At 42.0% G+C, this 55,362-nt stretch carries 67 protein-coding genes (2 of these 67 only partly in view); 49 read left to right on the top strand and 18 right to left on the bottom strand.

Annotated elements, in window-relative coordinates:
- Together ACFQ1M_RS01110 and ACFQ1M_RS01105 are read right to left on the bottom strand one after the other, a co-directional pair.
- Nucleotides 1-888 carry the 5' portion of a SusC/RagA family TonB-linked outer membrane protein gene (locus ACFQ1M_RS01110; protein ID WP_386402594.1) on the bottom strand. Its footprint begins 2,361 nt before the window's first position, so only the first 888 of its 3,249 coding nucleotides appear in the window; its start codon is at nt 886-888; the stop codon falls past the left edge of the window.
- A gap of 116 nt (nt 889-1,004) precedes the next feature.
- Complete coding sequence (locus ACFQ1M_RS01105) at nt 1,005-2,711, bottom strand: BamA/TamA family outer membrane protein (RefSeq protein WP_386402592.1); 1,707 nt, start codon at nt 2,709-2,711, stop codon at nt 1,005-1,007.
- 150 nt (nt 2,712-2,861) lie between these two features.
- Here ACFQ1M_RS01105 and ACFQ1M_RS01100 point away from each other — a divergent pair, with 150 nt between their 5' ends.
- The 41 genes from ACFQ1M_RS01100 (at nt 2,862) to ACFQ1M_RS00900 (ending at nt 32,828) form a co-directional block, all read left to right on the top strand.
- Nucleotides 2,862-3,635: a hypothetical protein gene (locus ACFQ1M_RS01100; RefSeq protein ID WP_386402590.1), complete on the top strand. Its 774-nt coding sequence runs from the start codon at nt 2,862-2,864 to the stop codon at nt 3,633-3,635.
- A gap of 145 nt (nt 3,636-3,780) precedes the next feature.
- Entirely contained in the window at nt 3,781-4,515 is a 735-nt protein-coding gene (locus ACFQ1M_RS01095; RefSeq protein ID WP_386402588.1) for a hypothetical protein, read from the top strand.
- 170 nt (nt 4,516-4,685) lie between these two features.
- Nucleotides 4,686-5,060 (top strand): 30S ribosomal protein S12, encoded by a 375-nt coding sequence (rpsL, locus tag ACFQ1M_RS01090; RefSeq protein ID WP_386402586.1) that lies wholly within the window; start codon nt 4,686-4,688, stop codon nt 5,058-5,060.
- Nucleotides 5,061-5,086: 26 nt separating this feature from the next.
- Complete coding sequence (gene rpsG, locus ACFQ1M_RS01085) at nt 5,087-5,563, top strand: 30S ribosomal protein S7 (RefSeq protein WP_386402584.1); 477 nt, start codon at nt 5,087-5,089, stop codon at nt 5,561-5,563.
- A gap of 30 nt (nt 5,564-5,593) precedes the next feature.
- A complete protein-coding gene (gene fusA, locus ACFQ1M_RS01080; protein ID WP_386402582.1) occupies nt 5,594-7,723 on the top strand; it encodes an elongation factor G in 2,130 nt (709 codons plus the stop codon).
- A gap of 11 nt (nt 7,724-7,734) precedes the next feature.
- Nucleotides 7,735-8,040 (top strand): 30S ribosomal protein S10, encoded by a 306-nt coding sequence (rpsJ, locus tag ACFQ1M_RS01075; protein ID WP_013073266.1) that lies wholly within the window; start codon nt 7,735-7,737, stop codon nt 8,038-8,040.
- A gap of 475 nt (nt 8,041-8,515) precedes the next feature.
- A complete protein-coding gene (rplC, locus tag ACFQ1M_RS01070) occupies nt 8,516-9,133 on the top strand; it encodes a 50S ribosomal protein L3 (RefSeq protein WP_386402580.1) in 618 nt (205 codons plus the stop codon).
- Entirely contained in the window at nt 9,133-9,762 is a 630-nt protein-coding gene (rplD, locus tag ACFQ1M_RS01065) for a 50S ribosomal protein L4 (RefSeq protein WP_386402578.1), read from the top strand. The genes rplC and rplD overlap by 1 nt, the downstream gene beginning before the upstream one ends.
- Before the next feature lie 7 nt (nt 9,763-9,769).
- Entirely contained in the window at nt 9,770-10,060 is a 291-nt protein-coding gene (gene rplW, locus ACFQ1M_RS01060) for a 50S ribosomal protein L23 (RefSeq protein ID WP_386402576.1), read from the top strand.
- A 14-nt stretch (nt 10,061-10,074) separates the two neighbouring features.
- Nucleotides 10,075-10,899 (top strand): 50S ribosomal protein L2, encoded by an 825-nt coding sequence (gene rplB, locus ACFQ1M_RS01055; protein ID WP_386402574.1) that lies wholly within the window; start codon nt 10,075-10,077, stop codon nt 10,897-10,899.
- A 10-nt stretch (nt 10,900-10,909) separates the two neighbouring features.
- On the top strand, nt 10,910-11,188 hold the full coding sequence (gene rpsS / locus ACFQ1M_RS01050) for a 30S ribosomal protein S19 (protein ID WP_386402572.1): 279 nt from the start codon (nt 10,910-10,912) through the stop codon (nt 11,186-11,188).
- Between the two features lie 9 nt (nt 11,189-11,197).
- Nucleotides 11,198-11,605, top strand: a complete 408-nt coding sequence (gene rplV / locus ACFQ1M_RS01045) for a 50S ribosomal protein L22 (protein WP_386402570.1) — start codon at nt 11,198-11,200, stop codon at nt 11,603-11,605.
- Between the two features lie 7 nt (nt 11,606-11,612).
- Nucleotides 11,613-12,332 carry a 30S ribosomal protein S3 gene (rpsC, locus tag ACFQ1M_RS01040; RefSeq protein WP_386402568.1) on the top strand — a complete coding sequence of 240 codons (720 nt, stop codon included), beginning with the start codon at nt 11,613-11,615 and terminating at the stop codon, nt 12,330-12,332.
- Nucleotides 12,333-12,352: 20 nt separating this feature from the next.
- Complete coding sequence (rplP, locus tag ACFQ1M_RS01035; RefSeq protein ID WP_386402566.1) at nt 12,353-12,772, top strand: 50S ribosomal protein L16; 420 nt, start codon at nt 12,353-12,355, stop codon at nt 12,770-12,772.
- A gap of 11 nt (nt 12,773-12,783) precedes the next feature.
- On the top strand, nt 12,784-12,975 hold the full coding sequence (gene rpmC, locus ACFQ1M_RS01030) for a 50S ribosomal protein L29 (RefSeq protein ID WP_386402564.1): 192 nt from the start codon (nt 12,784-12,786) through the stop codon (nt 12,973-12,975).
- Nucleotides 12,976-12,992: 17 nt separating this feature from the next.
- Nucleotides 12,993-13,250: a 30S ribosomal protein S17 gene (gene rpsQ, locus ACFQ1M_RS01025; protein ID WP_386402562.1), complete on the top strand. Its 258-nt coding sequence runs from the start codon at nt 12,993-12,995 to the stop codon at nt 13,248-13,250.
- Nucleotides 13,251-13,252: 2 nt separating this feature from the next.
- A complete protein-coding gene (gene rplN, locus ACFQ1M_RS01020; protein ID WP_163608469.1) occupies nt 13,253-13,621 on the top strand; it encodes a 50S ribosomal protein L14 in 369 nt (122 codons plus the stop codon).
- 13 nt (nt 13,622-13,634) lie between these two features.
- On the top strand, nt 13,635-13,946 hold the full coding sequence (gene rplX / locus ACFQ1M_RS01015; protein WP_386402559.1) for a 50S ribosomal protein L24: 312 nt from the start codon (nt 13,635-13,637) through the stop codon (nt 13,944-13,946).
- Nucleotides 13,947-13,948: 2 nt separating this feature from the next.
- On the top strand, nt 13,949-14,500 hold the full coding sequence (gene rplE / locus ACFQ1M_RS01010; RefSeq protein ID WP_386402557.1) for a 50S ribosomal protein L5: 552 nt from the start codon (nt 13,949-13,951) through the stop codon (nt 14,498-14,500).
- Between the two features lie 2 nt (nt 14,501-14,502).
- The gene (rpsN, locus tag ACFQ1M_RS01005) at nt 14,503-14,772 is read left to right on the top strand and encodes a 30S ribosomal protein S14 (protein ID WP_386402555.1); all 270 of its coding nucleotides are present in this window, start codon (nt 14,503-14,505) and stop codon (nt 14,770-14,772) included.
- A gap of 69 nt (nt 14,773-14,841) precedes the next feature.
- Complete coding sequence (rpsH, locus tag ACFQ1M_RS01000) at nt 14,842-15,240, top strand: 30S ribosomal protein S8 (RefSeq protein ID WP_386402553.1); 399 nt, start codon at nt 14,842-14,844, stop codon at nt 15,238-15,240.
- A 20-nt stretch (nt 15,241-15,260) separates the two neighbouring features.
- Nucleotides 15,261-15,803 carry a 50S ribosomal protein L6 gene (rplF, locus tag ACFQ1M_RS00995; protein ID WP_386402551.1) on the top strand — a complete coding sequence of 181 codons (543 nt, stop codon included), beginning with the start codon at nt 15,261-15,263 and terminating at the stop codon, nt 15,801-15,803.
- A gap of 11 nt (nt 15,804-15,814) precedes the next feature.
- Nucleotides 15,815-16,168, top strand: coding sequence for a 50S ribosomal protein L18 (gene rplR / locus ACFQ1M_RS00990; RefSeq protein ID WP_386402549.1), 354 nt, complete (start codon nt 15,815-15,817; stop codon nt 16,166-16,168).
- Nucleotides 16,169-16,174: 6 nt separating this feature from the next.
- A complete protein-coding gene (rpsE, locus tag ACFQ1M_RS00985) occupies nt 16,175-16,699 on the top strand; it encodes a 30S ribosomal protein S5 (protein WP_386402547.1) in 525 nt (174 codons plus the stop codon).
- Nucleotides 16,700-16,712: 13 nt separating this feature from the next.
- On the top strand, nt 16,713-16,892 hold the full coding sequence (gene rpmD, locus ACFQ1M_RS00980; RefSeq protein WP_386402545.1) for a 50S ribosomal protein L30: 180 nt from the start codon (nt 16,713-16,715) through the stop codon (nt 16,890-16,892).
- Between the two features lie 13 nt (nt 16,893-16,905).
- The gene (gene rplO / locus ACFQ1M_RS00975; RefSeq protein ID WP_386402543.1) at nt 16,906-17,358 is read left to right on the top strand and encodes a 50S ribosomal protein L15; all 453 of its coding nucleotides are present in this window, start codon (nt 16,906-16,908) and stop codon (nt 17,356-17,358) included.
- Nucleotides 17,359-17,371: 13 nt separating this feature from the next.
- Nucleotides 17,372-18,730, top strand: coding sequence for a preprotein translocase subunit SecY (gene secY, locus ACFQ1M_RS00970; protein WP_386402541.1), 1,359 nt, complete (start codon nt 17,372-17,374; stop codon nt 18,728-18,730).
- Nucleotides 18,731-18,732: 2 nt separating this feature from the next.
- Entirely contained in the window at nt 18,733-18,948 is a 216-nt protein-coding gene (infA, locus tag ACFQ1M_RS00965; protein WP_008613577.1) for a translation initiation factor IF-1, read from the top strand.
- 139 nt (nt 18,949-19,087) lie between these two features.
- Nucleotides 19,088-19,204 (top strand): type B 50S ribosomal protein L36, encoded by a 117-nt coding sequence (gene ykgO, locus ACFQ1M_RS00960; RefSeq protein WP_074978891.1) that lies wholly within the window; start codon nt 19,088-19,090, stop codon nt 19,202-19,204.
- Between the two features lie 2 nt (nt 19,205-19,206).
- On the top strand, nt 19,207-19,581 hold the full coding sequence (gene rpsM / locus ACFQ1M_RS00955) for a 30S ribosomal protein S13 (protein ID WP_386402538.1): 375 nt from the start codon (nt 19,207-19,209) through the stop codon (nt 19,579-19,581).
- 12 nt (nt 19,582-19,593) lie between these two features.
- Complete coding sequence (gene rpsK / locus ACFQ1M_RS00950) at nt 19,594-19,986, top strand: 30S ribosomal protein S11 (RefSeq protein ID WP_386402536.1); 393 nt, start codon at nt 19,594-19,596, stop codon at nt 19,984-19,986.
- 81 nt (nt 19,987-20,067) lie between these two features.
- Nucleotides 20,068-20,673, top strand: coding sequence for a 30S ribosomal protein S4 (rpsD, locus tag ACFQ1M_RS00945; protein WP_386402534.1), 606 nt, complete (start codon nt 20,068-20,070; stop codon nt 20,671-20,673).
- A gap of 20 nt (nt 20,674-20,693) precedes the next feature.
- Nucleotides 20,694-21,686 (top strand): DNA-directed RNA polymerase subunit alpha, encoded by a 993-nt coding sequence (locus ACFQ1M_RS00940; protein ID WP_386402532.1) that lies wholly within the window; start codon nt 20,694-20,696, stop codon nt 21,684-21,686.
- 61 nt (nt 21,687-21,747) lie between these two features.
- Entirely contained in the window at nt 21,748-22,263 is a 516-nt protein-coding gene (gene rplQ, locus ACFQ1M_RS00935; RefSeq protein WP_386402530.1) for a 50S ribosomal protein L17, read from the top strand.
- A gap of 115 nt (nt 22,264-22,378) precedes the next feature.
- Entirely contained in the window at nt 22,379-23,494 is a 1,116-nt protein-coding gene (gene carA, locus ACFQ1M_RS00930) for a glutamine-hydrolyzing carbamoyl-phosphate synthase small subunit (protein WP_386402528.1), read from the top strand.
- Nucleotides 23,495-23,716: 222 nt separating this feature from the next.
- On the top strand, nt 23,717-25,006 hold the full coding sequence (eno, locus tag ACFQ1M_RS00925; RefSeq protein ID WP_386402526.1) for a phosphopyruvate hydratase: 1,290 nt from the start codon (nt 23,717-23,719) through the stop codon (nt 25,004-25,006).
- Nucleotides 25,007-25,142: 136 nt separating this feature from the next.
- Nucleotides 25,143-29,132: a reprolysin-like metallopeptidase gene (locus ACFQ1M_RS00920; RefSeq protein ID WP_386402524.1), complete on the top strand. Its 3,990-nt coding sequence runs from the start codon at nt 25,143-25,145 to the stop codon at nt 29,130-29,132.
- A 212-nt stretch (nt 29,133-29,344) separates the two neighbouring features.
- The gene (locus ACFQ1M_RS00915) at nt 29,345-30,631 is read left to right on the top strand and encodes a citrate synthase (RefSeq protein WP_386402522.1); all 1,287 of its coding nucleotides are present in this window, start codon (nt 29,345-29,347) and stop codon (nt 30,629-30,631) included.
- Between the two features lie 71 nt (nt 30,632-30,702).
- Nucleotides 30,703-31,617 (top strand): dimethylarginine dimethylaminohydrolase family protein, encoded by a 915-nt coding sequence (locus ACFQ1M_RS00910; protein WP_386402520.1) that lies wholly within the window; start codon nt 30,703-30,705, stop codon nt 31,615-31,617.
- Nucleotides 31,618-31,799: 182 nt separating this feature from the next.
- Complete coding sequence (locus ACFQ1M_RS00905; protein WP_386402519.1) at nt 31,800-32,381, top strand: hypothetical protein; 582 nt, start codon at nt 31,800-31,802, stop codon at nt 32,379-32,381.
- 21 nt (nt 32,382-32,402) lie between these two features.
- Entirely contained in the window at nt 32,403-32,828 is a 426-nt protein-coding gene (locus ACFQ1M_RS00900) for a VOC family protein (RefSeq protein WP_386402517.1), read from the top strand.
- A gap of 17 nt (nt 32,829-32,845) precedes the next feature.
- On the opposite strand, the gene ACFQ1M_RS00895 is transcribed toward ACFQ1M_RS00900, so the two are convergent.
- From ACFQ1M_RS00895 to ACFQ1M_RS00875, 5 genes are all read right to left on the bottom strand, one after another.
- Complete coding sequence (locus ACFQ1M_RS00895) at nt 32,846-33,733, bottom strand: bifunctional 5,10-methylenetetrahydrofolate dehydrogenase/5,10-methenyltetrahydrofolate cyclohydrolase (protein ID WP_386402515.1); 888 nt, start codon at nt 33,731-33,733, stop codon at nt 32,846-32,848.
- Nucleotides 33,734-33,775: 42 nt separating this feature from the next.
- Nucleotides 33,776-34,147 carry a four helix bundle protein gene (locus tag ACFQ1M_RS00890; protein WP_386402513.1) on the bottom strand — a complete coding sequence of 124 codons (372 nt, stop codon included), beginning with the start codon at nt 34,145-34,147 and terminating at the stop codon, nt 33,776-33,778.
- 64 nt (nt 34,148-34,211) lie between these two features.
- A complete protein-coding gene (gene ffh / locus ACFQ1M_RS00885) occupies nt 34,212-35,540 on the bottom strand; it encodes a signal recognition particle protein (protein WP_386402512.1) in 1,329 nt (442 codons plus the stop codon).
- A gap of 288 nt (nt 35,541-35,828) precedes the next feature.
- Complete coding sequence (locus tag ACFQ1M_RS00880; RefSeq protein WP_386402511.1) at nt 35,829-36,311, bottom strand: hypothetical protein; 483 nt, start codon at nt 36,309-36,311, stop codon at nt 35,829-35,831.
- A 53-nt stretch (nt 36,312-36,364) separates the two neighbouring features.
- Nucleotides 36,365-38,116: a hypothetical protein gene (locus tag ACFQ1M_RS00875; RefSeq protein WP_386402509.1), complete on the bottom strand. Its 1,752-nt coding sequence runs from the start codon at nt 38,114-38,116 to the stop codon at nt 36,365-36,367.
- Nucleotides 38,117-38,242: 126 nt separating this feature from the next.
- On the opposite strand from ACFQ1M_RS00875, the gene ACFQ1M_RS00870 reads away from it, so the two are divergent.
- Genes ACFQ1M_RS00870 through ACFQ1M_RS00860 form a run of 3 tightly spaced genes read left to right on the top strand, consistent with a single transcriptional unit; the run spans nt 38,243 to nt 42,234 of the window.
- Entirely contained in the window at nt 38,243-38,758 is a 516-nt protein-coding gene (locus ACFQ1M_RS00870; protein WP_386402507.1) for an RNA polymerase sigma factor, read from the top strand.
- Nucleotides 38,759-38,816: 58 nt separating this feature from the next.
- Nucleotides 38,817-39,725, top strand: coding sequence for a FecR family protein (locus ACFQ1M_RS00865; protein ID WP_386402505.1), 909 nt, complete (start codon nt 38,817-38,819; stop codon nt 39,723-39,725).
- On the top strand, nt 39,718-42,234 hold the full coding sequence (locus tag ACFQ1M_RS00860) for a TonB-dependent receptor (protein WP_386402503.1): 2,517 nt from the start codon (nt 39,718-39,720) through the stop codon (nt 42,232-42,234). Before ACFQ1M_RS00865 ends, ACFQ1M_RS00860 begins: the two co-directional genes overlap by 8 nt.
- Here the strand turns inward: ACFQ1M_RS00860 and ACFQ1M_RS00855 are convergent.
- Nucleotides 42,231-43,133, bottom strand: a complete 903-nt coding sequence (locus ACFQ1M_RS00855) for a Brp/Blh family beta-carotene 15,15'-dioxygenase (protein WP_386402501.1) — start codon at nt 43,131-43,133, stop codon at nt 42,231-42,233. The genes ACFQ1M_RS00860 and ACFQ1M_RS00855 overlap by 4 nt on opposite strands.
- 87 nt (nt 43,134-43,220) lie before the next feature.
- Between ACFQ1M_RS00855 and ACFQ1M_RS00850 the strand changes: the two genes are divergently transcribed.
- Nucleotides 43,221-43,952 carry a bacteriorhodopsin-like gene (locus ACFQ1M_RS00850; protein WP_386402499.1) on the top strand — a complete coding sequence of 244 codons (732 nt, stop codon included), beginning with the start codon at nt 43,221-43,223 and terminating at the stop codon, nt 43,950-43,952.
- Nucleotides 43,953-44,006: 54 nt separating this feature from the next.
- Here the strand turns inward: ACFQ1M_RS00850 and argS are convergent, their stop codons facing one another.
- Complete coding sequence (gene argS, locus ACFQ1M_RS00845) at nt 44,007-45,779, bottom strand: arginine--tRNA ligase (RefSeq protein ID WP_386402497.1); 1,773 nt, start codon at nt 45,777-45,779, stop codon at nt 44,007-44,009.
- Nucleotides 45,780-45,951: 172 nt separating this feature from the next.
- Between argS and ACFQ1M_RS00840 the strand changes: the two genes are divergently transcribed.
- From ACFQ1M_RS00840 to ACFQ1M_RS00830, 3 genes are read left to right on the top strand one after another with little or no spacing between them, the layout of a single operon-like run.
- Nucleotides 45,952-46,377 carry a hypothetical protein gene (locus ACFQ1M_RS00840; RefSeq protein WP_386402495.1) on the top strand — a complete coding sequence of 142 codons (426 nt, stop codon included), beginning with the start codon at nt 45,952-45,954 and terminating at the stop codon, nt 46,375-46,377.
- A gap of 35 nt (nt 46,378-46,412) precedes the next feature.
- Nucleotides 46,413-47,837 carry an SDR family oxidoreductase gene (locus ACFQ1M_RS00835; RefSeq protein WP_386402493.1) on the top strand — a complete coding sequence of 475 codons (1,425 nt, stop codon included), beginning with the start codon at nt 46,413-46,415 and terminating at the stop codon, nt 47,835-47,837.
- 41 nt (nt 47,838-47,878) lie between these two features.
- Nucleotides 47,879-48,499 carry a chromophore lyase CpcT/CpeT gene (locus ACFQ1M_RS00830; protein ID WP_386402491.1) on the top strand — a complete coding sequence of 207 codons (621 nt, stop codon included), beginning with the start codon at nt 47,879-47,881 and terminating at the stop codon, nt 48,497-48,499.
- 132 nt (nt 48,500-48,631) lie between these two features.
- On the opposite strand, the gene ACFQ1M_RS00825 is transcribed toward ACFQ1M_RS00830, so the two are convergent.
- The 9 genes from ACFQ1M_RS00825 to ACFQ1M_RS00785 form a co-directional block, all read right to left on the bottom strand.
- Complete coding sequence (locus tag ACFQ1M_RS00825; RefSeq protein ID WP_386402489.1) at nt 48,632-49,264, bottom strand: phosphoadenosine phosphosulfate reductase domain-containing protein; 633 nt, start codon at nt 49,262-49,264, stop codon at nt 48,632-48,634.
- 11 nt (nt 49,265-49,275) lie between these two features.
- Nucleotides 49,276-49,518, bottom strand: coding sequence for a DUF2061 domain-containing protein (locus tag ACFQ1M_RS00820; protein WP_386402487.1), 243 nt, complete (start codon nt 49,516-49,518; stop codon nt 49,276-49,278).
- A gap of 80 nt (nt 49,519-49,598) precedes the next feature.
- Complete coding sequence (locus tag ACFQ1M_RS00815) at nt 49,599-50,012, bottom strand: RrF2 family transcriptional regulator (protein ID WP_386402485.1); 414 nt, start codon at nt 50,010-50,012, stop codon at nt 49,599-49,601.
- A gap of 16 nt (nt 50,013-50,028) precedes the next feature.
- Nucleotides 50,029-50,964, bottom strand: coding sequence for a citrulline utilization hydrolase CtlX (gene ctlX / locus ACFQ1M_RS00810; RefSeq protein WP_386402483.1), 936 nt, complete (start codon nt 50,962-50,964; stop codon nt 50,029-50,031).
- 81 nt (nt 50,965-51,045) lie between these two features.
- The gene (locus tag ACFQ1M_RS00805; protein ID WP_386402481.1) at nt 51,046-51,873 is read right to left on the bottom strand and encodes an alpha/beta fold hydrolase; all 828 of its coding nucleotides are present in this window, start codon (nt 51,871-51,873) and stop codon (nt 51,046-51,048) included.
- A gap of 100 nt (nt 51,874-51,973) precedes the next feature.
- A complete protein-coding gene (locus tag ACFQ1M_RS00800; RefSeq protein WP_386402479.1) occupies nt 51,974-52,387 on the bottom strand; it encodes a hypothetical protein in 414 nt (137 codons plus the stop codon).
- Nucleotides 52,388-52,460: 73 nt separating this feature from the next.
- Nucleotides 52,461-52,832 carry a cupin domain-containing protein gene (locus ACFQ1M_RS00795; RefSeq protein WP_386402477.1) on the bottom strand — a complete coding sequence of 124 codons (372 nt, stop codon included), beginning with the start codon at nt 52,830-52,832 and terminating at the stop codon, nt 52,461-52,463.
- A gap of 1 nt (nt 52,833) precedes the next feature.
- Entirely contained in the window at nt 52,834-53,388 is a 555-nt protein-coding gene (locus ACFQ1M_RS00790) for a hypothetical protein (RefSeq protein ID WP_386402475.1), read from the bottom strand.
- Nucleotides 53,389-53,479: 91 nt separating this feature from the next.
- Nucleotides 53,480-55,024, bottom strand: coding sequence for a helicase HerA-like domain-containing protein (locus ACFQ1M_RS00785; RefSeq protein ID WP_386402473.1), 1,545 nt, complete (start codon nt 55,022-55,024; stop codon nt 53,480-53,482).
- Nucleotides 55,025-55,167: 143 nt separating this feature from the next.
- Here ACFQ1M_RS00785 and ACFQ1M_RS00780 point away from each other — a divergent pair, with 143 nt between their 5' ends.
- Nucleotides 55,168-55,362, top strand: partial view of a RidA family protein gene (locus tag ACFQ1M_RS00780; protein WP_386402471.1) — the 5' portion only. Its footprint extends 180 nt past the window's final position; only the first 195 of its 375 coding nucleotides appear in the window; the start codon lies at nt 55,168-55,170; its stop codon lies beyond the right edge, outside the window.

Genomic DNA, 55,362 nt, shown 5'->3' with positions numbered 1-55,362 from the left:
GCTAGGTCCCCAGTTAGAGAAGAACCAGCCGAATGCTTGGTCAAAACCGTTACCATATTCGTCTTGATAGTCAGGTAAAGAAGCGATCTCATTGAAAAAGAAAGACGAGGTCACGGTCACTTCGGTCTTCTTTACGGTACCACCGGTTGCGCCACTTTTTGTAGTGATCAGAATGACACCATTCTTACCTTGCGACCCGTATAGTGTCGCAGCGGCCAGTCCTTTAAGTACGTTAACACTTTCAATGCTGTTTGGGTCGAGGTCCAAAAACCTACTCGAACCATTGTTTCCATCGATAAAGTCACCACCTGGGTTGGTGTCAATACTAAAGGGTACTCCATCTACGATAAAAAGTGGTTGATTACTTCCTGTGAACGAGCTAAAACCTCTAATCACAATATTGGTGCCCGAACCGGAAAGGCCACTTTGCTGGTTGATGTTCACACCGGAAGCTTTTCCAGTAAGAACACGAGCGATATCTCCTTCGGCGCGTTGCTCCAATTGTTCGGAGCCAACTTCAGCCACCGAATATCCCAGCGCTTGCTTTTCCTTTTTGATACCGAGGGCGGTAACAACAACCTCTTCTAGTTGTGTGCCCTCTTGAAGTTGAACATTAATGTTGTTGGAGGCACCTACCGTCACTTCCTGCGAGGTGTAACCTACATAACTGAACTCAAGGACGCCGCCTTGGCTCACTTCAATGGAGTAATTCCCATCGAAATCGGTAGAAGTCCCTGTCGATGTGCCTTTGACGACAACAGTGGCTCCTGGCAATGGCACGCCGCTTGCATCGGTGACCGTACCACTGACGGTCATTTGCTGAGCGAGCGTTAGTTGCGTAATAAACGCTAGTAAAAGCGTTAAAATCCCACTAAACTTTGTTTTCATGTTTAAGTTATTTGAATTAGCTATACTCAAAAGTCATAATTCCATGTTAATTATCCAATTTTTTTCACTTAAAACTGTTAAGAATTCTTAAAATGCTAGCAGATTAACAAATAATCTTAGAATATCGAAGAAAAACTAATGTGGACTTTCGCATCCGTAAATTTTAATCTAGAATCGTTGCTCTTTCCAAGCGCATAATTGAGTCTAAAAAGTCCTGCGTTAGAATTGATACCCAATCCAAGCCCGAAACCGAGAAGATTGTTTTTTGTCTTTAAAAGATCGTCTTGTAGATATCCTACATCGAAGATCGAGTTGATGTAGGTATTGCTGGAAAGTAGAAATCTGTACTCGGTATTGAGGTATGAGAAGAAGGTCGCTTCCAACGAATTTTCGTTGAATCCTCTGATAGAATTGATGCCTCCAAGTCTAAATTTTTCGTTGTCAAAATAATTGTTAGAGTTTAAAAAAGACGTGGCATTGTTGATGAAGATGCGATTTCTGAAATTTATCTTCCACAAATAATTGGCGTTTAATTCTATTGAATATTGCGTTTCGCCTCCTAAGTCGCTATCTCTGTTACCAAAATTGGTCTCTAAGAAAACAGTAGCCTTATTTCTAAATAGCGCATCGTCGAGATTGGGCAAAATATAGGTGTATCCAAGGTTTATCTTGGTCGCTTCAAGATCATCTACACTCATAAGGGAATTATCCAGTAGGTCATTGGATTCGTATTGTGTTATTCCTAGGCTAACACGTCCTCGTGGCGACAATTGGTAGTTGAGCTTCAGTTTTACTTCGGTATTAAGAAAAGTAGAGTCCTTTCGGAAGATGTCCAGCGATGCTCCCACGCCCAGGGGGGATTTGAAAATGAATGGGAGGTCTAGCAATGCCCGAAATCTAGTTTGTTCGTTCCCATCATTCTTCCATAGAATGTTTAATTGTTCTCCTCTATCCAAATTGTTCACAAGCCTTAGGTCCACATAGCCATTCAATTGAATGTTGTTAGTCGTGTCGTCGTTGGAGAAGCCGATAAAACCATCAAAATAATTGCTCTTGGTCTTTTCGAAATAAAGAAATACCGTACTGCTGTCTTTTTCAAATAATATTTCGGGAGGCTTTAATTGATTTATAAATGGCAGTGTATTGAGGGAGTTGCTCTCATTTTCTATCATTTCGCGGTCAAGCGGCTTGCCGCTCTTCAATTTCGAGGTGTACTTTATAAACGAAAAGGGGAACTTGTCATAGCCTTTTATGATAATGTCATCAATGCTGCGAGGTGTTTTCAGGTCGATCGTTAAATCTCCATATACCTCATTGTCCTCTATCTTGATATTTTTCAATTGAATGACATCAAAGATATTGCCCCTTTTCTCAAGGTCATATAAAAGCTGGTCGATGAGTTTTTGGTATTCTCTGATCTTAAGTTTTACGGTGTCGGAGGTTACAAACCGGCTGCCTTTTATCAACCTTCTCTCTGGACCTGAAGGAAGGATCACGTTGATGTGGGTCTTTCGCTCTCCTAGCACGATGTTCGAGATAAAGATAGAATCGTTAGAGAATGTTGGTGGATAAAAATAATTCTCAAAATAACCGATCTTGCTTAGCTTGTCAGAAAAGCGGCTCAATTCTTTGGTCATGGCAACATAGTCTTCAAAAGTCTTCAGGTATCCAACCGAGTCTACCAGAGTCGTGTCTTTGGCATTTTCTGGAAAGATCATCAACCGTAATTCCTGAGCCAGACCTCGCTCTGTATTCAGTAGGAGTATCCCAAGGATGGTGAAAAGTGCTGTTTTAAAGATGGTAAAGCTCAATTTTTCGTACATTTAAGGATGTCCTTGGTTTATGAAAACTCAAATTTTATCAAAAAATTTGAAAGCAAGTTATGTATTTATTGAGTGACCATCCATAATCTAGCTAAAAACGCTGTTTGATAGGTCATAATAACATTGTTTAAACTCAAAAAGAATTGACAAATGAAAAATTATTCAGTCGTAGTCGCCATATTGCTTACCTTTTTCTGGGGAGTTTCTTTCTCCCAAAATGACCTTGGTGCCAAATTCGGATCTCCAGTAAGAGGTGGGAATACGCAATTTTCGAATAATGGATTTAGCCTAGAGGGTGATCCCCAAGCTCAGAAAGGCTGGGATGCGCTGCGAAAAAAAATCTACAATAAGGAAATGATCACCATTTCGGATGTAAAAGGAAGCCCATATTCAAATGATAATTTTTTACCGGCAACGCTGATGTATGACGGTCAGATCGAGAAGGAGTGTTTCGCTCGATATGATGCTTATAATGACGAGGTCGAATTTAAAGAATTCAACAAAGAGAATGCAGAGCGATACGCCCTGTTGAAATCAGCAAATCTATCCTGTCGCATTGGTAACGACAACTACTTTTATCTCCCATATTTTGAAAAAGGAGTACTGAAAGCAGGATATATGGCGAAACAATTTGAAGGCAGTCGTTATTGGTTTTATGCGAGGGACAAGAAAACGATCAAGGAGAAAAAGACGGCGACAACCTCATTGCATAAGACGTTTCCGGCGCGCTTTTCCGAGACCAAAGAATTCTTTATCGGGGAACCTAATAAGAAGTTGATACAGGTCCCTAATAGTAAAAAGAGGATATTGTCTGCGTTGATAAAAAGCGACCAGCAGAAGGCAAAAAAATTCATCAAGGAACACAAGCTCGATTTGAAGAGTGAAGAGCAAGTCATCAAATTATTAAAATACTTAGACCAATAAATTGAGTAGATATACGCTGGGGTAGAAGAGTAGAGCACATCTAAATATGGGCGACGTATTCTTATTGCCTCAATTCTTTGTGTATATTTAGAAGCGAAAAAATTATGTTGGGGACACCCTTTCAGCAATGCTATTCACATTTCTTATGAAAAAATCATTCTTAATAATTGGTATCGGATTATTGTATTTCACTTCTTTTAGTCAGGGAACGCGTCCCGCATTCGGACAAGCCGGGGATCCTCAAGCTCAAAAAGCATGGGAGGAACTCCGCCGAAAGGTTTACAGCAAAAAGGAGATCTCGGTTTCTAACATCAAAGGAAGCCCTTTTGAAAATGACAATTTTGTTCCAGCGGTCATAGTGTACGAAGGCAAAGCGGAAAAAGAGATCTTTGCACGTTTTGATGCTTATAATGACGAGGTGGAGTTCAAACAATTCGAAAACGAGAATGCAGAGGTCTATGCCTTGCATAAGTCAAGTAAGATATCTTGTAGGTTTGGAGCGCAAGAGTTATTCTACCTTCCATATAAGACTGATGGAGGACAGTCTCGAATTGGTTATATGTATTTGCAATTCAAAGGAAATCACTATTGGTTTTATGCCCGAAAGAAGAAAATAATAATGGAAAAGAAAAAAGCATATAATTCGCTCCAGCGGTCATTCCCAGCAAGATTTTCCGAGGTTGAGGAATTTTTCATCGGAAAACCGAATGAGACCTTAAGGTCGGTGTCGTTGCGAAAGAAAAAGATCATTGAGGCCTTAGATGAGGCGGATCATCAGAAAGCAAAAGATTTTGTCAAGGAACAAAAACTGAATTTAAAGGAGCCCTCTCAAGTAATTGCGCTACTCAAATACTTGGATTCATATCAAGATTCACCATGATCGTCGATAGCTCGTCAAGTGTCGGTCGATACGACAGATAGGGAGTCGTGTATCGAATTGTTGTAGGTTGAAAGCAAAATAAATAGCAAGCCATTTGAATAGATGAAAATAATTTCTACCTTTGCAGCCCTCTAAAAGAGGGTTTTTTAATTAAATAATAGTATTTATTTATGCCAACTATTTCACAATTAGTACGAAAAGGAAGGGCCAAGATGACCAAGAAGAGTAAATCGGCTGCTTTGGATTCGTGTCCACAAAGACGTGGAGTATGTACGCGTGTTTACACCACAACACCAAAAAAACCTAACTCTGCAATGCGTAAAGTTGCAAGGGTGAGGTTGACAAATGGTAATGAGGTTAACGCTTACATCCCAGGTGAGGGACACAACCTCCAAGAGCACTCGATAGTATTGGTTAGAGGCGGAAGAGTAAAAGATTTACCTGGGGTTAGATATCACATCGTTCGCGGTGCGCTAGATACTGCCGGTGTAGAAGGTAGAACGCAACGTCGCTCAAAGTACGGTGCAAAACGCCCAAAAAAGTAATCATTAAAACTTTAATGTAAAGAGACATGAGAAAAAGACAGGCGAAAAAAAGACCGCTTTTACCAGACCCAAGATTTAATGATCAATTGGTGACGCGTTTTGTGAACAACTTAATGTGGGACGGTAAGAAGTCAGTAGCGTTCAAAGTGTTTTACGATGCGATCGATATCGTAGAAGAGAAGAAACAAGATGATGAGAAAACTGGATTAGAGCTTTGGAAAGATGCGCTAAGCAATGTTATGCCACACGTTGAGGTTCGCAGCCGTCGTGTTGGTGGTGCTACATTTCAGATTCCTATGCAGATCCGTCCAGATAGAAAAGTATCAACAGCGATGAAGTGGTTGATCAGTTATGCGCGCAAGCGTAACGAAAAATCAATGGCCCAAAAACTTGCCTCAGAGATCTTAGCTGCGGCAAAAGAAGAAGGAGCTGCTGTAAAGAAAAGGGTGGATACTCATAAAATGGCTGAGGCCAACAAGGCATTCTCTCACTTCAGATTTTAATCCAAACACACAACAAGTATTTAACAAAAGATGGGAAGAGATCTTAAATTTACAAGAAACATTGGTATTGCTGCTCACATCGATGCGGGTAAGACAACAACTACCGAGCGTATTCTATATTACACTGGTGTAAGTCACAAAATTGGTGAAGTGCACGATGGTGCTGCGACGATGGACTGGATGGAGCAAGAGCAGGAACGAGGTATCACAATTACCTCGGCTGCAACTACCTGTACTTGGAATTTCCCGTTGGAAAACGGACAGCCCACTCCAGAGACCAAAGGATACCATTTTAATATAATCGATACTCCTGGGCACGTTGATTTCACCGTTGAGGTAAATCGCTCTTTACGTGTGCTGGATGGGTTGGTATTCTTATTCAGTGCGGTTGATGGTGTTGAGCCACAATCTGAGACCAACTGGAGATTGGCCGATAATTACAAGGTTCCACGTATTGGATTTGTAAACAAGATGGACCGTCAAGGAGCTAACTTTATGGCGGTTTGCCAACAAGTGAAGGATATGCTAGGGTCTAACGCTGTGCCAATCGTAATGAACATTGGGGATGAGGCCGATTTTAAAGGCATCGTCGACTTGGTGAAGAACCGTGCGATCGTATGGCACGATGAGACTCAAGGTGCAACATTTGATGTTATCGACATACCAGAAGAGTTGAAGGCGGAAGCTGCTGAGCTTAGAGGTAAGCTGATCGAAGAAGTTGCGGCCTACGACGAGGATCTTCTTGAGAAATACATGGAAGATGAGGATTCTATTACTGAAGAAGAAGTGCATGCTGCACTTCGTGCTGCGGTAATGGACATGTCTATCATCCCTATGATCTGTGGGTCTGCATTTAAAAATAAAGGAGTTCAATTCTTATTGGATGCCGTTTGTCGTTATTTGCCTTCGCCAGTTGATAAGGAAGGTATCATAGGGGTAAATCCTGATACAGAAAAAGAAGAGATCCGTAAGCCAGATGTGAAGGAGCCGTTTGCGGCACTAGCATTTAAAATTGCTACCGACCCCTTTGTGGGGCGTTTGGCATTCTTTCGTGCTTATTCTGGTCGTTTGGATGCAGGTTCTTACATCCTTAACAACCGTTCAGGAAAGAAGGAGCGTATTTCACGTATCTATCAGATGCACTCTAATAAACAAAATGCCATCGATTATATCGAAGCAGGAGACATTGGAGCTGCGGTAGGTTTCAAAGATATCAAGACTGGGGATACCATGTCTGATGAAAAACATCCAATCGTGCTAGAATCTATGGACTTCCCAGATCCGGTAATCGGTATCGCGGTAGAGCCTAAGACAAAGGCCGATGTTGATAAGCTAGGGATGGCGCTCTCAAAACTTGCCGAAGAAGACCCAACGTTCCAGGTAAAGACCGACGAGGCCTCTGGTCAAACGATCATCTCTGGTATGGGCGAGCTTCACTTAGATATTATTGTAGACCGTCTTAAGCGTGAGTTTAAAGTAGAGGTTAACCAAGGTCAACCTCAAGTTGAGTATAAAGAAGCGCTTACAGCAACTGCCGATCATAGAGAGGTTTATAAGAAGCAGTCTGGTGGACGAGGTAAATTCGCAGATATCGTATTTACAATGGAACCAGCTGAAGAAGGCCAGCAAGGTCTTGAGTTTGTAAACTTGATCAAAGGAGGTAACATTCCTAAAGAATATATCCCATCAGTAGAAAAAGGATTTAAGGAAGCCATGAAAAATGGTCCTTTAGCCGGATTTGAGATGGACAGTATGAAAGTTACGCTGAAAGATGGGTCTTTCCATGCGGTGGATTCTGATTCTCTTTCGTTCGAACTAGCTGCTAAGATGGGTTACAAGTCCGCTGCAAAGGCTGCGAGAGCAGTTCTTATGGAGCCGATCATGAAACTCGAAGTGCTTACTCCTGAAGAGAACATGGGTGATATCGTAGGTGACCTTAACCGTCGTCGTGGTCAGGTAAACGACATGAGCGACCGTGCAGGTTCTAAGGTTGTTAAAGCCCACGTGCCACTTTCAGAGATGTTTGGTTATGTAACGGCGTTGAGAACATTGTCATCTGGTAGAGCAACATCTACCATGGAGTTCTCGCACTACGCAGAGACACCTACCAACATCGCAGAAGAAGTGATCAAAGAAGTAAAAGGAGCAGTTAACGCTTAATCCCAAAGAAAATGAGTCAGAAAATCAGAATAAAACTAAAATCGTACGATCACAACTTGGTGGACAAGTCTGCCGAGAAGATCGTTAAGACAGTAAAAACTACTGGCGCCGTTGTAACGGGTCCTATTCCATTGCCAACGCACAAGAAAATATTTACTGTGCTACGTTCTCCACACGTCAATAAGAAATCGCGAGAGCAATTTGAATTGAGCTCTTACAAGCGTTTGTTGGACATCTACAGCTCTTCGTCAAAGACCATCGATGCCTTGATGAAGTTGGAGTTGCCAAGCGGGGTTGAAGTAGAGATCAAAGTGTGATGAAACACCACTTTCAATAGCGAAAGCAAATTGAAAGTTTGGTTCAACACATTTCGGATAAGTTCTGGAATCCAGTATAAAGTAGAATAAACTTTTACTTTAGATATAGTTGAAAAAAGTGCGCGTGATCGCGCACTTTTTCGTTTCCAGTCTAATGATGATGAAATCTACCTTCTTCGAAAAATGGATTTTTGACATGGCGTCTTTGTGTGAAAAATTCTTTGAGGAGGCCGTGAATTCGGCTATTTCAAAGGTGTTAAAGGGGTCGTTTTTAGATGCTGACGAAATAGTTCGCAATTAATTTGACTCAGAGGTTGAATCTTACAAAAAATTTAATACCTTTGCACACCATTTGCGGGGCTTATTGTGCCTATTTGGCACCTCTGGGCAGTAGAGTGGGGTAATTAGATTGAAACACTTATGGTACATAGGTGTTTTTATTTTGAATAAACTTTAAACAATTAATTAATTTTTTATGTCTGGGTTAATCGGAAAGAAAATCGGCATGACTAGCATCTTTGACGAGAATGGGAAAAACATCCCATGTACCGTTATCGAAGCAGGTCCATGTGTCGTTACCCAAGTCAGAACCAATGAGGTTGACGGGTATGAAGCTCTTCAACTTGGTTTCGATGACAAGGCAGAGAAGCGTGCTACCAAAGCGGCCAATGGTCACTTTAAGAAAGCAGGTACATCGCCTAAGTACAAGGTTGTCGAGTTCCAAGGATTTGAAGAGGAGTACAAATTAGGCGATACCATCACAGTAGAGCACTTTAACGAAGGGGAATTCGTAGATGTTTCGGGTACTTCCAAAGGTAAAGGATTCCAAGGGGTGGTTAAAAGACATGGTTTTGGTGGTGTAGGTCAAGCTACTCACGGACAACACAACCGTCTAAGAGCTCCTGGATCTATTGGTGCTGCATCATATCCAGCGCGTGTGTTCAAAGGAATGCGCATGGCAGGAAGAATGGGTGGTGAGAAAGTGAAAGTTCAAAACTTGAGAGTGTTAAAGGTGGTAGCAGATAAGAACTTGCTCGTTGTAAAGGGTGCAGTTCCTGGCCATAAGAACGCTTATGTAATCATTCAGAAGTAATGGAGGTAGCAGTTTTAAACATTAAAGGAAAAGAAACAGGTAGAAAGGCAAAGCTTTCTGATGCTGTTTTCGGAATAGAGCCTAATGAAAATGCACTTTACTTGGATGTGAAGCAATATCTTGCAAATCAGAGACAAGGAACGCATAAGGCGAAGGAGCGTGCTGAGATCGTGGGAAGTACCCGTAAGATCAAAAAGCAAAAAGGTACCGGTACAGCACGTGCAGGTAGCATCAAGTCTCCGATCTTCAAAGGAGGAGGTAGAGTGTTTGGTCCAAGACCACGCAACTACAGCTTCAAGTTGAATAAAAACCTGAAGAGATTGGCGCGAAAATCTGCGCTGTCGTTAAAGGCACAATCAGAGTCGTTAGTGGTATTGGAGGACTTCACTTTTGAAGCGCCAAGGACAAAAGATTTTGTTGGTGTTCTCAATGCTTTAGGGCTAGAAGGTAAAAAAGCCCTATTCGTCTTGGGCGACACTAATAATAATGTATATTTGTCGTCGCGCAATTTGAAGGGTGTTGAAGTTGTAACAAACTCAGAATTAAGTACTTACAAGATAATGAACGCGAATAACGTGGTGCTTTTGGAAGGGTCTGTTGAAGGGATAGAGTCAAACCTAAGTAAATAATAACCCGATGAGTATCTTAGTAAAACCTATTATTACGGAAAAGGCGACTGCAGATAGCGAGAATTTCAATCGCTACGCGTTCGTTGTAGATCCAAAAGCAAATAAGATCCAGATCAAGGAAGCCGTTGAGGCAACTTACGGGGTTAATGTTGAAAAGGTTCGTACAATGAATTATGGTCCCAAAAGAAAGACACGTTACACGAGAACTGGTGTTCAGCAAGGTAAGACGAGCGGATACAAAAAAGCGATCGTACAAGTAGCGGAAGGAGATATCATAGATTTTTATAGCAATATCTAAGTAAAAAGGCGAAAATGTCAGTAAGAAAATTAAAGCCAATTACACCAGGGCAGCGTTTTAGAGTAGTGAACGGATTTGACGCGATCACTACTGATAAGCCGGAGAAAAGCTTGCTTGCTCCGAAAAAAAGGTCTGGTGGTAGAAACAGTCAAGGTAAGATGACCATGCGCTACAAAGGTGGTGGTCATAAGAGAAGGTATCGTATCATCGACTTCAAGCGTAATCGTTTTAACGATCCAGCTGAAGTATTAACGATCGAGTACGATCCAAACAGAACAGCGTTTATTGCGCTGGTTCAGTACAAAGACGGTGAAAAGCGATATATCGTTGCTCAAAATGGACTACAAGTTGGGCAAAACGTTGTTTCAGGGGAAGAGGTAGAGCCGGAGATCGGTAATGCTTTGCCACTGAGTGCTATTCCACTAGGTACGATCATTTCTTGTATTGAGTTACGTCCAGGTCAAGGAGCTGTTATGGCTCGTAGTGCTGGAGCTTTCGCTCAGTTGATGGCAAGAGATGGGAAGTATGCTACGATCAAATTGCCGTCTGGCGAGACCAGATTAATACTAGTGAATTGTTTGGCGACCATCGGTGCCGTGTCCAACTCAGATCACCAGTTGCTGGTTTCTGGAAAGGCGGGTAGAAGCCGTTGGTTAGGTCGCAGACCAAGAACTAGACCTGTAGTGATGAACCCGGTCGATCACCCAATGGGTGGTGGTGAAGGGAAATCTTCAGGAGGTCACCCAAGATCAAGAAAAGGATTGCCTGCAAAAGGGTATCGTACGAGATCGAAGACCAAGGCGAGCAACAAGTATATTGTAGAACGTAGAAAGAAATAAAAGGAAAGAAATGGCACGTTCACTAAAAAAAGGACCATACGTACACTATAGCCTAGAGAAGAAAGTTCAGGCAAATGTAGAATCTGGCAAGAAGACTGTGATCAAAACATGGTCTCGAGCTTCGATGATCACTCCAGACTTTATCGGGCAAACAATCGCTGTACACAACGGTCGTCAGTTTGTACCAGTCTATGTCACAGAGAACATGGTAGGTCATAAATTAGGAGAATTTTCACCAACACGTTCATTCCGTGGACACGCTGGTGCAAAAAATAAAGGAAAAAAATAATAAGTAGCTATGGGAGTTCGTAAAAGAGAAAGAGCAGAGCAAATTAAGGAGGCTAAGAAGTCTGTTGCGTTTGCAAAGTTGAATAACTGCCCTACTTCACCTAGAAAGATGCGATTGGTCGCAGACCAGATCAGAGGTCAAAAGGTGGAGCATGCGCTTGCTATTTTGAAGTTCAGCACCAAAGAAGCTTCACGTCGTTTAGAGAAACTTTTGCTGTCGGCGATCGCTAACTGGCAAGCGAAGAACGAAGAGGCAAGCATTGAGGAGGCAGAACTATTTGTAAAGGAGATCCGAGTTGATGGTGGAAGTATGTTAAAAAGACTACGTCCAGCACCACAGGGTCGCGCACATAGAATTAGAAAACGCTCCAACCACGTAACGATCGTGTTGGGAGCAAAAGATAACACACAAAGCTAAGTAAGACATGGGACAGAAGACAAATCCGATCGGAAATCGCCTTGGTATCATCAGAGGATGGGAATCCAACTGGTACGGAGGTAATGACTATGGAGATAAACTTGCCGAAGATGACAAGATTCGCAAGTACGTCCATGCACGTCTATCGAAAGCTAGTGTGTCACGTGTGATCATCGAGCGCACCTTGAAGCTTGTAACCGTTACTATCACCACCGCAAGACCCGGTATTATTATTGGAAAAGGCGGACAGGAGGTAGACAAGCTAAAAGAGGAGCTTAAGAAGATCACCAACAAAGAGGTGCAGATCAATATCTTTGAGATCAAGAGACCTGAGTTAGACGCTAATCTCGTAGCCGCCAGTATTGCCCGACAAATCGAAAGCAGGATCAGCTATCGTCGTGCGATCAAAATGGCTATTGCGGCTGCAATGCGTATGAACTGTGAGGGGATAAAAATTCAGATCTCAGGACGTTTGAATGGTGCTGAAATGGCACGTTCAGAGTCTTATAAAGATGGTCGCATCCCATTATCGACATTTAGAGCTGATATTGACTATGCTTTGCACGAGGCTCATACTACTTATGGTAGATTGGGTATCAAAGTATGGATCATGAAAGGCGAAGTCTACGGTAAAAGAGAACTCTCTCCGCTAGTTGGAATGGGCAAGAAGTCTGGTGGAAAAGGTGGAGACCGAGGAGGAAAGCCAAAGGCACGTCGTAAAAAGTAATTTTTTAAAGTAAAAGAAAAATGTTACAGCCTAAAAGAACGAAATATCGCAAGGTACAGAAGGGGCGCATGAAAGGTAACTCCCAAAGAGGGCATCAGCTCTCTAACGGAATGTTCGGGATCAAATCTTTAGATTCGAGTTTCATCACTTCTCGTCAGATCGAAGCAGCGCGTATCGCAGCTACTCGTTACATGAAGAGAGAAGGACAACTATGGATCAAGATCTTTCCAGACAAGCCTATCACTAAAAAGCCATTGGAAGTACGTATGGGTAAAGGTAAAGGTGCTCCAGAATATTGGGCAGCTGTAGTTAAACCTGGCAGAATTATGTTCGAAGTTGGTGGTGTGCCATTAGACGTAGCTAAAGAAGCATTGCGTTTGGCCGCTCAAAAACTTCCAGTTAAAACCAAGTTTGTCATGGCTCGAGATTTCGAAGCTTAAACTAAGAAGTTATGAAACAGTCAGAAATTAAACAATTATCTACTGCCGAGCTTCAAGAAAAGCTTGGTGAGTTCAAAAAGAACTATGCCGATCTAAAAATGGCTCATGCTATCACGCCACTTGAGAATCCAATGCAACTGAGAGTTGTAAGAAAGACCGTGGCGCGAATCGCAACTGAGATAACCGCTAGATCAGCGCAATAATTTGATTCCTGCTAAAGATGGAAAAAAGAAATTTACGTAAAGAAAGAATAGGGGTAGTAACCAGCAACAAGATGCAGAAATCGATCGTGGTCTCTGAGGTCAAAAAGGTGAAGCACCCTATGTACGGTAAGTTCGTATTGAAGACAAAGAAATATGTCGCACATGACGAACAAAACGATTGCAACATTGGCGATACGGTAAAGATCATGGAAACAAGACCTTTGAGTAAGTCCAAGTGTTGGAGATTGGTAGAAATCATTGAAAGAGCGAAGTAATCATGGTACAACAAGAATCTAGACTTAAAGTAGCAGACAACACAGGGGCAAAGGAAGTTTTGACCATCCGTGTTCTAGGAGGTACTAAAAGAAGATACGCTTCTGTTGGTGACAAGATCGTTGTCACTGTCAAAGATGCAACTCCAAACGGAAACGTTAAGAAAGGACAAGTGTCTACAGCAGTAGTAGTTCGTACCAAGAAAGAAGTAAGAAGACCAGATGGGTCATACATTCGTTTCGACGATAATGCTTGTGTTCTTTTGAACCCAACAGGAGAGATGAGAGGAACCCGTGTGTTTGGTCCTGTTGCTAGAGAACTTCGTGATAAGCAGTTCATGAAGATCGTATCATTGGCACCAGAGGTGCTTTAATACATTATCAAAGATGACAAAGCTAAAGATCAAAACAGGAGATACGGTAAAAGTGATCGCTGGAGACCATAAAGGTACAGAAGGCAAGGTGATCCGTATTTTTCGCGAAAAGAATAAGGCCATCGTAGAGGGTGTGAACATGGTGAAGAAACATGCTAAGCCAAGTGCACAAAATCCTCAAGGTGGTATTATCGAGAAAGAAGCTCCGATCCAAATATCTAACCTTTCATTGTTGACCTCTAAAGGAGAAACGACAAGAGTAGGTTATAGAATGGAAGGAGACAAGAAAGTGAGATTTGCTAAAAAATCAAATGAAGTAATTTAGTTATGGCTTACGTTCCAAGATTAAAGCAAGAGTACAAGGACAGAATCGTTACTGCTCTTACAGATGAATTCGGCTATAAAAATGTAATGATGGTGCCAAAACTCGAAAAGATCGTTTTGAGTAGAGGGGTAGGTGCCGCTGTCGCCGATAAAAAACTGATCGACCATGCGGTGGATGAGTTAACAATGATCACTGGTCAAAAAGCCATAGCCACGATCTCTAAGAAAGACGTCGCTTCCTTTAAACTTCGTAAAGGCATGCCTATTGGGGCAAAAGTGACCCTACGAGGAGAAAGAATGTACGAATTCTTAGATCGTTTGGTTACTTCAGCGTTACCACGAGTTAGAGATTTCTCTGGTATCAAAGCCAATGGTTTTGATGGTCGTGGCAACTACAACCTAGGTATCACAGAGCAAATTATCTTCCCAGAGATCAATATCGATAAGGTAAACAGAATTTCTGGTATGGATATCACATTTGTGACTTCTGCTGAAACCGATAAGGAGGCAAAATCATTATTAACAGAACTAGGATTACCCTTTAAAAAGAACTAAGGATGGCTAAAGAATCAATGAAGGCCCGTGAGGTCAAAAGAGCTAAATTGATTGCTAAGTATGCTGAAAAGCGTAAAGCATTAAAAGAAGCTGGAGATTACGAAGCATTACAGAAACTTCCAAAGAACGCTTCCCCTGTCCGTGCACACAACAGATGTAAGCTTACGGGAAGACCTAAAGGGTACATGCGTCAATTCGGTATCTCTCGTGTCATGTTCAGAGAGATGGCCAACAAAGGATTGATTCCTGGAGTTAAAAAAGCAAGTTGGTAAATTTTTAATTGGTTTCAGGTTCGGTCCCAATTTACTGGAATCGAAAACCAAAACCGCAAATACATTACAATGTACACAGATCCAATAGCAGATTATTTAACAAGAATCAGAAACGCTAGCAGAGCAGGGCACAGGGTTGTTGAGATTCCGGCTTCAAAACTAAAGAAGGAGATCACCAAGATCTTGTTCGACCAAGGATATATCCTTAGTTACAAGTTTGAAGACAATACAGTTCAAGGAAGCATCAAGATCGCACTTAAGTACGACAAGCTTACCAAAGAGCCTATTATCAAGAAGATCCAGCGTGTAAGCACACCTGGTCTACGTCAGTATGCCGGTGCTGCAGAGCTTCCTAGGGTTCTTAACGGACTTGGAGTAGCAGTAGTTTCTACCTCCAAAGGAGTGATGACAGGTAAACAAGCCCAGGCAGAGAATGTTGGAGGCGAAGTTTTATGTTACGTTTACTAATAAGTTAAAGACAAGAAGAAATGTCAAGAATAGGTAAAAGTCCGATCGTGATTCCTGACGGAGTTACAGTAGACATCAAAGATGGCGTAGTTACCGTAAAGGGGAAGCTAGGAGAGCTGTCTCAAGAAATAAAGGACATCGAGATCAAACAAGAAGAAGGACAATTGGTTTTAGAGCGTTCTTCAGAAAATAAGGACCACCGCGCAAAGCATGGTCTTTACAGATCGTTGATCAACAATATGGTCGAAGGTGTTTCCAAAGGGTTTACTAAAGAATTGGAATTGGTTGGAGTTGGGTACAGAGCCAGCAACCAAGGTCAGAAACTAGACCTAGCTCTTGGGTTTTCACATAACATCGTTATGGATATAGCCCCAGAGGTAAAAATAGAGACTGTATCAGAGAAAGGGAAAAACCCACTCGTTAAGTTAACTTCTCATGACAAGCAATTGGTAGGCCAAGTTGCTGCTAAGATCCGTAGTTTCCGTAAGCCAGAACCTTACAAAGGAAAAGGAATCAAGTTTGTTGGAGAGCAAATTAGAAGAAAAGCAGGTAAATCAGCTTAATATATAGCATTATGGCATTATCAAAGACTGAGAGAAGACAAAGGATTAGAAACCGCATCAGAAAAGTGGTTTCTGGTACCGCGCAAAGACCTAGATTATCTGTATTTAGAAGTAATAAGGAGATATATGCTCAATTGGTAGATGATGTAGCTGGTGTGACCATCGCTGCAGCTTCTTCTAGAGACAAAGATATTGCTGCTAAAGGCACCAAATCCGAAATTGCTGCTGCCGTAGGTAAGGCAATTGCAGAGAAGGCTTTAAAGGCTGGAATCGATACTATCTCTTTCGATAGAGGTGGATATCTGTATCACGGAAGAGTAAAATCATTAGCGGAAAGTGCTAGAGAAGCAGGACTAAAATTCTAAGAAATCATGTATCAGAAATACAAAAATGCAGAATTAGTAAAACCTAGCGGTCTTGAATTAAAAGATCGATTGGTTGGCGTTCAAAGAGTAACAAAAGTAACCAAAGGAGGTAGAGCATTCGGTTTCTCTGCGATCGTTGTTGTTGGAGACGAGAATGGCGTTGTAGGTCATGGTCTTGGAAAATCAAAAGAAGTTTCTGAGGCGATCTCTAAGGCGGTAGAAGATGCAAAGAAGAATTTAGTGCGCATTCCTATCTATAAAGGTACGTTACCACACGAGCAAAAAGGAAAATATGGTGGCGCTAGAGTTTATATCCAGCCTGCGTCGCATGGTACAGGGGTGATTGCTGGTGGAGCCGTACGTGCGGTATTGGAGGCTGTTGGAGTACACGATGTACTTTCAAAATCTCAAGGTTCTTCAAACCCTCACAATGTGGTAAAGGCAACTTTTGACGCCTTGTTGCAATTGAGAGACCCTAGAACTATTGCTCGTCAGAGAGGAATCTCCTTAGAAAAAGTTTTTAAAGGATAAATCAAGGATAACGATGGCAAAGATCAAAGTAACACAAGTAAAAAGTAAGATCAAGCGTCCATTGGACCAAAAGCGCACTTTAGATGCACTTGGCTTACGTAAGATAGGACATACGGTAGAGCACGATGCTTCACCAACTATCCTTGGTATGGTAAAGAAAGTTCAACACTTAGTTTCTGTAGAAGAAGCTTAAACAATAAAGTAAAATGGATCTAAGTAACTTAAGACCAGCTGAAGGCTCAACGCACCAAGACAAGAAAAGAATAGGTAGAGGACAAGGTTCTGGAAAAGGGGGCACAGCAACACGTGGTCACAAAGGAGCAAAATCTCGTTCTGGTTATTCGAAGAAGATTGGTTTTGAAGGTGGACAAATGCCACTTCAAAGACGTGTGCCTAAGTTCGGATTCACCAACATCAATCGCAAAGAATATGCGGGTGTTAATCTAGACAGGCTTCAGCAATTGGTAGATGACGGAAAGATCACCGATACAGTTACTGTTGAAAATTTGGTTGCTGCAGGTGTGGTGAGCAAAAACGATATGGTGAAAATATTAGGTAGAGGAGAGCTCAAGTCAAAATTAAATGTAACTGTACATAAATTTACTGCAACTGCAAAAGCAGCGATAGAGGCAGCTGGTGGAGAAGCAGTAACTTTATAACTCATTATTTCAAATGAAGAAATTTTTCGAAACACTTAGCAATATTTGGAAGATCGAAGAATTACGTAACAGAATCCTGGTAACCCTGGGATTCTTGTTGGTATATCGCTTTGGAGCCCAAGTGGTACTCCCAGGAATCGACTCCACACAACTGGCAGAATTAACCAGTAGAGCACAAGGGAACGGGCTTCTAGGGATTCTTAACGCATTTACAGGCGGAGCGTTTGCAAATGCCTCCGTATTTGCATTGGGGATCATGCCCTATATCTCAGCATCTATTGTGGTCCAATTGATGGGAATTGCTATCCCTTACTTACAGAAGTTGCAAAAAGAGGGAGAAAGTGGTAGAAAGAAAATAACTCAAATCACACGTTGGTTAACCATAGGTATCTGTGTTGTTCAAGCACCGGCCTATCTATATAGCCTCTCTTCTGTCTTTAATATCCCTGCACAGGCATTTATCGATGGAAGTGGTCAAAGTTTAGGCTTCATCGTACCATCGGTGATCATTTTGGTCACAGGTACGATCTTCGCTATGTGGCTTGGTGAGAAGATCACCGATAGAGGTATCGGAAATGGTATCTCGTTGCTGATCATGGTGGGTATCATCGCAACGCTTCCACAGAACTTTGTGCAAGAAGTGCTATCGAGAACCACTGGTGAAGGTACTGGTGATGTGATGCTCATTCTGGTAGAACTGGTTATCTGGTTCCTGGTGATTCTAGCGAGTGTTTTGTTGGTCATGGCAGTTCGTCAAATACCAGTGCAATATGCTAGAAGAACAACGACCGGTGGCTACGAGCGGAGTGCAAGGCAATATATTCCACTAAAGCTAAATGCTTCTGGGGTAATGCCGATCATCTTTGCTCAAGCGATCATGTTTGCACCAGCATATCTTGGTAAAGGCGTGGGCTTCATCAAAGACACCGCTGTTGGACAATGGTTGTTGAAGTTTGAAAATCCATTCGGTCTAGAATACAATATATTATTTGGACTGCTGATCATCATCTTTACGTTCTTTTACACCGCGATAACTGTTCCTACGAACAAAATGGCGGACGATCTAAAACGTAGTGGTGGTTTCATTCCTGGGATTCGTCCAGGGAAAGAGACATCAGATTACCTCGATAAGATCATGTCCCAGATCACATTTCCAGGATCATTGTTCTTGGCATTGTTGGCAGTGTTCCCAGCGATCATCGTTAAGATATTAGGAATGCAACAAGGTTGGGCATTGTTCTATGGAGGAACCTCCCTGTTGATCATGGTGGGTGTGGCGATCGATACGATGCAGCAAGTAAATTCATATTTGTTGAATAGACATTATGATGGATTGATGAAAACTGGTAAAAATCGTAAAGTAGTAGCATAAGGATGGCTAAACAACCAGCAATAGAACAAGACGGAAGCATCATTGAGGCATTGTCCAATGCAATGTTTCGTGTAGAATTGGAGAATGGTCACGTGGTAACCGCCCACATCTCAGGTAAAATGCGCATGCACTATATCAAATTGTTACCTGGTGATAAGGTGAAATTGGAGATGAGCCCTTACGACCTGACAAAAGCTAGAATTACTTACAGATACTAAAAGTTGAAGTAAGTGCTTGGTGTAACGTTTTTTTGTGTACTTTTGCACACCGAAATCGGTACGCATTTAATTTGGTGATAGTTCAGAATCACTGCATTGTAGAAAAGATTTTTAAGTAGAAATATTATAAACATTACTGATGAAAGTAAGAGCATCACTTAAAAAAAGAAGCCCGGAGTGCAAAATTGTACGTCGAAAAGGCAGATTATATGTAATTAACAAAAAGAATCCTAGATTTAAACAAAGACAAGGATAATTATGGCAAGAATCGCAGGTGTTGATATTCCTAAACAAAAAAGGGGTGTAATCGCGTTAACCTATATCTTTGGTATAGGCAAGAGTAGAGCTAAAGAGATTTTGGCTGCTGCTAAGGTAAGTGAAGATACAAAGGTGTCAGATTGGACGGACGAAGAGATCGGAAATATCCGTGAGGCTGTTGGACAGTTCAAGATTGAGGGAGAGCTTCGCTCGGAGGTGCAATTGAACATTAAACGTTTAATGGACATCGGTTGTTATAGAGGTATCCGCCACAGGTCTGGTCTGCCATTGAGAGGCCAGCGTACCAAGAACAACTCTCGTACAAGAAAAGGAAAGAGAAAAACAGTTGCTAACAAGAAAAAGGCGACTAAATAATAAGTAAGTAGTATGGCAAAGTCTAGCACAAAAACTTCTAAGAAACGCAAGGTCGTTGTAGAGTCAGTTGGTGAAGCACACATTACTGCTTCCTTTAACAATATCATAGTCTCACTTACCAATAAAAAAGGAGATGTGATCTCTTGGTCTTCTGCCGGAAAGATGGGCTTTAGAGGATCAAAGAAGAACACACCATATGCTGCGCAGACCGCTGCAGAGGATGCGGCAAAAGTGGCACAAGAGGCAGGATTGAGAAAAGTGAAAGTGTATGTAAAAGGTCCTGGTAATGGTCGTGAGTCGGCTATCAGAACATTGCATAACAATGGTATCGAGGTAACGGAGATCATCGACGTTACACCACTACCACACAATGGATGTCGTCCTCCAAAAAGAAGAAGAGTATAATTTTTATATAATCAAAAGAAGGATCAAGGACATCGAAGGAAAGAGACCTTAATTCATGTTCCCTTCTTAAACTAATTTCAAATGGCAAGATATACCGGTCCAAAAACTAAAATAGCTCGTAAGTTCGGCGAGGCTATCTTCGGAGATGACAAGTCTTTCGAAAAAAGAAATTACCCTCCGGGGCAACATGGTAACAACAGGCGAAGAGGAAAGAAGTCTGAGTACGCTGTCCAATTGATGGAAAAGCAAAAGGCAAAGTACACCTACGGGATCCTTGAGCGTCAATTCAGAAACTTGTTCGAAAAGGCAAACCGTAGTAAAGGCGTTACCGGTGAGGTATTATTGCAGTTGTGCGAGTCTCGTCTTGATAATGTTGTTTACCGAATGGGTGTTTCACCAAGCCGCAGAGGTGCACGCCAATTGGTGTCGCACAGACACATTACCGTAAATGGAGAAATCGTGAACATCCCGTCCTATCAATTAAAGGCAGGAGACGTTGTTGGAGTTAGAGAAAAGTCGAAGTCATTAGTGGCCATCGAAGACGCTCTTGCCAATGCAAGCCACGTTTACGAATGGATCTCATGGAACAACGACCAAAAGCAAGGTACTTTTGTTGCCGTTCCGGAAAGATTACAGATTCCAGAAAACATCAAAGAACAACTAATCGTAGAATTGTATTCTAAATAATAATTGACCGCAGTCTAATTATGGCATTATTCAATTTCCAGAAGCCCGATAAAGTTATCATGATCGATTCAACCGATTTTGAAGGTAAGTTTGAATTCAGACCTTTAGAACCCGGATATGGATTGACAGTTGGTAACGCATTAAGAAGAGTACTGCTATCATCGCTAGAAGGATTCGCTATCACGTCGGTACGTATCGACAAGGTAGAGCACGAATTTTCAACAATGGCGGGGGTAGTAGAAGACGTAACAGAGATCATTCTTAACTTGAAGCAAGTGCGCTTCAAGCGGCAGATCGAGGATATCGATAACGAAACGGTATCTATCTCTGTATCTGGTCAAGAACAGCTTACCGCTGGTGATTTTCAAAAATTTATCTCTGGCTTTCAAGTGTTGAATCCAGACCTAGTGATCTGTAATATGGATCCTAGCGTTAGCATCAACATGGAAATAGCCATTGAAAAAGGCCGCGGATATGTTCCAGCAGAAGAGAATAAGAAGCAAAACGCACCATTAGGCACCATTGCGATCGATTCTATCTACACGCCTATTAAGAACGTAAAGTATAGTATCGAAAACTTTCGTGTAGAACAGAAGACAGACTACGAAAAGCTGGTTTTCGAAATCCAAACCGATGGCTCTATTCATCCAAAAGATGCATTGACCGAAGGGGCGAAAGTTTTGATTCACCACTTCATGCTATTCTCTGACGAGCGTATCACCCTAGAGGCCGATGAGATCGCGCAAACTGAAACATATGACGAAGAATCTCTTCATATGCGCCAGTTGTTGAAGACCAAGTTGATAGACATGGACCTTTCAGTACGTGCGCTGAATTGCTTGAAAGCCGCAGAAGTAGATACCCTAGGAGACTTGGTGTCATTTAATAAGAACGATCTGATGAAATTTAGAAACTTTGGTAAAAAGTCATTGACGGAGCTCGAAGAACTTGTCAATGTTAAAGGCCTAAGTTTCGGAATGGATCTGTCAAAATACAAATTAGATAAAGACTAACACATCATATTTTGCTCCTCTAGAGAGAGTCGAAGCAAGATGATGGTTAATTAAAGAAGTCATGAGACACGGAAAAAAATTCAATCATTTAGGAAGAAAGACTGCCCACAGAAAGGCAATGCTTGCAAACATGGCTTGCTCGTTGATCGAACACAAGCGTATCAATACGACCGTTGCTAAGGCAAAAGCGCTAAAGCAATTTGTAGAGCCATTGGTAACTAAGTCAAAAGCAGAGAACAACACCACTACCGAGAAGTCTACTCACAATAGACGTATCGTTTTTAGCTACTTGAGAAATAAGTATGCCGTAAAAGAGTTGTTCAGCACTGTCTCAGACAAAGTAGGCGATCGACCAGGAGGTTACACGAGAATCATTAAATTGGGTAATCGTTTGGGAGATAATGCAGAGATGGCGATGATAGAGCTGGTTGATTTCAACGAAATTTACAACGCTGGAAAACCTGTTAAAAAGAAATCTACACGTAGAGGTAGAAGCAAAAAGGCAGCTGAGACGGTCGCAGAAACCGCCCCAGAAACTCCAGAAGTAAAAGAAACTAACGAAACTTCAGAAGAATAGATGAAGGATTCAATAGATATGAGGAAAGGGATAGGCAGTAATGTTTATCCCTTTTTTTATGAATTTCCTATTTTTGAAAAATAAAACGAATACAACAAACAACACAACGAAAAGAATGAAGTATCAATCAAAGAAGAAAGCAGTGGTCCTGCTAGCCGATGGAACCATCTTTTACGGAAAGGCAGTAGGGGGTGATGGCACTGCATTTGGAGAAATTTGTTTCAATACGGGAATGACCGGTTACCAAGAGATCTTTACCGACCCTTCGTACTTTGGTCAGTTAATGGTAACCACCAATGCCCATATCGGAAATTATGGGGTCAACAATGATGAGGTTGAGTCCGATTCGATCAAAATCGCCGGACTTATCTGTAAAAACTTTAATTATGACTATTCGAGAGTGGCGGCAGATGGTTCTTTACAGGATTTCTTTGACGCGAACAATTTATTTGCCGTATCCGATGTCGATACAAGAGCGTTGGTCGCCTATATCAGAGATAATGGCGCCCAAAATGCCGTCATATCTACAGATGTCGATAATATTGAAGGTTTAAAGAGGCAACTGGCTGAAGTTCCCAATATGGATGGTTTAGAACTTGCCTCTAAAGTTTCAACCAAAGAGCCTTATTTCTTTGGTGATAAAAATGCTACCATCAAAATAGCAGCGGTAGATATAGGGGTGAAGAAAAACATCCTCCGCAATCTGGCGAAGCGGGGAGCCTATATCAAAGTATTTCCATATAATGCAACATTTGAAGAGTTAAGTGCATGGGATCCCGATGGGTATTTTATCTCAAACGGTCCAGGTGATCCCCAGCCATTAAAAGAAGCGCAGCAATTGGCTAAGGAGATCATCGCTAGAGACCTTCCGCTCTTTGGGATATGCCTTGGGCATCAGGTGATTGCTTTGGCCAACGGAATTTCAACCTATAAGATGCATCACGGTCACCGAGGTATCAACCATCCGGTAAAGAACCTATTGACGGGCAAAGGAGAGATCACATCCCAGAACCATGGCTTTGCCATTAACAGGGAAGAGGCAGAGGCACATCCCGAGATAGAGATCACTCATCTGCATCTCAATGATGGCACTGTCGCGGGTATTAGGATGAAAAATAAGAATTGCTTTTCTGTACAATATCATCCAGAAGCGAGTCCTGGTCCACATGATGCCGAATACCTTTTCGATCAATTCATCGAGAACATAACCAAAGCAAAAGTTACCGCATAAGATTGAAGCCTTCGAATATCGAAGGCTTTTTTTATTAACCGATAACGTTATAGTGGTTAAGATAAGGTTAACAACGGTAAAATTGCATCTTTAAATAATGTTAAAAAAATAGGCGTTTTGTATCTTCGTAGGGCTTTCTTTTTGAAGGCTCACAACAAAAAACGTTTAATTCTTAAAACAGTCTCTGTAAGCCTTAAGAATAAGGTGTAGGAGCAAGAAATTATGGGTATGATCATCAATATTCACGCAAGACAGATTTTAGATTCAAGAGGCAATCCAACGGTGGAAGTCGACGTTATCACCGAAAATGGTGTGCTAGGTAGAGCCGCTGTGCCTTCTGGGGCATCCACCGGAGAGCATGAGGCTGTGGAACTCCGAGATGGAGGAAAGGCCTACATGGGCAAGGGAGTCTCAGAAGCAGTAAAGAATGTAAATACTATCATTGCTGAAGAATTGATCGGAATCTCAGTCTTTGAGCAAAACTACATCGATAAGGTGATGATCGATCTAGATGGCACTCCAAACAAGTCCAAGTTGGGAGCAAATGCTATCCTCGGAGTGTCCTTGGCGGTCGCAAAAGCTGCTGCCAACGAACTTAACATGCCATTGTATAGATATGTAGGAGGCGTTAGCGCAAATACCCTTCCGGTACCTATGATGAACATCATCAACGGGGGATCGCATTCAGATGCCCCGATCGCATTTCAAGAATTCATGGTGATGCCTGTAAAAGCCGAAAGCTTCACTCACGCCATGCAAATAGGTACAGAGATCTTCCACAACCTTAAAAAAGTGCTGCACGATCGTAATTTGAGTACAGCGGTCGGTGATGAAGGTGGTTTTGCGCCAACTCTGGACGGTACCGAAGATGCCATCGAAACCATTGCCAAGGCCGTTGAAAATGCTGGATATAAGTTTGGAGACGAAGTCATGATCGCATTAGACTGCGCGGCGGCAGAATTCTATGTGAACGGAAAATATGATTACACCAAATTTGAAGGCGATAAAGGAGCGGTCAGAACATCTGAGGAGCAGGCGCAATATCTTGCCGATCTCGCATCAAAATATCCCATCATCTCTATCGAAGATGGTATGGACGAAAATGATTGGGACGGCTGGAAAGCACTTACCGAAAAAATAGGAGATAAGGTGCAACTGGTAGGCGACGATCTTTTTGTTACCAATGTAGAAAGACTTTCCAAAGGAATCGATAACGGCATTGCCAACTCTATCCTTATCAAGGTCAACCAGATAGGGACACTCACAGAGACCATAGCAGCCGTGAATATGGCAAAAAATGCTGGATATACTTCAGTGATGTCACATCGCTCTGGAGAAACCGAGGATAACACCATCGCCGATTTGGCGGTAGCACTTAATACAGGACAGATAAAAACGGGTTCAGCATCACGTTCGGACCGTATGGCAAAGTACAACCAACTACTTCGTATCGAGGAAGAACTAGGTGAGGTAGCCTATTATCCCAAGGAAAAAGCCTTTAAGGTTAGTTAACGGATTTTTATTCCTTTTGTCGAGAGGCGGAGCAAATTAAGGGCTCCGCTTTTTTTGTTTTTTCCTTCAAAACACTATATTAGCGCTTTAGAATACCCAAATAAACCCCATTTATTTTAACCTAAATTATGTTGTAATGAGAACAGCACTACCCTTCGTGTTATTCTTTGTAATCGCTATGGCCAATGCTCAGTCCAGAATTTGGCAGCCTACAAATGAATCACAAGCTTTATCACGTAACGCTAATCAAGAGCGTGTAATTATCCCTAACCAATACAAAGTTTTTAGTCTGAATGCAACTTCGTTGCGAGCAGTGCTTAAGAATGCGCCAGCACGTTTTACCGAAGCTGGGAAGAACTCCGCTACCTTCGTGGATTTTCCATTTGAAGACGGAAGAGTAGAGCGCTTCAAAATTCAGAAAGCCACAGTCATGCATCCCGAGTTAGAGGCCAAGTTTCCTCAAATCCGTGCATACGTAGGTCAAAGTATGGCCAACCCTTTGAATAAGATCTATTTCACAGATACCCAACTAGGGTTCCGAGGTCTTATTACAGGCGAGAAGACTATTTATATAGACCCTTATGCAAAGGGAAATACTGTCGATTACATTGTTTATGACAGAAAGAACTACAATAGGCAGGCCGATGATGACTGGCGTTGTTACGCCGATGACCTTTTAGAAGAGAATGATGTTGATCTAGAAGGTGCTGGAATACTGCAAAGAGATATTCAAGATGGAAGGCTGAGACGCTATGATATTGCTATTTCTTGTACTTCAGAATACACCAACTATCACGATGATGGAAATAACGGCAATGGAGATGCAAGAGCAGATGCACTTGCAGCCATGGTGATCACTGTGGCAAGGGTGAACTCTGTATACGAGAGGGACCTTGGGGTTACCTTCCAACTCATCGCTAACAACAACGAGCTGATCTATTTCAACGGATTTGCTCCTGGTGGTGACCCAGAACCTTATGATAACTACGATGGAGGTCAAATGCTAAGTGTAAACACCTCAAATATCACTGGTATCATCGGTTCTGGTGCTTACGATATCGGTCACGTCTTTAGTACAGGTGGTGGCGGTATCGCAGGAACCAGTCCTTGTGCCACAAGCAGCAAGGGTCGCGGTGTAACAGGTATTGTAACTCCCGAGTTTGACCCCTTTGATATCGATTATGTCTCCCACGAGATAGGCCACCAATACGGAGCTGGTCACACCTATTATAATGCCTGTTTTGGCTCTAAGGTAAGTAATGACTATGAGCCTGGAAGTGCTTCTACCATTTTAGGATATGCTGGTATCTGTGTTCCAAATGTTCAAGAGAATAGTGATGCCTATTTTCATGCTAGAAGTATCGCTCAGATGTCCCCATCTATCCTAGGTGATGCTTGTGAAACGGAGATCGTCACTGGAAATACAGCACCAGTTGCAAATGCAGGTAGCAATTATACCATTCCAAGATCTACCCCATTTATTTTGGATGGAGGCGCGTCTTCAGATGCCAATGGCGATACACTTACCTATTGCTGGGAACAGTATGATAATGATGGTACCTATACGCAGCCACCATTGTCTACCAATGCTGGAGGACCTATTTTCAGGACAAACTTCCCTGTATTAGATGCGACTAGAACGTTTCCAAATTTAGAGGCGATCATCAATAATCAGACCCCTACTTGGGAAGTGTTACCTAGTGTGGGTAGACAGATTGATTTTAGACTCACGGTACGAGATAATAATATCAATGGAGGAAATACGGACCACGACGATATGATCATTACCGTTTCTGGAACTGCCGGACCGTTTGTAGTAAATGCCCCAAATACAGGGTCGGAGATCTGGTATGCCGGGGCTACTGAAACAGTTACTTGGAGCGTGAACAGCACAAATTCTTTATCTCCAAACGTAAATATTCTGCTTTCTACCGATGGTGGATACACATACCCCATCACCCTTGCTTCGGGCGTTACAAATGATGGTTCTCACAATATCACCGTTCCAAACAATGTAGGAACGAATAACAGGATCAAAATTGAGGCAGCATCAAATATCTTTTTTGATATCTCCAACCAAGATTTTGAGATCAAGGCTGGAACTTTTGAAATGGTGCCAACACAAAATACGGTTTCCACATGTCAGCCCACCGATGCTGTGTTCACATTCGATTACACACCGGCACCTGGCTTTGGAGAAACAGTTACTTTTAGCGCCCTGAACGAACCCTCAGGTTCTTCTGTAGGTTTTTCCCCTGCCTCGGCATCTACTGCTACTACCGTAACGATGACCGTAAGCAACATTGGAGCTGTTACCGTTGGAAAGTATGATTTTGATATTCAGGGGCAATCCACGAGTGCCACAGAAACTGTAGGAGTTTCGCTGAATGTATTTGATAATAACATTGAAAATTCTGTTCTGTTGACCCCTTCTAACGGAGCGGGTAACCAGTCGACGACGCTAACATTGACATGGCAACCCTTGAATTCCGCGTCGGAATATGATGTGGAGATCAGTAGAGACCCTAAATTCGCCACCATAGACGTTAGTGCGACAGTGCAGAATGATAATAGCTATAGTGCTAGTTCGCTGATCGCTGGCGAGATCTATTTTTGGCGAGTACGCCCACGAAATACTTGTATTACGGGGAATTTCTCTGAGCTATTCGTTTTTCAAACGGCAAATGACACTTGTATTACTTACGATAATGAGTATTTTGAGAATGGCGACAATGTCTGGGAGTCTGGTTCGAATAATGCGGTAAGTGCTCGTGTCGATGTTGCTGATAATATAATCGTCAACGATGTTAGCTTTTACATGAGAGCTACACACAGCAACGTTGGTGTGATCAAAATGCAGTTTAGCTCACCTTCGGCTACATTCTCTGAAATATACAACAGAGACTGTTCCTCTGGAAGCAATTTCGACTGTACCTTCACAGATAGTGGTAGCCCATTATCATGTTTTGGAACACCAAGACTAAGCGGAAACATATTACCGGGTCAGGCATTTACCCGTTTTCAAGGTGAAAATGCACAGGGTACTTGGGTGTTATTGGCCACCGACAGAAGTTCTTCTTCTGGTACAGGTACGTTCAATGAATTTAGTGTCACGATCTGTGGTGAACTTCAAATTGTAAACGATGTCGCTGTCGATACCAACCTCGGTTTGACACTAGATCAGAATTCTTCCGCGCTTATCGATGCAACGCGTTTATCTGCTTCACAAAGCGGGGCTAGCGCTAGTCAAATAGTGTATGTCGTCACCGAGCTTCCTGCTCATGGGGATTTACTTCTAAACGCAAGCGCTTTGGCAATAGGGGATACCTTTACTCAAGACGATGTCAATAACAACTTGCTTAACTACTCTCATGATGGAAGCCTCAACCTTGCAGACAGCTTCGATTTTGCAATCGAAGGAAACAATACCGCTTTGAAAGGTGGAGAGACGTTTAACTTTACAATGAATCCTACCGTGGTCTTGGTTGCTGCAAAGGCTTATTTGCAAGGAGCGATGATCGGACAAGCAGGAACGTTGATGTCCGATACTCTAAGAGCTAATGGTGTATTGCCATTGGCCTCTCCTTATACGGATGCGATCACAACGACTACACCGGTATTGGCTGCCACAGGAAATGATGCCATCGTAGATTGGGTGTGGCTAGAACTATATAGCAGTCCATCAAACACCCTTGCGGCTTCAAGGTCGGCGCTAGTGCAGCGAGACGGAGATATTGTAGATGTGGATGGTACGAGTGCCATAACGATGAGTACACCACCTGGAGATTATTTCTTGGTGATTGGACATCGCAACCACTTGAATATAAAATCTGCGAATTTCTTTTCGATGTCCACAACAAGTACGGTAGTCGATCTCTCATCGAGCACAGCAGCCGTCGAAGGGACTTCCAATGCTGTAAAATCGGTCGGAAGTGGGATCTTTGCGCTCATCGTTGGAGACTTTGATGAGAATGGTCAAGTACAGAATACCGATGTGGCTGGCATTCGTCCATTGCTAGGACAATCTGGCTATGACCATGCAGACCTCGATATGAATGGGCAAATACAATTGACAGATATCAATCTCGGACTTCGACCTAATATTGGTAATGGAATCCAATATTAGTAAATAATAAATGACAGTTGTCTATTCTCAGATGGAAGATATAGACAAATATGATTCGATATAATTAAACTGAAGTGGTGATCCTTTCATGGGATCGCCACTTTTTTTTAAGAATAAATTATCATCGAAAACGATATAGAAACAAAATACAAGTGAGTTGTTTTTTGTAACTTCGTGGAACTTTGTTTAAACTTTAATCACAATTATATAATATGTCCAAAATAGCTACCTTAGAGATAGATGGTAAGAAGTATGAATTTCCCGTGATAACAGGTACGGAGAATGAGCAAGCAATTGATATAAAGACGTTGAGAGGCGCTACTGGAGGTGTCATTACTATCGATCCAGGCTATAAGAATACAGGCTCATGCGAAAGCGGGATTACTTTTTTGGATGGTGAGAAGGGAATCCTGAGATATCGTGGTTATGCTATTGAAGAATTGGCGGAGAAAGCCGATTTTTTGGAAGTCGCATATCTTTTGATATTTGGTGAACTACCAAATAAAGAACAATTGGATAAGTTCCATGCGGATATTAAGGAGCAAGCGATCGTTGACGAGGAAGTAAAGAAAATTTTGGATGGTTTTCCCAAGGCAGCACATCCTATGGGGGTACTGTCATCCTTAACCAGTGCATTGACTTCTTTTAATCCTAGCTCTGTGGATGTCGACTCGGAAGAGGCGATGTACAATGCAATAGTGAAGATACTAGGGAAGTTTCCGGTATTGGTAGCTTGGACAATGAGAAAGAAGAAAGGATTACCATTGGATTATGGTGATGACTCTTTAGGATATGTAGAGAACATTATGAAAATGATGTTTAAGAGACCGAACCAAGAATATGTACAGAATAACATTATTGTCAATGCAATTGATAAGCTTCTTATACTGCACGCAGATCACGAGCAAAACTGTTCGACCTCGACTGTGCGTATCGTAGGTTCCTCACATGCGGGACTATTTGCTTCCATATCTGCCGGAATCTCTGCCTTGTGGGGACCATTGCATGGCGGTGCCAATCAAGCGGTGCTAGAAATGCTGGAAGCGATCAAAGAAGATGGTGGAGATACTAAGAAATACATGGCGAAAGCAAAAGACAAAAGTGATCCATTTAGACTTATGGGCTTTGGGCATCGCGTATACAAGAACTTTGACCCAAGAGCAAAGATCATCAAAGTGGCGGCCGATGAGGTCTTAGGTGATCTGGGTGTAGAAGACCCCATCTTGGATATCGCTAAAGGACTAGAAAAAGAAGCATTGGAAGATCAATATTTTGTGGATCGGAAGCTTTACCCGAACGTAGATTTCTACTCTGGAATCATCTATAGGGCGATGGGAATTCCTGTAGAAATGTTTACGGTGATGTTTGCTTTGGGCCGCTTACCAGGATGGATAGCCCAATGGAGAGAGATGCGTTTGCGCAAAGAACCTATTGGTCGTCCACGACAGGTATATATAGGAGAAAACTATAGACCTTTCAAGGAAATATCGAATCGCTAAGATCGAGAGTTTTTAAATAAGGGGTCGGATGCACATCCGACCCTATTTTTATAGCATATCAAATCATTCTTATGTTGAAGTTAAATGTCAACGACGAGACATCGAGGTTAAGGGCAGTGGTGTTGGGAACAGCTAAAAGCCTCGGAGGCACCCCAACACTGGCTGACGCATACGATCCAAAATCAGCCGAACATATAAAGGCAGGAACCTATCCCGTCGAGGAAGACATGATCAAGGAGATGGAAGCCGTTGCAAGCGTTTTGATGAAATATGACGTCACGGTCTTTCGACCAGAGGTGATTGAAGATTGCAATCAGATATTTGCACGTGACATCGCATTCGTCATTGAAGATAAATTCATCAAATCCAATATACTCCCAGACAGAGAAAGGGAAATTCATGCCATCGATTATCTTATTGACCAGATTTCACCAGCGCATGTGATCACTTTGCCCGAAAAGGTCCATGTAGAAGGCGGGGATGTGATGCCATGGCATGATTATATCTTCGTGGGGACGTATACCGGCGAGGACTATCCAGATTTCATTACCGCAAGAACCAATAAATATGCGGTAGAAGCAATACAAGAACTGTTCCCGCATAGAGAGGTCAAGGCCTTTGAGCTTAGAAAATCGAATACCGACGCCATGAACAATGCTTTACATTTGGATTGTTGCTTTCAGCCAGTGGGGAAGGATCTTGCGATACTTCACAAAAATGGATTCTTGATAGAGGAAGAGTACCAATGGCTGGTCGATCATTTTGGTGAAGATCACATTTTTGAGATCACCAAAGAAGAGATGTATCACATGAATAGCAACATCTTTTCCATTGCTCCTGATGTGGTGATTTCCGAAAAGGGATTTACTCGTCTCAATAAATGGCTTCGAGAAAAAGGAATAACTGTAGAAGAGGTTCCCTATGCCCAAATAGCAAAACAAGAAGGCTTGCTTCGTTGCAGCACCCTTCCTTTGATCAGAGACTGATTTTTTTATTGTTAATTTCGATACCAGACTGGCTCCTTTAATTTCTTATTCTTAGTTTAGAGTATCAGAATGGAGAATGCGATACCTTTTGAAATAGATCATCAAAAGTTATCATTTACTCATGACCGACACCAATGATCCTGGTGGCCATTTGACCATTAAAAAACGACAGACCTTTACGAATGAAGACCAACATTACTTTTGTACTACTCCTTATCACAGGCTTTCTCATGGCCCAAGAAATGCATACTACCTATGAGCCATCAAAACAGTTTCCCTTTGGGAGAAAAAATCCTATTGCGCCAGAACAACTTTCGGACTTCGATATGTTGATAGGCTTATGTGATTGCGCTTCTGAGAGTAGGAATGCCGATGGTAGCTGGCAAGAACCAGTGAGTATGACATGGAAGTTCAAATATATCATGAATGGAATGGCCATACAGGACGAGACCTTGAAGTCCGACGGGCGTCATTCTGGAAGCATTAGACAGTTCAATAAGGACAGTTTAAAATGGTATGTTCATTATTTTTCTACGGGCAGTGTTACACCGGTGCTTCCATCTTGGGAAGGAACAAAAAAAACCAATGGTAACATCGTTCTTTACAGGGAACAGAAGGCCCCCAACGGAATGGATGGGTATTACCGACTTACTTTTTACGATATCTCAGAAAACGGATATAAATGGGTTGGCGAATGGGTCGATAAAGACGAATCGACCGTATTCCCGACCTGGAAGATCCAATGTGTTAAAAGAAAAGACTAACTTTTTTAAACCATAGATGCCATGACCGATGTAACACCTTTCCATATTGCCATTCCAGTGCACAATTTGGCGGAATGCAGAAGTTTCTACAGAGATGTACTAGGATGTGCCGAAGGCAGAAGTAGCAACCACTGGGTCGACTTCAACCTATTCGGTCACCAGCTGGTAATCCATTACAAAGAAAAAGAAGGAAGCGAAGACCTTCATCATAATGCGGTGGATGGCAAACAGGTGCCTGTGCCTCATTATGGAGTGGTCTTGCCGTGGGATCGATTTTGGAAGTTTTCGGAGCTTCTGCAGGAGAAGAAAGTTCCTTTCGTCATTGAACCATATATCCGATTTGAAGGCGAGGTGGGTGAACAAGCAACGATGTTTTTCCTTGACCCAGCAGGTAATGCGCTCGAGTTTAAGTCATTCAAAGACATTCAGCAGCTTTTTGCCAAATAAGACAGGCCATAAGATTGCTAGCTTCCTGAGGATCGATGACGTTCTCTTGCCAAAAGCGTATTCTTAAGTAACATGGCAATGGTCATAGGCCCAACACCTCCGGGAACCGGAGTGATAAAACTTGCCTTTTTACTCACATTTTCAAAGTCCACATCTCCGGTGATATAATACCCCTTTTCCTTGGTTTCGTCGGGGACACGTGTAATGCCCACATCGATGATCACCACATCGTCTTTGACCATTTCTGCCTTGAGAAAACCTGGCACGCCAAGGGCGGTAATAATGATATCAGCTTGCGAAGTGATCTGTGTTATATTCTTGGTGTGACTATGCGTCAGGGTAACGGTAGAATTTCCAGGAAAACCTTTTCGACCCATGAGGATGCTCATAGGGCGACCCACGATATGACTACGACCAATGACCACCGTATGCTTTCCTTTGGTCTCCACCTTGTAACGCTCTAGAAGCTCCAAAATGCCAAAGGGTGTGGCCGGAATGAACGTGCTCATGTCCAGCGCCATCTTTCCAAAGTTCATTGGATGAAAACCATCGACATCCTTGTTAGGGTCGATGGCCATTAGAACTTTTTGTGTATCGATCTGTTTTGGTAATGGAAGTTGAACGATAAAACCATCGATGTCGTCGTTGTTATTAAGCTCATCGATCTTTTTCAAAAGCTCTAATTCTGAGGTGGTACTCGGCATCTGGACCAACGTAGATTCGAAACCAATGCGTTTGCAAGCACGTACTTTGCTGCCAACATAGGTTAAGCTTGCTCCGTCATTTCCAACCAAAACGGCTGCTAAATGAGGTACTTTTTCGCCATTGGCTTTCATCACCTTTACTTCTTCGGTGATTTCTTCTTTGATCTGATTGGAGATCTTTTTTCCGTCTAGGATGGTCATATTGTTTTATTTAGTTATCAGTACTCAGTGTCAGTAGGCAGTTTATGTTTCTATAATTCCAAATTTCTGTGGATTTTGAATCATATAGTTTATAAGTTTACCCACCTCGTGGCTTTTTTCAATGAGCGTTTTGTATCTTTCCTTGGAAATATAATGACACGACAAACAGAATTCTAGCCAAACCTGGGTTTCAGAATTTTCAGAATCGGAGTCGGTAAGCTTACTTACAAAGTGCTTTGGGTAATTTCTTTTTCTATACCCTTCTGCGATATTTGTGCAGACTGAGCGCGAACATCTTCTTATCTGGTCAGTCAACGAATATGTTTCCTCTTTTGGAAATGACTTAGAAATTTCAAAAACATCCATTGCCAAACTGAAACCTTTCTGATATGCCTTTAAACTATTAAAACTCATTATTACTGCGTACTGTATCTGAAAATTGTCAACTGGTTAGTGCAACTTATTACTGAAGACTAAATTACCTCATATTCTTCATCATCTGCATCATTCTTTTGCCGCCTCCGCCTTGCATCATCTTCATCATCTTACTCATTTGGTCAAATTGCTTCAACAGTTGATTTACTTGCTGAATAGAGGTGCCGCTGCCTTTGGCAATGCGCTTTTTTCTACTCACATTGATCGTTGACGGTTTGGTGCGTTCATCAGGAGTCATGGAATGAATGATCGCTTCCACATGCTTAAAGGCATCGTCATCGATATCCATACCTTTCATCGCCTTTCCTGCTCCTGGGATCATTCCCACCAGGTCTTTCATGCTTCCCATATTCTTAACCTGCTGGATCTGCTTCAAGAAATCGTCAAAGCCAAATTGATTTTTGGCGATCTTCTTTTGAAGTTTTCTGGCCTCTTCCTCGTCAAACTGCTCTTGAGCGCGTTCAACCAGAGAAACCACATCTCCCATTCCTAAGATACGATCGGCCATACGAGCGGGATGAAAAACATCGATGGCATCCATCTTTTCACCAGTACCTATGAACTTGATCGGCTTATTCACAACCGATTTGATCGAGATGGCGGCTCCACCGCGCGTATCACCATCCAATTTAGTAAGGATCACCCCATCGAAGTTGAGAACATCGTTGAAGGCTTTGGCCGTATTTACAGCATCCTGCCCTGTCATGGAGTCTACTACAAACAGGGTCTCTTGTGGCGCAATGGCATTGTGTATATTGGAGATCTCGGTCATCATGGCCTCATCTACGGCCAAGCGACCCGCAGTATCGATGATCACTACATTGTGTCCGTTTGCCTTAGCATGAGCAATACCTGCTTGGGCAATGGCCACGGGGTCATTATTGTCACGGTCCGAGAATACTTCGACTCCGATCTGTTCTCCTACTACATGTAACTGATCGATCGCCGCTGGGCGGTAGACATCACAGGCGACCAATAATGGCTTTTTTGTCTTTTTGTTCTTTAAGTAGTTGGCTAATTTTCCAGAGAAGGTCGTTTTACCAGAACCTTGAAGCCCCGACATTAAAATGATAGAAGGATTCGCAGAAAGATTGATGCCAGCAGCCTCGCCACCCATCAATTCGGTGAGCTCATCCTTGACGATCTTTACCATTAACTGTCCGGGTTTTAAGGAGGACAGTACATTTTGGCCTAAAGCTTTTTCCTTTACTTTATTGGTAAATTCTTTAGCGATCTTAAAGTTGACATCAGCATCCAAAAGCGCCCGACGGATCTCCTTGATCGTCTCGGCAACGTTTACCTCATTGATGCTGCCATGTCCTTTGAGTACATGTAATGCCTTATCTAACTTCTCACTTAAATTATTGAACATAATATCCTGCTGCTTTTACAAATTTTATCTTCCATATAAGAAGTTGCAAAGGTACGCATTTGTCTCGAAATTTTTGAGTGAAATAGGGTCGGGCTCTGGAACCATTCGCACATCTACAAAAAACCACCGCCCACTTTAAAAAAGTGAGCGGCAGCAACGAAACCTAACTAATCATCTCCAAAGAGACTAAAAAGATTGACCTTAAAGGTCGATCAGGGTAAAAAATGGGGGTTAATAAACCTAAAAACTAGCTTAAATATTTTCACATACTAAAATACCTAGGGGCCATTATGGCCTTTCAAATCTGATCATTGTAGTGATCAGTGTAACGGGGTCGGTCTTCTTTAATTCCATAAGATTCTTCTGACCACCGGATACCACCCAATCACCCTGAATGATATGGAGGTTGGACGATTTGGCAAAGGAAATGTTTACAATCATACCTCTTTTGTCTTTCCGAGCAAACCATAAGCCTGTCTCTTCTGTGGACATTGAACTTACAAGAACCGTATTATCACCCTTAAAGTTGAAGGTATGCCCTTCCAAACTATTTTGTGAATCCGTCTCGATTTCTCCATAAAAGGTAACAATCCAAGGACTGCTGGTCATAAAATCGATGATCGACTCTGTATTTACAGTATCTCCGCCTTTTTCAATATTTTCATCAGCGGTTGCTAACTGTTCTATCACCGAGATGTCCTCAGGATCTGAACAAGAGGCAGCCATGATAAACAATAGCATGGCTGCCATTGATTTTGAAAAAATTTTCATTGTGGTTGTGTTTTGGTTATTGGTCTAGTAATTAAACAAGCATCATGCTTGTGCTATAGTATCTTTTCAAATACTAGAATATCAATGGACCCATCATTTCCGCTAACGTCTTTTAATTCGATGCGATCTGCTGTAGCTTCGAGGATCGTCCAGTCGTCATTTAATTCATCAAATGGTGTATTAGGCCCAAAGTTCATTAAGAATCTCAAGACGCTATCACTATCTCTAAATACATTCCAAGTCCCTTCTATTGTTCCATTGTTGGTTGCAACGACACCGCCGTTTTCCATAAAATTTAGGATGTAGTTGGCAAATAACGCTGTGTTGTCCTCACCAGAGTCGTTGTAGTTGGCAACCAACCATTCGCCCTGTACCATCCACTCCTTGATCTGGGCTACATCACCATCTGCATCACCGCAATCTTTTTCGAGGACTATAAAGTTGCTACCACTTACCATTTTGAAACGACTTCCAGCACATTCGGTCACCAGCCAGTCTCCTGCGATGTCAACAAGCTGCATTGTGAGATCATTAAAACTTACCATCACACCATCATTAGATTGTGAAGTACCCCAATTACCTTCGTCTACGATGGTGCCTTGTGCATCATACGCATGGATGTTTTGATTGGAGAAGTCTATGGATATATCGATCAAATTGTCGTCGCCATTAAAAGAGACCACTCGCCATTTACAAATGCTTAGGGCATCATCCACAAACATTTCTGAACAGTCTGTTGGATTGGCATCACATTCTTTTTCGAAACGCAAACGATCATCACCATTTCTTAGGTCTACCTTGATCTCTCCGGCGTAGTCGTCCACTTCGTGAACGCGCCACTCGGCATTGAAGTCGGTAAGATCATTAAAGGCAATCGCAAGTTTTAGTCCAAGATCTGTAACGATGATCTCCCATTCTCCTAAAACCATTGTACTATTGGATGTTGCCTTCACCGTTCCATCTTCTAAGAAGCTAAATAGATACCCTACGTACTGCTCCTCTTGATCTATATCGTTGATTTCTAATTTATCAACGCTCCATGGACAAGCCAAAAGAAGCTCGGTCAATCTTTCTTTTGTGATGTCGGCATATTCGTCATCAAAGTCGTTATCATCATCCTCGTCGCACGCATTGATAGCTCTTTCGATGGCGTCTTCCAATTCGGTGTTATTGTTCACGACAACTTCGGTACCGTCGGCAAGCTCTAGAGTGACAGGGAAATTAAGACTTACCAAGTCATTCGGGGTCAGATCTTCAAAGAAGTCGTGTAATTCTCGATCGTTGTTGATGGTTACTGTATTGATCACTACAAGGTCTGAGTTAAATACCGAGAAGGTTATAGGGTATTGGAAATCGATACATTCGATGTCGTCATCTTCGCCCTCTGAACATTCTTGAATAAATGCTTCGAGCTGTGCCATATTTTCAATAACGATCTCTGTATGGTCACTGAGAACAATAGTAATGGGGAAAATGATCTCTAAAACATCAATATCGCTATCAATAGCATCAAAAATATCTTCTATCAATTCGATATCGTCTTCAGAATCGATGGTCAATTCTATACCATTTACGATGACCGTTACCGGGAGTTCTATAGAGGTACAACTGTTTCGGTCTATAATATTGTCAAATGAACCATCGTTCAAGGAAGTTCGAGACATCAATGAAGCCAATGGAGCAGAAGCAGTAATGACCTCACTCTCATTGGGTTCGTTCAATTCGATGATCTCTTCTTGACAAGAAGTAAGTAAGCTGACCGCCATTAGCGGTAATAGCAAATACTTTTTAAATAGGGTTTTCATATTGTTTGTTTTTGAGTTTTACATTGACCCAGATGTTGGGGCGTTTATAGATAAAACAAGTTCGTTTTAAAAATTCCTACCCTGCTCTTGTAATTTTTTTTAAATTTATCTGAAAGAGCCCATTTTATGCCTAAAAGCCTAAATGAGAATAGTTGTGAAGAGCATATCTTTAGTGCGCTCTTCAGAAAGCATTCCAAAAATCTCCATGATTTTCTTTTCTATAAATATGGCGAGATGAGCAATCCTGCCGACTTGGTGCAGGAGGCTTTCTTAAAACTTTGGGACAATTGTAAAAAAGTACCTCCCTCGAAGGCGAGATCCTTTCTATTTACTATCGCCAACAATTTGATGTTGAATGAGCTCACCCATAAAAAGGTAGTGCTGAAGCATCAAAAACTAAAACCAAAAGAATACACCAATGAGAATCCAGAGTTTTTATTGGAAGAATCTGAATACTTGACAAAATTAGAAAATGCCATTGCTAAACTTACCGAGGCGCAGCGAGAGGCCTTCCTATTAAATAGGGTAGAAGGAAAGAAACACAGAGAGATCGCAGAAATTTTAGGAATTTCTTCTAAAGCGGTGGAGAAGCGTATTTATGGAGCCTTGAGTGCCCTTCGGAAAGAAATTGATGAAATTTAGCAGATCAAGGGGTAGGAGAAAAAGGGCGATAGTTGTTATATAAATAGAATACAGCAAGATGGATAGAGCAGAATTGATAAAAAAATGGTTGGATAACGAGCTTTCGGAGGCCGAATTGCAGGTCTTTGAAAAGCTCGAGGATCATGACGCGTTGGTGAAAATTGCCGAGAGTGCCAAGGGATTCAAGGCGCCTGATTATCATGTAGATTCGGAGTTGGAAAGGTTGCTGCAGGCTGTAAGCGAAAAGAAGAAGAATCGAAGTGGGCATTGGATAAAACCGCTGATGCGCGTGGCTGCCGCACTGGTATTGATGGTAGGAGGGTATTTTATTTTCTTTAATAGCACAGATACCTCAATACAAACCTTGGCTGCTGAGAAGACCGAATTTCAGTTGCCCGACAATTCGACTGTTCGCCTCAATGCACTTTCTACCATGACCTTTAACAAGAAGAATTGGGAAAGAAATAGGGAAGTGCACTTAAAAGGGGAAGCCTTCTTCAATGTAGCGAAAGGAGCTACTTTTGATGTAGAAACGACGTCGGGCACAGTGTCTGTACTTGGAACAGAATTTAACGTCATCGATCGCGATGGCTTTTTTGAGGTGATTTGTTTTGAGGGCCTTGTGCGCGTGGTACACGAGGATAAGATTGCAGAACTGAGCCCTAATCAGCGATTTGTGATGATCGATGGTCGTATCAAAGAGGATATTGTTGCGCTGAAAGGCCTGCCTTCTTGGGTGAATAATGAAAGTAATTTTGTGAGCATTCCATATTACCTCGTACTTAAAGAATTTGAACGACAATACGACGTAACAATAATTTCTAAAGGCGTATCTTTAAATCAGCATTTTACGGGGAGTTTTACTCACCAAGACCAAAAGCTGGCACTCGCCTCAATAACACTCCCTATGAATTTGCGTTATACAGTTAACGGAAACACTATTAGTATCGAGGGAGCAGTTGAATAGACAATTTTTCATATTTCTACTTGCTTTATTTTCTTGGGCTGCCACAATTGCGCAGACCGAGGAAGAAAAACCCTTGCGGCAAGTCTTGCTGGTTTTGGAAGAGCGATATCAGATACGGTTTGGTTTTGTCGATGAGAATATCGAAAACATCAAAGTAGAGATGCCTTCCGATATTCTTACCCTTACCGAGGCACTTTTTTTCTTACAGACAAACACCTCTCTTGTTTACAAACAACTTAATGATCGGTTTGTAGTGGTAAGCAAACCTACTCTCAATACTGTAGACATCTGTGGTAGACTGTTGGACATAAATACAAAATCACCGGTATCTGGTGTTACCATCCTTATAGGAACCGATGGTGTATCAAGTAATGAGGAGGGACTTTTTCAGATCGCTGACGTTGCGATGGGAGAAATGGTGACCATTCGTTTGTTGGGCTATAAGAGCTTTCAGTTCTCTGCAGAAGAACTATCGGTATTGCCGTGCAAAACAATTTACCTGAGGCCCCAAGAGGAACAATTGCAAGAAGTGGTCGTAAGAGGTTTCATAACACAAGGAATAGATAAGAAGAGCGACGGGTCTTTCTTGGTGAATACAGATCTTCTGGGAATTTTACCCGGTCTGGTTGAACCCGATGTACTCCAAACAATTCAAGCGCTTCCAGGAATTCAGAGCATCGACGAGACGGTATCCAACATCAATGTTCGCGGTGGCGCCAATGATCAGAATCTGGTATTGTGGGATGGAATACGAATGTATCAGTCGGGACACTTTTTTGGATTGATATCGGCATTCAATCCATATTTGGCAAAAGAGGTGACCCTGATAAAGAATGGCACCAGTGCCTTTTACGGCGATGGGGTGTCGAGTACGATAGCTATCAAGTCTGACGATAATATTACAGGAAATCTCTCTGGAGGAGTTGGGGTCAATTTGATCAATGGCGATATTTATGGTTCGATACCGATTAACGAGAAGACCTCCATCCAAATTTCTGCACGGCGATCGATTGCCGATATGGTACAAACACCTACCTATAAGCAATATTTCGACCGTGCGTTTAGAGACACCGATGTACTTACCGCAGCTGGAAACAATGTCGTTTTAAATACCGATGAAGAATTTTCCTTCTATGATTTTACAGGAAAGTTATTATATGATATCAGCCCAAACCACCGATTGCGCATCAGTCTGTTAAATGTGGTAAACAAAGTTGATTATGTGGAAAATGCAGAGGTGAATGGTGAGTTAGAATCTAGGACAAGTGGTTTGGTGCAACAGAATCAGGGTGTGGGACTTCAGTATACTTTCGATGTGAGTCAAAAAATGCAATTTCATTTTGAAGGATTCGCCAGTCTTTATGATTTACAGGCAGTGAATTTTGATGTTTTGAACGAGCAACGTCTTCAACAAGAAAATGAAGTCTTGGATACAGGGCTTAAGTTCGATGGTCGATTTCAAGTAAATAATATTTTGGATGTACGGGCAGGTTATCAGTTTTATGAGGTCGGCATCACCAATCTCGAAGATGTGAACAACCCTGTTTTCCGCAGAAGGATAAAAGAGGTGTTGCGAAGTCACAATGCTTTTGTAGAAGCACATTACAGCTCCTCTGAGGGGAGAACGAATGCGATTTTAGGCATACGCTCTAATTTCTATCAACGGTTTGGAAAGTTTATCGTAGAACCAAGATTAAGTCTTAGCCATCGATTTACAAATGACTTCTCAGTGCAGTTATTGGGGGAGTTCAAGAATCAGGCAGTGACCCAGATCGTCGATTTTCAGAATGACTTTCTTGGTGTTGAGAATCGCCGTTGGGTATTAGCAGACGAAGTAGACGTGCCGATAGCCGAGAGCAGACAGGTCTCGGCAGGATTCAACTATCAGCGCAATGGTTTTTTGATCAGTGCTGAGGCATACTTTAAGAGCGTGGATGGAATCACCACGGCTAGCCAAGGATTTCAAAATCAATTTCAATCCATCCGGTCTGCAGGAAGCTATGACTCCTATGGTATGGATTTTCTAATAAATAACCGGTGGAGCGATTTTAATGCGTGGGTAAGTTATTCTTACTCAAAAAGCACCTATGATTTTCCGGCATTGGCCCCGCCCGTTTTTCCAAGTAACCTTGATATTACACATACGATCAATGTAGCTGCATCTTACGACTGGAACGCCTTAAAATTGTCGGCTGGATTCAATTATCGTACTGGGAAACCTTTTACCATTCCTAACCCCATCGAACCGATAGCAAATGATGAGATCAATTATGACGCTCCAAATGCCTTGCGACTGGATGATTATATGCGGACCGACATATCTGCTACCTATACTTTTTCTTTTAAGAATGGGATGAAATTGGTGACAGGGGCTTCGGTATGGAATATTCTAGACCAGGATAATGTGGTAAATACATTTTATAGGGTCAATGATAACAACGAAATTGAAGAGGTCGTGCAGACGGCCCTGGGCATCACGCCCAATGCAAGCTTGAGGATGTTTTTCTAGCGATCTTCATTGATATTGGTCATCACCAGCACATGTGGAAAGGTGATTGCAGCCAAAAAAGCAAAGAAAACCGATAAGAACAATTTACCTTGGTCCCTTAGCAGAAAATACATCATACTTAGTCCTACCAAAGATATGAGCCAATAGATAAGAGAGGATATTAAATATTTTATAAAGCTCTTTTTCGTGAAGGTTCCATACAAAAATTCGATTTGATCCACCATCGAGGGTAAGCTATGCCATAGTATGAAGTAGATGGCAAACGCCCAAAGTAGTGATGCCGTATGGAATACAATAAAGAAGACAAATAGGAAAAACAGTTCTAAAACTACGTTTGCTTTGATCTGTTTTCTAAAATGCAGCCATAAATAAAGACCACAGGTGATCGCGGTGACAAATAAAAGAGAATACTTGTAAATATCCTTTTCGAGGATGACACCTGTAAGATTTTCAATAATGACCAATACCTCCTCAAAATTGGTATAGAAAATAAGAAATAGTATTGCCAACCCGTAGCATAGGAAAAAGACCTTGGCCAAGAAGCCGTTCTTATTTGATTTTGATGCCCAATGCTGCTCTCCAAAATGATACCCGCTAAATATCACAAATAATAATAAAGCTGCTATTGGGACGAAATAAAAGGCGATCGCACCGACAATTACAACAATAATATAACTGAGGAGGATATCTCTATATGTTCTTTTCGAGGTATTTTTGGATATTTTCTGTAAGATTTTTATATCATTTGCGCCGTGCAAGATGCCAAAAGTAAAAATCAGGACATACGCAAAAAGACCTTCCATAGAATGTTCCAAATATACTGCCAACCATAGAGAAAAGAAGGTCCCAACGAGCATAACACTTGTTAAATTCGTTTTTATCGACCCTGCTTTTTTCATTCTGTCTAAAAATTTTAATAAAATATTAAACATTTTATGTTCAAGTATTCGTAAATTTACTTAAACAAAACTAAATTAATTCTAATTATGGAAATTATTTTAAATCCACTACCGTTGGTCGCAAAGATAGCCACCAATGATTATGTTGGCTTTACATTCTTCGTTGGATGTATGGCAATGATGGCAGCATCAGTGTTCTTCTTCTTCTCCATGAACAGTTATGACCGCAAATGGAGAACATCTATCTTGGTTTCTGGTTTGATCACCTTCATAGCCGCAGTGCACTATTGGTACATGCGCGACTATTGGGCTGCTAATGGAGAGTCCCCAACCTTCTTTCGTTATGTAGACTGGATTCTTACCGTACCATTGATGTGTGTAGAATTCTATTTGATCCTCAAAGTAGCGGGAGCGAAAAGGTCGTTGATGTGGCGCCTTATCGTCCTTTCGGTTATCATGTTGGTCACTGGATATCTAGGAGAGACCGTCTTCAGAGACCAAGCGCAGATATGGGGTCTTATTTCAGGTATCGCATATTTCGTCATCGTTTATGACATTTGGTTAGGAAAAGCAAAGAAACTCGCACAAGAGGCTGGAGGTGCTGTTCTGAAGGCGCACAAAACACTTTGTTGGTTTGTATTGGTCGGCTGGGCGATCTATCCAATAGGTTATATGGCCGGAACACCAGGTTGGTACGAGGGTCTTTTCGGAGGACTATCACTCGATGTAGTATATAATATTGGAGATGCCATCAACAAGATAGGTTTTGGGTTAGTAGTATATAATCTAGCCGTGACTGCTTCTGCTAAGGAAGCATAACATGTTAGTTAGTTGATAGGAGAGGAGGTTTTTGCTAGAAAGCCTCCTCTTTTTTTACATGCGTTCGGGGACTTCGATTCCCAAAAGTGAAAATGCGTCTTCGATCACTTCTCCAACTTTTTTCGCTAGTTGCACTCTAAATGTTTTCTTAGACTCTTCTGGTTCTCCCAAGATAGAAACGCTTTGATAAAAGGAATTGAACGCTTTGACCAGGTCGAACGTATAATTAGCGATCAGCGCCGGACTATGATTTGCTGCTGCCAATTGAATGACCTCTGCAAAGCTTTCCAATTGCTTGATCAACTCCTTTTCCTTCGGATGTATTTCAACGCTTTTCAAGGTTTTGGAATAATCAAAAGTCGCCTTTCTTATGATGGCTTGTATCCTGGCATAGGTATATTGAATAAAGGGTCCAGTATTCCCTTGAAAATCCACAGATTCTTCGGGATTAAAGAGGATTCGTTTCTTCGGATCTACCTTTAAGATATAATATTTAAGGGCTCCGAGTCCGATCTTTCTGTAAACTTCTTGTTTCTCATCCTCGTTATAATCCTCTAGCTTACCGAGTTCTTGAGAGATCTGGCCAGCGGTCTGCTTCATTTCTTCGATAAGGTCATCAGCGTCAACCACAGTGCCTTCCCGACTTTTCATCTTTCCAGAGGGAAGGTCCACCATACCATAACTAAGATGGTATAAATTCTCGGCCCATTCGAATCCCAGTTTTTTCAGAATTAAGAACAACACTTTAAAATGGTAGTCCTGCTCATTCCCAACGGTATAGACCATCCCTGAGATATCTGGATGATCCTTCACCCTTTGAATGGCGGTACCTATGTCTTGAGTCATATAGACGGCTGTACCATCACTTCGCAATACGATCTTTTCGTCCAGGCCTTCATCGGTAAGGTCACACCAGACCGAGCCATCTTCTTTTTTAAAGAAGACACCTTTTTCTAATCCTTCTGCCACAAACTCTTTCCCAAGAAGGTAGGTGTCGCTTTCATAATAGTAGGTGTCAAAATCCACACCCAATGCCTTATAGGTTTCCTCAAAACCGTCGTAGACCCAACCGTTCATCCTTTGCCAAAGAGCGACAACTTCCTTATCTCCCGCCTCCCATTTTCTTAACATTTCTTGTGCCTCAAGGAGAATCGGAGCCTCTTTCTCTGCTTCCTTTTTATCCTTGCCACCTACCACTAAAGCTTCGATCTCAGCTTTGTAGGCCTTGTCAAAGGCAACATAATAGTTTCCTACCAGTTTATCGCCCTTCAATCCTGTAGATTCTGGGGTCTCTCCGTTGCCATATCGTTGCCATGCCAACATGGACTTGCAGATATGTATCCCACGGTCGTTAATGATCTGGGTCTTATATACCTTATGGCCAGCTGCCTTTAATATTTCGGCAACCGAGTATCCCAATAAGTTATTTCGTATATGTCCTAGATGAAGCGGCTTGTTGGTGTTGGGGGAAGAGTATTCCACCATGATGGGGTCATTGCTCGTCTTTGCAAAACCGTATTGCGTTTCATCCTTAATAATATTGAAGAATTGCAAATAGTAGCTGTCGGCCACAGAAAGGTTTAAAAATCCTTTCACCACATTAAAGGCCTTGATTTCTTCTACATTGGCCGTTAGAAAACCTCCAATAGCTTCACCGATGGCGACAGGATTGCCTTTGACCAAACGCAACATCGGAAACACCATGACCGTGATGTCTCCTTCAAACTCTTTGCGAGTTGGAGTGAAATCTACTGAAGGTAATTCGACATTATAGATCGATTGTACGGCTTCTTGTACTTTCTTTGTCAATGTTTGCTGTAGGCTCATCGGATGCTTAAATTTTAAGCCCTTCCATCCCAAATGGACGTTCGGGCGAGGGTGCAAAGATAGTTTTTTTCACACTCAGTTTTAGGGACTGTTATCAGTTTCTTAAAAGCCGTTAATTAATGCCAATTACTGTTACAAACTGCAATGGAATTCAGTATCTTTAAAGGAAAAAATGCTACTCAACGTTTCTTACAACAATCCTGATATCAAAAGAAGGATCGATGCCGAATTAGGTCCGACCATTCCATTTTTTGAACGCATAAAAATGGGCGGCATAGGATCCCCAAGATTGGTGATCACCAGCACGAGTGTGGAAATAAATAATCTACTCATCCTGGATAATAATCGAAATTATTGCAATGTGGAGATTCGACCAAAGGGCATCATTGTGGGCTTCAGGTCTTTGCTGGAGAGCTATGCACTGGTCATCCCATTTTACAAATTAAGACTGTACAAGGGAAGAGCCGAGGAATATTCCATCTACAGGGACCATTACTTCATAAAGGTAGAGGCCAAAGAAAAGAATGTCCATAGTTTCTTTAAGAAATTGTTGGCCTTTCAAGCCGAAAATGCACCAATGCAGGTAGACGATTTATAGCAATTCTTTATATTTTAAGTTAAAAGTACCTCTTGATGAAAATATTACTCACTGGCGCCAATGGTTATATAGGAATGCGTCTACTGCCTCAACTGTTAGAAATGGGACATGAAGTAGTTTGCGCAGTGCGTGATGAAGAACGTTTGTCTATTGATAAGGAAACCAGGGCAAAGGTAGAAGTAGTTGAGGTTGATTTTCTTAAAGAGGTGACACCCGACCTGATTCCAAAAGATATCGATGCGGCCTATTATCTGATACATTCGATGACGGCTTCCACCACCGATTTTGATGAAAAGGAAGCAAGATCGGCACGAAACTTCAATGCCTATATGGTTCCGACGAATGTCCAACAGGTCATTTACCTAAGTGGTATCGTCAATGATGAAAACCTTTCAAAACATTTATCTTCGAGAAAGCGGGTAGAAGAGATCCTCTATGAAGGAGATTTTGATCTCACGGTCCTTAGGGCTGGAATCATTGTTGGTTCTGGAAGTTCTTCCTTTGAGATCATCCGAGACCTCTGCGAAAAACTTCCAGTAATGATCACCCCAAAGTGGGTGCTGACAAAAACACAACCCATTGCGATCAGGGATGTCATTACTTTTTTGACAGGAGTTCTTGGCAATGAGAAATGTTATAATGACTCTTTTGATATTGGTGGTCCCAATGTTCTCACTTATAAACAGATGCTTCATCTCTATGCTAAAACCAGAGGTTTCCGTAATTGGATCTTTACCGTTCCTGTGATGACTCCTAGACTTTCTTCCTATTGGTTATACTTTGTAACATCCACCTCCTACAAGCTGGCTATTAATTTGGTAGATAGTATGAAAATGGAAGTTGTTGCCAAAGACAATCGACTTCAGCATATCTTGGATATTAAACCACACACCTATGTCGAGGCCATTGAAATGGCCTTTTCAAAGATCGAGCAAAATATGGTGGTCAGTAGTTGGAAAGATAGCATGGTCAGTGGACGTTTTAAAAAAGATCTAAGCAAATATATCCAAGTTCCAAAATATGGATGCTTGCACGACAAGAAGAAGATAAAATTGCAAGATCCGGATAAGGCATTGGCACGCATTTGGAGTATAGGCGGTGATAAGGGCTGGTATTATGGAAACTGGATGTGGAAGGTAAGAGGACTTTTAGATAAATTGTTCGGAGGTGTCGGTTTGCGTCGTGGACGTACACATCCAGACAAGATCTTTCCTGGGGATGCACTGGATTTTTGGCGTGTATTGATGGCCGATAGAGAAGAAAAAAGAATATTGTTGTTTGCCGAGATGAAAGTTCCTGGTGAAGCTTGGTTAGAATTTGATATTGACGAGTATGGTGTCTTGCATCAGACAGCCACGTTTAGACCTCGTGGATTATGGGGAAGGATCTACTGGTACGCCATGGTACCATTCCATTATTTTATTTTTGGGGGGATGATAAGGAACATTGCAAAAGCATAGATAATCGCTTAACTTTATATTGAAATCATCAATCGTTTTACATGAAAAAAATTGCCCTGATGTTTACCACCTTTGCATTAATGGTTGGCTGCAGAACAAGCTCGAAAACAGATGCCGAGCTCGATGAGCTGTTTATGATGATGCAAGGTTCATTCAGTTCGGAGCAACAGGCGGCAAAAGATTCTGCATATTATTATATATCACTACATATGTATCCGATATGGGAAGATAGAGGACATTTTCTATATGTGGAACAAGCCTTGCACACCTTGCCCGATCGGCCTTATCGCCAGCGTATATTCGAACTTAGGCGAGTGGACCAAAATACGCTATCGAGCCATAGCTATGTCTTGCCAAACGATACCCTATGGGTAGGAAAATGGAAAACTCCCGAAGCCTTTGACGACCTTAGGCTAGATGATCTTAAAGAAAGAGAGGGTTGCGAGTTAAGGCTTGTGAAGCAAGATGATGGCTCTTTCAAAGGAAGCACGGGAGATAAAACATGTGAGAGCAGTCTGCTCGGAGCTGCCTATGCAACTTCTCAGGTTGTCATCGATGATCAAAAACTTATTTCCTGGGATCGCGGGTTCGATAAAGAGGGCAATCAGGTCTGGGGAGCCGAAAAAGGAGGTTATATCTTTGATAAGATCGTGATGTACTAAAAAAAAGAACACCGTTCGGTCATTAACGGTGTTCATTCATTCATTTCGCACTGAACCAACGCTCGGGGAGCTGGAGCTAGGTGTTGGCGGTCGGTCATTGGTATAAGATCATCACGATCTCCCCTAATACTTTCAACTGTTTTCAGAAAAGGCAACATGCAATCCACATTCCCGATTGTCCAATGCCTTTGTAGGGTCAAAGTATTTAAACTCATTGCTTAAATCATGTGCGGAAAGGTACGTATCGAGTTCGGTGTCGCTCCAATAATAAAATGGACTCACCTTCAACACACCGTCATTTCCAACGGATAAGATATCCAAGCTATTCCTCAAAGCGGTTTGTCCCTTTCTTAGATTGGTAAACCAAACGTCTGGTTGGTGTTTGGCCATTGCCCTGCCAAAAGGCTCCAGTTTTACTTGATAGGTAAACTCTTTGTGAATAGGGTCATCGATATGCGGGATTCCCATGACTGTATCTCTGTGTGCCGTGGTTTGCTTCGGAACAAAAAGATCGATGTTAAGGTCAAGTTGCTCGATCAACTGTTCTGCATGCTTGTAAGTGTTTGGTGTGTTATATCCGGTATCACACCAGATCACGACAATATTCTCTTTGACACTAGTGGTCGCATGAAGTATGGCGGCCTCGTAAGGACGAAAATTTGTGGTCACCACAGGACGCTGAGCTATCGAAAGCGCCCATCTTATAATTTCTTCAGGGCTCTTTGCTTTAAGTTGATCGTTTATTTCTTCAATATTGATATTCATACTGTCAAAGTTTATTTTTTGTTCATATTTCGCATCGCCCAAGCTCTTTCATGGAAATAGTATAAGACCATTTTAGAAACCACTTCCACACCGGCAATTCCAGATGCAATCGTAAAATCACCGGTCAATAGCCAAGAGATCAACATGGTGTCCAGAGTACCTATGATACGCCATGAGATGGTCTTCAACAATGAGATCTTTTGGCTTTCTGATACTTTCTGGTCTTTATGCTTTCTTATGAGGTCGAGGATCATTTTGAGATTACGATTTTATAAGATCACAGGCAAATATACTATTAATCTATTGAATAAGTAGATTATTAAAGCAAATTTTTTTATTCGGCCGTTAAGTCTTTCAACGTTCTGTTTTCCAACACTTTAAGAGTATTGTCTCTGACCTCTATCATCAACGAGTGCAAACTACAGGCATGTTCGTCTGGACAATCGTCGCAACGCTCATAAAAATTAAGACTTACACAGGGAAGCATGGCAATTGGGCCTTCTAAGACACGGATCAAGGAGGCCATTGTGATGTCTTCTGGTTTTTTAAGTAGATAGTAGCCCCCACCTTTCCCCATTTTAGAACCAAGAAAACCGGCCTTGCGCAGTTGTAGTAGGATCGTTTCAAGGAATTTTTTAGAAATATGTTCTTTTTCAGCGATCTCAGAGATCAAAACGGGGGACCTATCCTTTTTTTTGGCCAGATAGGTTAAGGCCTTGAGGCCATATTTTGTCTTTTTAGAAAGCATCTTACTAAATTAGGAATTATTTCTTCGGCAGAAAAACCTCTGCCATCATGCATCGTGCACTACCACCGCCACAGGTCTCGATCGTATCCAAAGAACTGGAAAGGATGGTGGAGTGCTTTTCTATCGCGCTGATCTGTGACGCTGTCAAGCTTTGATGTGCGGCAGCACTCATCACCAGATACTTTTTACCGTTCGCACCTTCCACCTGCAACATATTCCCTGCAAATTTACTTACCTGCTCTTCGGTAATGGCAATGATCTCTTTTCCATCCTCTTTGAGATGTGCGATAACGTTCTTACGTTCTTTCTTGTCATCGATGCACTCCAAACAAATGATCGCTAAATGCTCACCTAGTGCCATCATCACATTGGTGTGATAGATTGCCTTTCGTCCGCCATCTACGGTTTGATTCGCCGTGAAAATGACTGGTGTATATTCGAAATCCTCACAAAATTCAATGACCAATTCTTCATCAGCCCGTGGTGAGAGCGCACAGTATGCTTTTCGATTTACACGATCCAATAGTAAGCTCCCAGTACCCTCAAGAAAAAAACCTTCATCTTCGGCGGAGGTGTAGTCGATGATATTCTTAATTTCAAAGTTTTGATTTTCCAAAAGGAACAGAATATCTTCGCGACGTTCAGCGCGACGATTTTCAGCAAACATGGGATAAAGTCCAATGTCACCATTCTCGTGAAACGATATCCAGTTATTAGGAAAGATACTGTCTGGCGTATCCGGTTTTTCCGTGTCTTCAATGACGATCACATTGACACCTACTGCCCGCAGTTTTTCTACGAATTCATCAAACTCCTTCTGGGCACGAGCATTCACGGTTTTCGGCAGAATATCTTCTAACTCCTTCTGATAGTAGTTATTGACCGCGGTTTGCTCATTTGCCCTAAAACCTACAGGGCGAACCATTAATATGGTATTGGTGATCTGCTTCATTATTTGTTCTTGCTATGATGTCCGAATAATAAAAGAAAACGGTGCGGTAAAATTAATTAATTGATCAGATATACGATCCAATCAAGACGCAATAAAATCAAAAACTTCGCTATACACTTTTTCCGACGGCAACGAATGTCCTAAACCTTCGGTAGCGATGAATTTCGAACCCTTTAGGTTGGAGGCGATGGCTTTACCTTCTGCAAAAGGGGTGATATCATCGAATCTGTCGTGTATGATGAGCGACTTTAGCTCTTCAAAGGCCTTTGCGTACTTGGGAATAGAAAATTCATCGAAGCGCATCCCAAACTTTTCCTCACATAGATCTTCTAAAGAAGCCATGATATTGTTGTTATAACCCAGTAGCTTTTGGTAGTCGGCCATAATTCTACTTAGATAGGCTGGTGGAGCAAGAAGGACCATTTTTTTTAAGGAGCGAACAGGATATTTATAATGAAGATAGGCAATTGAGGTTGCACCCATAGAATGTCCCACTAGGACTTCTGGTTGAAATTCTTTGCAGGCCACGTTAAGAAATTCAACATACAGCGGTAGATCGAACAGGGCACCTCCCGAATTTCCATGTTTTGGTGCATCGATGGCGATGATGGTATGACCTATATCTTTCAATTTAAGGATGTAAGGTTCCCAACGCCCTGCGTTACTTTCCCAACCATGAGCGAAAAGAATGGTCGTCTTATGTCCTTTCCAAATATAGGCGGTGATAGGAATCTCTTCAAAGAACAAGACATGCTTTTCTGAAGTATCTAAAAATTGCCTCTGCTCATCGGTAATGGCACCTTTTCTCGGAGAGCAGAATAAGATAAATGCCTTATGCGTGGCAGCGTTTAAATTGAAAACGCTTAGTAGGTTGTAGTAGAGACCAATGACTTTGGCGAATAACTTCATGCTTTGTAAAGAAAATAGCTTGTGATTCTTTGATGCAGCGCAAGTTAATAGATCTCAACAATTGGGTCTACTGAATCATGTAACTTTTTAGTGGTCGAAATTACAGAGCTATCAGTGTCGATGGTATTCTTCGATATTTCTGCACACAAGGTTCGAAACAAGGAAAATAGAGCAGCAGCTCATCATTTTCTATTTCATAAACGATCCTATAATCTGAAGAAACACAATTGGCAGGTAAAATATGTTCGCTCGTGTAGGTGCCAGAGGACGAATTTTCGTTGGTAAGAAAAAGTACACAGAGATCCCCGTCGGAGGTGACGGTACCATCGGCATAAAAGCTTAAGGTTCTATCGATCGATACGGGCTCGAACTCCCCGCTTCCATCACCAGGATCGGCCAGCTGTTCCGTTAACTTCCATTTTGAGACCAATTCTTGAGCGTTATCATCATCAGAACAGCTATAGCTTAAAAGCGCTGAGATAAGCAGACTAATTGCTAAAAGTGAGTTTTTCATGTTCGGTCGTTTTTTCCTAGATGAAGAAAGTTTGGAACCGTTGCGCTATTGCCCAATTTTTTTTGGGAGTGAGCTACGCGTCCTCTCTGTTCACTGTTTCGATAGAGAAGGCCGGCAAGCAGATTGCGAGGTATTCGCATGCTGCGTCAAAAGGATTGGAGTATTGGACTCTAGTGTTCTTTTCAATTCGAATTGATTGCCCAGTTTCCAAAACAATGATTTCCCCCTCGATAATGAATTGTTTTTTCCCTTTGATGATATAGGTGTATTCGTCAAAGCTTGGTGTTTGAAAGGGTTCGCTCCAACCTGGAGGCGCAACCATGTGGGCGATACTAATGTCTTCATTTCCATCCGAGGCCCTTCCAAAGTGTTCCTCGATAAGTTTGCCATGATCGGTAGGAACAACAAAAGGTGAACGTTGAATACTATATTTCTTTTTTTTCATATTACCAGCTGATCATAAAGAATTTTATCTCAGCATCGTCAGGTATTTGCGTCGCCTCGATCTTTACAGTGCTATCATACCTAAGGTCTGCAGGAAGTTCCTTTTTGTCGATGGTAAAATAGGCATCCAACTCGTTGACGAATATCACCACATTCCGCAACGTATTCTCGATCTTATCGATCTTATGATTTTCCGTGATATCCTTAAATGTACTTTTTAGACCAATGCCTTTTACCGAAGTAAAACGACCATCGAAGATCTGTATGTCAGCTATGGTTTCATCGGGGTCGTGTTGTTCCTTTGGGACAAGGCTAAAGAGTCTTTTCCCACCTTTCTCGTAAACGATGTACATGTCGCTCCCAGCTTGGGCATAATCACCTTCGCCAATGCGTTTTACCAACGAGTCATTGGCAAAGATAGCATCTAGTTCTGCTACGGTTGTATCTTTCGTAAGCTTACCGATTGTTCCTTTGGAAATCAGAAAAGGATTTTCTTCCTCCTTTGAACAACTTGATGCTGCTATCAGAATAGTTAGGGAAAATAGAATTCTCTTCATGTAATATTGAAATAATAATTTTTTTTTACCAAAAACCAAAAACCAAAAACCAAAAACCAAAAACCAAAAACCAAAAACCAAAAACCTAGAACTACTTCATCACTTTCTTCAATACGCCCATCACACCGCGGATAAAGGTGGCGCTGGTCAGCACTTTTACAACAGGATTCATTCGAGTACTTCTTCTACTGGTGCTTCTAGAGCGGGACGAAGTTCTAGCGGCTCGTTCCTTTTCCTTTCGTTCGGCTTCTTCTTTTTCGGCCTTCGCCCTATCGGCTTCAGCTTTTGCTATCTTTTCATTCAAAATTTCGTATGCAGAATCGCGATCTACTTCTTCATTGTACTTTTTTATCAATTTGGAATTCTCGATCAAGGCCTTCAGTTCACCTTCGGTAAGTACATCCATTCGGCTCATCGGGGCGCGAAGCATTGTGGCTGCCAGAGGCGTGGGGCGTCCCTTTTCGTCCAAAGCGGTGATCAGGGCCTCGCCTATACCTAGCGAGGTCAGGACCTCTGCGGTATTATAATATTCAGAATCCGGATAGTTTTGGGCTGTCATTTTTATCGCCTTGCGGTCTTTTGCGGTAAATGCACGCAGTGCATGTTGCACTTTCAACCCTAATTGCGCTAGTACAGCATCTGGTACATCGGTCGGATTCTGAGTCACAAAATAAAGGCCAACTCCTTTAGAACGAATCAGTTTTACAATACTCTCTATCTGATCGAGCAATGCGTCGGAGGCTTCTTTAAAGATGAGGTGCGCTTCATCGATGAATAATATCAATTCCGGCTGGTCACTGTCACCTTGTTCTGGAAAGGTAGAATAGATCTCGGCTAACAAGCTCAACATAAAGGTGGAGAAGAGTTTTGGCTTATCTTGAATGTCTGTCAATCGAATGATATTGATATATCCTCTACCATTTTCGTCGATTCGTGTGAGATCATCGACATCAAAGGATTTTTCACCAAAAAATAGCTCTCCGCCTTGCTGTTCGATCTCGATGACCTTTCTCAGGATGGCACCAGTCGAAGCAGTAGAGATCCTCCCATAAAGATCTTGGAATTCTTTCTTTCCCTCATCAGTTGCGAATTGCAATACCTTCTTAAAGTCTTTCAGGTCGAGCAATGGCAGCTTGTTGTCATCACAAAATTTGAAGATTACGGCTACAACGCCAGATTGGGTGTCATTGAGGTCCAATATCCTCGACAACAATACTGGCCCAAACTCCGAGACGGTGGCACGTAGACGTACACCTTCCTGTTCGGAAAGACTTAATATTTCTACAGGAAAAGGCTTTGGAGTAAATGGGATACCGATCTTTTCGTGTCGTTCGTCTATCTTTGGATGGCCAGGGCTAGGTTGTGCCAATCCACTTAGATCTCCTTTTAGGTCCATCAACAGGACAGGGATGCCTTTTTCTGATAGATTTTCTGCGATCACCTGCAAGGTTTTGGTCTTTCCTGTTCCAGTGGCCCCTGCAATTAGCCCATGACGATTCAAAGTCTTTAGAGGGATTTTTACATGTGCGCCAGTGATGGTCTCCTCACCAAGCATCGCAGCTCCCATGGTGATATAGTCCCCTTTTGTTTTATATCCTTCGTTGATGAATTCCAAAAATTGTGAAGTATCGCTCATTGCAATGAAATTTTGATAAAAATACTTTAAATTTCAAAATGGTTAAAGGATTCAACCTTAAACATAAAACTTTTACTATGCGACATATAAACTTTTTAGCCGTTATTATTTTTTTGATATGTCTGTCGTGCAAACAGGATCAAGTGCCAGTCTTTCATAAATCTCATGAGCCAAAGAAACAGAATGCCCCATTTAGCGATGCGGTTCAGGTCGGTGACATGCTCTTTCTGGCCGGACAAGTGGGAATGGATCACTCAGTAAGAAAATTGGTCCCTGGAGGTATTAAAGCCGAAACACGCCAATGTATAGCGAATATAAAGGCGGTTCTAGAACATCAC

It is taken from the genome of Sungkyunkwania multivorans, from assembly GCF_042675645.1.
GTDB lineage: Bacteria > Bacteroidota > Bacteroidia > Flavobacteriales > Flavobacteriaceae > Sungkyunkwania > Sungkyunkwania multivorans.
Note: the sequence above shows the minus strand (reverse complement) of the source record. Positions and strands in the feature narration are given on the sequence as shown.

Excerpts from the sequence above, each read along its gene's own strand:
- ACFQ1M_RS00900 (WP_386402517.1), top strand. The coding sequence starts at position 32,403 with ATGACCGATGTAACACCTTTCCATATTGCCATTCCAGTGCACAATTTG.
- ACFQ1M_RS00825 (WP_386402489.1), bottom strand. The coding sequence starts at position 49,264 with ATGAATATCAATATTGAAGAAATAAACGATCAACTTAAAGCAAAGAGC.
- ACFQ1M_RS00910 (WP_386402520.1), top strand. The coding sequence starts at position 30,703 with ATGTTGAAGTTAAATGTCAACGACGAGACATCGAGGTTAAGGGCAGTG.
- ACFQ1M_RS00870 (WP_386402507.1), top strand. The coding sequence starts at position 38,243 with ATGCCTAAAAGCCTAAATGAGAATAGTTGTGAAGAGCATATCTTTAGT.
- ACFQ1M_RS01105 (WP_386402592.1), bottom strand. The coding sequence starts at position 2,711 with ATGTACGAAAAATTGAGCTTTACCATCTTTAAAACAGCACTTTTCACC.
- rpsH (WP_386402553.1), top strand. The coding sequence starts at position 14,842 with ATGTACACAGATCCAATAGCAGATTATTTAACAAGAATCAGAAACGCT.
- rplR (WP_386402549.1), top strand. The coding sequence starts at position 15,815 with ATGGCATTATCAAAGACTGAGAGAAGACAAAGGATTAGAAACCGCATC.
- ACFQ1M_RS00795 (WP_386402477.1), bottom strand. The coding sequence starts at position 52,832 with ATGAAAAAAAAGAAATATAGTATTCAACGTTCACCTTTTGTTGTTCCT.
- rplQ (WP_386402530.1), top strand. The coding sequence starts at position 21,748 with ATGAGACACGGAAAAAAATTCAATCATTTAGGAAGAAAGACTGCCCAC.
- rpsK (WP_386402536.1), top strand. The coding sequence starts at position 19,594 with ATGGCAAAGTCTAGCACAAAAACTTCTAAGAAACGCAAGGTCGTTGTA.
- ACFQ1M_RS00905 (WP_386402519.1), top strand. The coding sequence starts at position 31,800 with ATGAAGACCAACATTACTTTTGTACTACTCCTTATCACAGGCTTTCTC.
- ACFQ1M_RS00890 (WP_386402513.1), bottom strand. The coding sequence starts at position 34,147 with ATGAGTTTTAATAGTTTAAAGGCATATCAGAAAGGTTTCAGTTTGGCA.
- rplD (WP_386402578.1), top strand. The coding sequence starts at position 9,133 with ATGGAGGTAGCAGTTTTAAACATTAAAGGAAAAGAAACAGGTAGAAAG.
- ACFQ1M_RS00815 (WP_386402485.1), bottom strand. The coding sequence starts at position 50,012 with ATGCTTTCTAAAAAGACAAAATATGGCCTCAAGGCCTTAACCTATCTG.
- infA (WP_008613577.1), top strand. The coding sequence starts at position 18,733 with ATGGCTAAACAACCAGCAATAGAACAAGACGGAAGCATCATTGAGGCA.
- rplX (WP_386402559.1), top strand. The coding sequence starts at position 13,635 with ATGACAAAGCTAAAGATCAAAACAGGAGATACGGTAAAAGTGATCGCT.
- rpsJ (WP_013073266.1), top strand. The coding sequence starts at position 7,735 with ATGAGTCAGAAAATCAGAATAAAACTAAAATCGTACGATCACAACTTG.
- ACFQ1M_RS00800 (WP_386402479.1), bottom strand. The coding sequence starts at position 52,387 with ATGAAAAACTCACTTTTAGCAATTAGTCTGCTTATCTCAGCGCTTTTA.
- rpmC (WP_386402564.1), top strand. The coding sequence starts at position 12,784 with ATGAAACAGTCAGAAATTAAACAATTATCTACTGCCGAGCTTCAAGAA.
- rpsD (WP_386402534.1), top strand. The coding sequence starts at position 20,068 with ATGGCAAGATATACCGGTCCAAAAACTAAAATAGCTCGTAAGTTCGGC.
- ACFQ1M_RS01095 (WP_386402588.1), top strand. The coding sequence starts at position 3,781 with ATGAAAAAATCATTCTTAATAATTGGTATCGGATTATTGTATTTCACT.
- ACFQ1M_RS00875 (WP_386402509.1), bottom strand. The coding sequence starts at position 38,116 with ATGAAAACCCTATTTAAAAAGTATTTGCTATTACCGCTAATGGCGGTC.
- ACFQ1M_RS00880 (WP_386402511.1), bottom strand. The coding sequence starts at position 36,311 with ATGAAAATTTTTTCAAAATCAATGGCAGCCATGCTATTGTTTATCATG.
- rplE (WP_386402557.1), top strand. The coding sequence starts at position 13,949 with ATGGCTTACGTTCCAAGATTAAAGCAAGAGTACAAGGACAGAATCGTT.
- ACFQ1M_RS00830 (WP_386402491.1), top strand. The coding sequence starts at position 47,879 with ATGAAAAAAATTGCCCTGATGTTTACCACCTTTGCATTAATGGTTGGC.
- ACFQ1M_RS00865 (WP_386402505.1), top strand. The coding sequence starts at position 38,817 with ATGGATAGAGCAGAATTGATAAAAAAATGGTTGGATAACGAGCTTTCG.
- ffh (WP_386402512.1), bottom strand. The coding sequence starts at position 35,540 with ATGTTCAATAATTTAAGTGAGAAGTTAGATAAGGCATTACATGTACTC.
- rpsN (WP_386402555.1), top strand. The coding sequence starts at position 14,503 with ATGGCTAAAGAATCAATGAAGGCCCGTGAGGTCAAAAGAGCTAAATTG.
- rpsQ (WP_386402562.1), top strand. The coding sequence starts at position 12,993 with ATGGAAAAAAGAAATTTACGTAAAGAAAGAATAGGGGTAGTAACCAGC.
- ACFQ1M_RS00790 (WP_386402475.1), bottom strand. The coding sequence starts at position 53,388 with ATGAAGAGAATTCTATTTTCCCTAACTATTCTGATAGCAGCATCAAGT.
- ACFQ1M_RS00835 (WP_386402493.1), top strand. The coding sequence starts at position 46,413 with ATGAAAATATTACTCACTGGCGCCAATGGTTATATAGGAATGCGTCTA.
- rpsS (WP_386402572.1), top strand. The coding sequence starts at position 10,910 with ATGGCACGTTCACTAAAAAAAGGACCATACGTACACTATAGCCTAGAG.
- rpmD (WP_386402545.1), top strand. The coding sequence starts at position 16,713 with ATGGCAAAGATCAAAGTAACACAAGTAAAAAGTAAGATCAAGCGTCCA.
- rplV (WP_386402570.1), top strand. The coding sequence starts at position 11,198 with ATGGGAGTTCGTAAAAGAGAAAGAGCAGAGCAAATTAAGGAGGCTAAG.
- rpsG (WP_386402584.1), top strand. The coding sequence starts at position 5,087 with ATGAGAAAAAGACAGGCGAAAAAAAGACCGCTTTTACCAGACCCAAGA.
- ACFQ1M_RS00820 (WP_386402487.1), bottom strand. The coding sequence starts at position 49,518 with ATGATCCTCGACCTCATAAGAAAGCATAAAGACCAGAAAGTATCAGAA.
- argS (WP_386402497.1), bottom strand. The coding sequence starts at position 45,779 with ATGAGCCTACAGCAAACATTGACAAAGAAAGTACAAGAAGCCGTACAA.
- rpsM (WP_386402538.1), top strand. The coding sequence starts at position 19,207 with ATGGCAAGAATCGCAGGTGTTGATATTCCTAAACAAAAAAGGGGTGTA.
- rpsC (WP_386402568.1), top strand. The coding sequence starts at position 11,613 with ATGGGACAGAAGACAAATCCGATCGGAAATCGCCTTGGTATCATCAGA.
- ACFQ1M_RS00805 (WP_386402481.1), bottom strand. The coding sequence starts at position 51,873 with ATGAAGTTATTCGCCAAAGTCATTGGTCTCTACTACAACCTACTAAGC.
- ACFQ1M_RS01100 (WP_386402590.1), top strand. The coding sequence starts at position 2,862 with ATGAAAAATTATTCAGTCGTAGTCGCCATATTGCTTACCTTTTTCTGG.
- fusA (WP_386402582.1), top strand. The coding sequence starts at position 5,594 with ATGGGAAGAGATCTTAAATTTACAAGAAACATTGGTATTGCTGCTCAC.
- ACFQ1M_RS00855 (WP_386402501.1), bottom strand. The coding sequence starts at position 43,133 with ATGAAAAAAGCAGGGTCGATAAAAACGAATTTAACAAGTGTTATGCTC.
- ykgO (WP_074978891.1), top strand. The coding sequence starts at position 19,088 with ATGAAAGTAAGAGCATCACTTAAAAAAAGAAGCCCGGAGTGCAAAATT.
- ACFQ1M_RS00895 (WP_386402515.1), bottom strand. The coding sequence starts at position 33,733 with ATGACCATCCTAGACGGAAAAAAGATCTCCAATCAGATCAAAGAAGAA.
- ACFQ1M_RS00840 (WP_386402495.1), top strand. The coding sequence starts at position 45,952 with ATGCTACTCAACGTTTCTTACAACAATCCTGATATCAAAAGAAGGATC.
- ACFQ1M_RS00915 (WP_386402522.1), top strand. The coding sequence starts at position 29,345 with ATGTCCAAAATAGCTACCTTAGAGATAGATGGTAAGAAGTATGAATTT.
- rplO (WP_386402543.1), top strand. The coding sequence starts at position 16,906 with ATGGATCTAAGTAACTTAAGACCAGCTGAAGGCTCAACGCACCAAGAC.
- rplN (WP_163608469.1), top strand. The coding sequence starts at position 13,253 with ATGGTACAACAAGAATCTAGACTTAAAGTAGCAGACAACACAGGGGCA.
- ACFQ1M_RS00785 (WP_386402473.1), bottom strand. The coding sequence starts at position 55,024 with ATGAGCGATACTTCACAATTTTTGGAATTCATCAACGAAGGATATAAA.
- ctlX (WP_386402483.1), bottom strand. The coding sequence starts at position 50,964 with ATGAAGCAGATCACCAATACCATATTAATGGTTCGCCCTGTAGGTTTT.
- rplC (WP_386402580.1), top strand. The coding sequence starts at position 8,516 with ATGTCTGGGTTAATCGGAAAGAAAATCGGCATGACTAGCATCTTTGAC.
- ACFQ1M_RS00920 (WP_386402524.1), top strand. The coding sequence starts at position 25,143 with ATGAGAACAGCACTACCCTTCGTGTTATTCTTTGTAATCGCTATGGCC.
- ACFQ1M_RS00940 (WP_386402532.1), top strand. The coding sequence starts at position 20,694 with ATGGCATTATTCAATTTCCAGAAGCCCGATAAAGTTATCATGATCGAT.
- secY (WP_386402541.1), top strand. The coding sequence starts at position 17,372 with ATGAAGAAATTTTTCGAAACACTTAGCAATATTTGGAAGATCGAAGAA.
- rplB (WP_386402574.1), top strand. The coding sequence starts at position 10,075 with ATGTCAGTAAGAAAATTAAAGCCAATTACACCAGGGCAGCGTTTTAGA.
- eno (WP_386402526.1), top strand. The coding sequence starts at position 23,717 with ATGGGTATGATCATCAATATTCACGCAAGACAGATTTTAGATTCAAGA.
- rpsL (WP_386402586.1), top strand. The coding sequence starts at position 4,686 with ATGCCAACTATTTCACAATTAGTACGAAAAGGAAGGGCCAAGATGACC.
- rpsE (WP_386402547.1), top strand. The coding sequence starts at position 16,175 with ATGTATCAGAAATACAAAAATGCAGAATTAGTAAAACCTAGCGGTCTT.
- rplF (WP_386402551.1), top strand. The coding sequence starts at position 15,261 with ATGTCAAGAATAGGTAAAAGTCCGATCGTGATTCCTGACGGAGTTACA.
- ACFQ1M_RS00850 (WP_386402499.1), top strand. The coding sequence starts at position 43,221 with ATGGAAATTATTTTAAATCCACTACCGTTGGTCGCAAAGATAGCCACC.
- rplW (WP_386402576.1), top strand. The coding sequence starts at position 9,770 with ATGAGTATCTTAGTAAAACCTATTATTACGGAAAAGGCGACTGCAGAT.
- carA (WP_386402528.1), top strand. The coding sequence starts at position 22,379 with ATGAAGTATCAATCAAAGAAGAAAGCAGTGGTCCTGCTAGCCGATGGA.
- rplP (WP_386402566.1), top strand. The coding sequence starts at position 12,353 with ATGTTACAGCCTAAAAGAACGAAATATCGCAAGGTACAGAAGGGGCGC.